Here is a 57,226-nt window from a genome sequence, read left to right as displayed (position 1 = left end):
AAAGCTCTCAAAAATTCCAGGAATCGAAGATATTGCTATGACAACTAATGGAACGCTTTTACCTGTATATGCTGATAAGTTAAAGAAAGCAGGTCTTCAAAGAGTCACCATTAGTTTGGATTCATTAAATCCTGACCGTTTTAAGCAAATGAACGGAAGGAATATTTCTATCCAAAAAGTGTTTGATGGGATTGAAGCTGCAAAAAAAGCTGGACTTGCTATTAAGATCAATATGGTTGTTCAAAAAGGTGTGAATGATCAGGATGTTTTACCAATGGCAGCTTACTTTAAAAAAGAAGGACATGTTCTCAGATTTATCGAGTTTATGGATGTCGGAAATACGAACAAATGGAATCTAGAGCATGTCATGACAAAGAAAGAGATCATTGGTCTAATTGATTCAACATTTCCCATCAAACCAGAACCTCCTCAATATCCAGGTGAAGTAGCCAACCGATTCTTTTACCAAGATGGTTCAGGAGAGATAGGCATTATTTCTTCTGTTTCAGATGCTTTTTGTGGAACATGTAATAGAGCGAGACTTTCTGCTCGCGGTGAATTGTTTACATGTCTTTTTGCATCATCGGGTTTTGATCTGAAGCGGGTGATTCGCTCAACAAAAGATAATGAAGATATAAAGAATATATTGAAGGAACTATGGTCGAATAGAGATGATCAATATTCAGCTGAGAGAGAGCAGAAGAAAGATCAGAAAAAAGTTGAAATGTCATACATCGGTGGGTAGTGACAACAAAGTATCATGATCATGATTTTTTGAAAAGTAGAGAAAATGTCATAATCATTGTTGAAAATCCTTTTATAGAAATAGGTCTATTCATCTTAGAATCCTGTCATGATCAAAAACCAGCAGAAACTCTGCTGGTTTTTAAAATGTTATTTTGTGGCTCAAAAAGGTTGGGATATGCTTAGAAAATAGATTTTTCAACATTTTTTACTGCTTTACTTTTATGGGAGCTGTGATAAGATCAACTCAATCTTTACCAGCTCGATTTTTTCACTCCTGGAATTTGGCCCTGATAGGCAAGCTCACGAAAAGCAATTCTAGACATTTTAAATTTTCGTAAGTAACCTCTAGGACGACCGGTTAACTCACAGCGGTTTTTTAAGCGAGAAGGGGAAGAGTCTCTAGGTAATTTCCGTAAAGCTTCATATTCACCTTTTTCTTTCAACTCTTTTCTTAAGTCTGCATATTTCAATACAAGCTGCTGCCGCTTTTTTCTTTAGCAATTTTAGATTTCTTTGCCACTTAAAACCCTCCTGGCTTAATGTTGGATTTTCCATTGAAAGGGGTCTTCAAACGTAGTCCATTCTTGATCAAATTCCTCAGGTGTGAGTAAGCATTGATCAAGTGTGCGAATGATATCTGCTTTAGGTAAATCTACGCCAATAAACACAAGTTTTGTATGCCTGTCACCAAATTCTGCGTCCCACTCATCAAGAAGCTCTGGTTCTTGCTTTAATATCTGTGCTTTTTCTTGCTCAGGCAAGGCAGCAATCCAGTAGGCAATTGGTTCAATCGCAACAGATTTTCCAGCTTGTGAAATTAAAATGGTTAAATCATGATGTGTGGCAAGCCATGTAAATCCTTTAGCGCGAACTATTTGCTCTGGCATCTGATCTAACCAATTATTTAACCTGCCAGTATGGAAGGGAAGTCTTCTTTCATAAACAAAGGAGGAGATTTGGTATTCTTCTGTTTCTGGCGTATGCTGAGAATGCCCAGCGTTGATTTCTTTAATCCAGCCAGCAGAAGCACTGGACTTTTCAAAATCGAATAAACCAGTATTTAAAATGTCACTTGGCTTTACTTGCCCTTTTGAGGTTCTGATGATAGATGCTTCTGGTTGAAGTGTGGTCAGCACGTGCTCAAGTCGGTCTAATTCTGAGTTTGATACTAGATCACACTTATTGATAATCAACACATCGCAAAATTCAATTTGATCAATAAGTAAATCGGAAATTTCTCGTTCGTCATCATCGGAAACGGCTTGTTTACGGTCTAATAGACTTTCTCCTGACTGGAAGTCGGTCCAGAAACGGTTCGCATCTACAACGGTGACCATCGTGTCTAGCCGGCAAAAGCGCGTCAAATCTATCCCCATTTCTTCATCAATATAAGAGAAAGTTTGCGCGACTGGAATAGGTTCACTAATACCTGTTGACTCAATGACAATATAATCAATATGGCCAGTCTTACATAGGCGCTCTACTTCGATTAACAAATCTTCTCTTAATGTGCAGCAAATACAACCATTGGATAATTCAACTAGCTTCTCATCTGATCGAGAGAGCTCACCGCCTTGTTTGATTAGTTCTGCATCAATATTGATTTCGCTCATGTCATTAACAATAACAGCTACTTTTAACCCTTTACGATTTTGTAGTACATGATTTAATATCGTTGTTTTTCCAGCTCCTAAAAAACCGCTTAATACTGTAACGGGTATTCGTTTATTCATTTCCTTCTGTCCCTTTGCCAATGCTCATGTTAATTTCCGCCTCTCTTAAAAAGTAATGATTACGATTTGAAACCTAAAAATTATTTTGATTCTCTATGAAGGGTATATTTCTTTAACCGAGGAGAATATTTTTTTAACTCCAGTCGGTCCGGATTCGTTCTTTTATTCTTTGTTGTGATATAGTTTCTGTCACCAGTTTCAGTACAGGCTAAGGTAATTTTTACACGCATCAGTAATAGGACCCTCCTTTAATTCGTAATTGTTACGATTTGTATTTTAAAATGATCAAGATAGAATGTCAAGCTTAGAAGGGTAAAACAATGCCAAATATCAAACAAAAGGGGTATCAAATGTTCATTGATACCCCCTCCATTAATAAAAGTCACCAAGCTCTTCTTCGTATTCACCTTCGTAGTGCTGAATGTCACTAGGAATTTCTTGAAGAAATGCTAGACCGCCTAATATCAGCATCAGGATAATGGCGATGAATGAGAGAATGGCTGCGACAATACTTGATATGGCAAATAGCGTCTGCATTTTCATCATCTTAGCATATTGTTCTAATAACTCTTCATAAGAAGTATCAGGAGCTTGAATTAATTGTTCAGCTGCGTTTACAGATTTTTGTACATGGATTCCCATCATAATGAGGAAGACGCCAAGGGCAGCAGGAAGAACAAGCCAAAAACCAATAAGAATTGCTAGGCCGCCTGAAATATAGAGAAATATACTACCAACTTTTCCCCACTTTGTGATCGAATGAAGAGATTGAATGATTTTCTCAGTTTGTTGCAATGGTGTTCACTCCTTTATGTATTCACTCTTTATCATACTTGAGCAGGTAGTACTTTAGGAAGAGTGAATGTAGAACAATTTTTAAAAATTTCTATCTTCACTTTACTATTTATGGATAAATAAATTATCTTCCAATAAGATAAAAGTAACATTTACTATGAATTTTAACGTCAATTTATGTCATAAATAAGATTAGTAGTTAAAAATAATTAGTAAAATTATCAAAATATGTTGTTAGTTGTCTTGTAATTGGTTATTATTGTGTTGTATTACCATAAAAATTGGAAGGTGGAATTCATATGTTAGATCGCTTCTTAAACAAAATGACCAATGTTCAACCTGCAGCTTCAAGATGTATTTTGCAAAAATTAGTCACTTCATGCAAATCAGCGCCAACTTGTTTCCTTCAAGGTGTTGGAACTTTCCGTTACTACGTGGATCGTGATACAGGTGAGATTTGTACTAGCCAAGAACGCATTAGATGTGGCTGCTAAATTCAAGGATTTTATTTAATAGGATGTGAACGCATGAGCATATCTTCAATTTCATTCTTAACAAATGCTATGCAGACGTCAAACAGTCGTCAAGCGAGTCAAACATCCAATTCTTTTTTAAACCAAGCAGCGAAAATTGTTCAAGGCGACCATTCTCCAGAAGAGAGAAAGGCATTATTTCAACAACTGACTCTAGTTCAGCAAGGAAAAGATTTAGAGCTTCATGTGTCTAAATTAAAGGAACTAGAGAAAGAGGTTCAAAAAGAATCGTCTTCTTCGTCCGTTACTGTGAATCAGCATGGTGACCAAGTAGATATTTCAAATGAGGCTCGCAGTGAGTTTGAACAAGCTGAGGAACAAGCCACAGCTTCAAGTGAAGCGAGTGAAATCGCCGCAAGGGAAAAGGATCAGGATATACAGGCAGATTCAAACTAATAAAAAAATGAGGCGTGTGTTTTTTATCTTCACATGCCTCATTTATGTTTATTTTGCAGAAAACCTTGAATAAAGACCATCCGGAAAAGGGGCTGCATATGAGATTGTTTCATCTTCTTCTACCATGATGTAATATGGAAACTCTTCAATATGAAAGACGCCTATCATTTGTTCGTCCACTGAGATAATTCGCATGTTGGTTTGGTTATCACGATATAATTCTTGATCCTCTTCTTTCCCATTCTTTAGCAAAATACTAAAAGAAATGTCTAATTGACGCTGCTTTTTCGTTTCTAGGAATTGTTCCAGTGATGGGATGCAATGCGGACATGCTGTGTCAGTGAATATAAGCAACTGCTGCTTGTGATTGGTTTGCAGTAGATCATTTATTTGAATAGGTGATGTTTTTTCAAGTAGCGGATGAACAAATTTTTGTCCAACATGCTGGATCGGTAAGATGATTAATTCCATCTGGTGTTTTAAATAGATCATGATTCCGATCGTCAATAAAAGGCTGCAAAGAATAAGAGTTAGCTGTAAAAGTAAGATTGAAGTCATCGTATATCGTCCTCTCAGAATGAAGTTACGCAGAGCTATCATAATATAAATATCAAAAATATGTCAATTATACTAAATGGTGTAAGGTGGAGCGTTTGATGAGTACAGTGAACCATTGTTTATATGCAATCTCCTATACTTGGAAAAGAAGTCGATCATATCTTCTATTAACTTTATTAATCCAAGTGATCGTTGGCTTTATGCCTTTGGCTAGTGTCTGGATTATTCAAACATTGATTAATGAAATTATTTTATTCATGACTTCTTCAGGAGATATTCAAAAGGTCTTAAGGTTATTTGGGTTGCAAATGGTCATTGTGATTTTAGGATATGGGCTTCAATTCATTCTTCAGCTTAGTCAGCAGAAAGCGACAAATCTGATTGGTTTGCATTTGAAGGGTGAATTGCTTCAAAAAGCGATCAGGCTTCCATATATTACATTTGAACACCCGTCTTTTTATAATGAAAGTCAACGTGTGATGAACAGTCATCAGCATGTTCTGAGTATGGTTAGAAGTATTTTTACAATCATGAGCGCATTGATTACTGTTGTATCACTTCTCATTTATATGATTGGTATCCATTGGGGCTTGGCGGTCATTCTGATCTTATGTACTCTGCCTGTCTTGTGGATTGAGCTTTTCTTTGGAGGTGCACGGTATCAATTAAACCGCATGTTAACGGCCAATGATCGAAGAGAAATGTATGTGTCTGATCTTGTTGCGCAGCGAGATTCATTGAAGGAAATCCGTTTATATGGAATTGGAAATTATCTTCTTCAAAAATGGCAAGGTCATTATGTAAAAAGTGCAGATGAAAAATATAAATTACTAAAACGTCAGGTTCGCTGGGAGATGGCAGGCGGATTGCTTATGACATTTGCCTATGTGTGCTGTGGTCTTTTTATTGTCTTTCTTATCTTTCAAAAGAAATTAGCTGCGGGTACGTTTGTTGCTGTGCTCCAAGCTGTGCAAAATATTCAAAGTGGTTTTCAGGATTTGACGAGGGAATGTTCTAGTTTATATGAAACGAGTCTCTATATTGATGAAATGAGAACTTTTCAAAAGAGAGAAGAAGAAATTGATGAGCAGACAGAGGAAGCGGCATCGCTTCGTAGGATTGAATGTATTCAGTCCATTACGCTAGAAAATCTCTCTTTTACCTATCCGAATATGAAAACGCCTGCTATTGAACATATACATTTTCATATCGATAAAGGTGAACGCATTGCATTGGTGGGGGATAACGGATCAGGTAAGACGACCTTGATTAAATGCTTGACCGGTTTATATGATCCAGACAAGCCGAATATGCAAAGGGTCAATGGTGAATCGATATCGACCGTTTATAAAAAATCATATCATGCGAGAATGGCCGTCCTTTTTCAAGATTTTATGAAGTACGAATTCACTGTGAAAGAAAACATTGGATTTGGCCGTATCGACGAAATAGATAAGGAAGAGCGCATGATCTCAGCTGCACGGCAAGCAGGCATAGAGAAAAGAATTCATCAAATGGAAGAAACATACGATGCGCAGCTTGGCCGGTTTTTTGAAGAAGGTCATGAACTATCTGGGGGACAATGGCAAAAGCTTGCGATGGCGAGAACCTTTTTTAGAGAAAGTGATTTTATCATTTTAGATGAACCGACTTCTGCTCTCGATCCGCTATCGGAGATTTCACTCATTCGAAAGCTATTCGATCATACGCAGGATCAAGGGGTCTTGTTTATCACCCACCGTATGGGAGCGGCCCGCTTAGCAGACCGGATTATCGTGATGAAAGATGGTGCTTTCGTTGAAGAGGGGAACCATGAAGAGCTAATGGCGCTAGATGGAGAGTACAAAAGGCTTTACGAGGCACAATCCCAACTATTTCAACAAAAGGAGATGGCGTAAGGTGAGTGTCTTTTATTTTATAGGTGTCTATTTATTAGGAATCATCTTTGCAGGTGCATGGCTTGATAAAGTGAGAAAACAAACGGCGCATATTCAGCAGATGAATGCTTATCGACTGCTGCCTCCTGCGCTCACGGCGCCCATGTTTTATTTGTTTTTGACTGTTGAATTGGCTTGTACGGGTTTATTGTTCGTGTGGAACATGTCTCTTGTACCTGCGATTGGTCTTACAGCACTTTTATGTATCTATACTGGAGCGGTCACCTTCAATTTATTGAGAGGACATCGTCACATTTCATGCGGCTGTGGAGGTTTGCTTGAAAATGACCGCCTTCACTGGGGAATTGTGATTCGTAATGTGTCGATGCTGGCTCTTGTGATTGGGTTGTTTTATGTACATCCCTATGTAGAAACAATTCCGTGGCCATTTCATATTATTTGTTTTCTGATTGCAGTGGCTGTCTGTTTGATTATAGCAGTGGGGAAAACAATCATGATGTTCAAAAGAAAATGGATGAATCAATTTGAATCGTTTATAGAAGGAGACCAAGTGAAATGACTGATATTCTACTAATTATTGTGTTATTCATTGTCATTGCTCAGCTGGCGGTCGTGTTTTTGCTTGCCCGCTTTATCGGAAAATTTATGAGTAAAATTAAATCCCTTGATGGGATTGAATTAAAGGAAGCGGATGTTGGTGATGCTGCGCCGTTATTTCGAAGCTATACACATTTAGGAGATAAGGTTATTTTAAAGGAGTATTTACAGAACGGAAGAGCCGTGATGCTGTTATTTGTAAATACCACTTGTATGACATGCAAAAGCATTTTGTCTGATATGCGTCAGCACATTTCTAGCGATGATACTCAATTCATTTTCATCAATGGAGATGAACAAGGAGATGATGCATTGCTTCTTCAATTGCTGCCTGATCAAGCTGTGTATGTGCGCTCTTCGCAAATCATGGAGCTGTATGGGGTAACTGTGGTTCCGCAAGCGATTCTGATAGATGAACATGGCATCATCCTCCAAAGAAAGGCTGTTCAAAATGCGAAACAGTTTGAACAGTTGTTACACGCATCATAAAAAGGCGTCTCTTTGTTGGAGAGACGCTCGTTTTATAATTCTTTTCCTAGAATGTCTAAATCGTACCTGCTGCCGTCCATTTCTGCGATGCGTGGCAAGTGACCCCATGTTTCAAAGCCGTGCTTTTTAAATAATCGAATGCTGGCTTCGTTGTGCCCGAAAATAAAGGCGAGTAATGTTCGAATGCCTAGTGAAGGTGCCAACTCAATGGCCTCTTGTAAAAAAAGTGATCCTAAGCCTTGCCCTCGATAGTCTTGGTTTAAGTAAATACTCATTTCAACGGTCCCGTTGTATGCAGGTCTTCCATAAAACGTTTCAAAGCTGAGCCAGCCGTAAATATGTCCATCCTCATCTGTTTTCACATAGAGAGGTCTTTTCTCTGAATGATTCAAAAACCATTGCCGGCGGTCTTCAACTGAAACTGGTTCTGTATCGGCGGTTACTTCTCTTGAAGCAATAGTCGAATTGTAAATATCAACGATTGCTTTGAGGTCATCTTCTGTTGCTATACGGTTGAAAGTTTTCACATTAAAGTCCCCCATCTTTTTTTCATTCATCATACATATTATTGATGCGATTGCGCAAAATAAAAAGAAAAATGATTTCGTGTGTATATATTTTTTGAAAAGTGTTCAGAATGTTGCTGAGGTGATGAAAAATGAGAGAGGAAGAAAAGAAACGTACTTCCAAAATCACAAAAGTTCAGCAATTTTTCCGTAAGCGCTGGGTATTCCCTGCAATTTACTTGGTCAGCGCAGCGGTCGTGTTAACAGCCGTTCTTTGGTATCAAGCTGTATCAAAAGATGTGAAAGACCAACTATCTGATGGAAATCAAACAGGGCAAGAACAGCGTGATGATGCCGTTGAAGTTGGAAAGCCAATTGAAAATGTTGCCATGCCAGTCCAGAATTCTGATAATGTTTCTGTCGTGAAAAAGTTCTATGAAGCAGATGCTGATCAAAAAGAAAAAGAAGCAGCACTTGTAAACTATAATAACACCTATACCTTGAGCAAAGGTATTGATCTTGCAGATAAAGATGGCAAAGTGTTTGATGTCACAGCTGCTCTTAGTGGAACAGTGGTTCAAGCGAAAAAAGATCCAGTTCTCGGTCACGTCGTTGAAATTGAACATGAAGATGGATTATCGACTGTTTATCAATCGTTGTCACAAGTGAGTGTTAAAGAAGGCGATGAAGTGAAGCAGAATGATGTCATCGGTGCTTCTGGTAAAAATCTTTATGGTGCTGAAAGCGGCAACCATGTGCATTTTGAAATTCGTATGGAAGGTTTAGCGCTTAATCCACTTAGCTTCATTGACAAGCCTGTTTCGACTATTGAAAAGGCCGCGCAAGAAGTGACGGAAGAAGCAAAAGAACCTGCTCAGCCAAAAGCTGATGAAAAAACGAAGGAACCTGCTGCTGAAGATAAGGCCAAAGAGCCTGCTGGAGAAAAATCTGAAGAAAAGTCTGATGAGAAGGGGAAATCCTCTGATCAAGAAAAGTCTTCTAATTCCTCTAAAGACAGCAGTCAATCTGAAGAAACAAAACAATCTTAAGTCTTGAAACCTCTGTATATGAATCATGCAGAGGTTTTTTTCTGTCTTTAAAAAATCCCCCGCACTCGGCGGGGGATGGTTTAGAGTGCGGCAGGTCCTTCTTCACCTGTCCGAATGTTGATTGTATTTTCTATCTCATATATAAAAATTTTCCCATCCCCTGGTTCGCCTGTACGAAGTACCTTTTGAGCTGTTTCAACGACCTGTTCGACAGGTACTTCGCTTAGGACGATTTCAATCTTTAATCGTTCGTACACATTACTTTCCTTTTTGACGCCGCGGTATAGCTCTGTATGTCCCTTTTGTAAACCGCAGCCGTGTACATTCGAAAAGGTAATGGAAGTGACACCAATCTTTCCAAGCTCCACCTTTAATGTTTCAAAATTGGCTGGACGTGTGACAATCTCCACTTTATACATTTTGCTCATAGAGACACCCCTTTTTCATTAATCTTGATAAGCTTTTTCCCCATGCATGGTTAAATCAAGACCCACTGATTCTTCTTCTTCAGTTGCGCGAATTTTAAAGAAGAGATTGACCACTTTGATGATCACGTATGTCACAACAGCTACAAAGGCATAGGTGGCTACAATAGCAACAACTTGTTTCCAAAGTAAGCTGGGATCTCCGTAAAATAAGCCATTGGTTCCGCCGTCATTGACAGAGGTTGTTGCGAAAAGCCCTGTTGCAATTCCTCCCCAAGTCCCGCCAATTCCGTGAAGCCCGAATGCATCTAGTGCATCATCATAGCCAAATTTGGCTTTGAGTGAGAAGACTCCCCAGAAACACACGATGCCGCCGATGATTCCGATGATAATAGAAGCAAAAGGTGTGACAAAACCTGCGGCAGGTGTAATTGCCACAAGACCTGCGATGGCTCCAGAAATCGCGCCGAGCATGGTCGGTTTTTTGTTGATCATCCACTCGACTAACAGCCAGCCAATGATTCCCGCAGCAGCAGCTGTATTGGTGTTAATAAAGGCATACATTGCGACACTGTCTAAGGTAAGAGCACTTCCAACGTTAAAGCCAAACCATCCAAACCAAATGACAGCTCCGCCAAGAAGGGTATAAATCAAATTGTGAGGAGAAGAGCTTGCTGCTTCTTTACGCTTCCCGAGCACAATCGCTACGACTAGACCTGCAACACCTGATGAAATGTGAACCACGTTTCCTCCAGCGAAGTCGAGTGCACCCATTTCGCCAATCCAACCGCCGCCCCATACCCAGTGTGCGACTGGCGCGTATACAAATGTGACCCAAAGGAGTGTAAACACGACGACCGCTGAGTAACGAATTCGTTCAGCAAAGGCACCTGAGATGATGGCTGTTGTTAAGACGGCAAAGGTCATTTGGAACATCATGAACAATGAATGTGGAATGGTCTCACTGTAGGAACCAGGTTCAAAGCCAACGCCTTTTAGTCCAATCCAGTCTAAGCCTCCAATCCATGCATTGCCTGGCGCAAAAGCCAAGGAATAGCCGAACATGATCCATACGATAGAGACGATCGCTAGTGAAGTTAAGCTGTGCATGGTTGTACTTAAGACGTTTTTACTTCTCACGAGTCCTCCGTAGAATAAGGCTAAACCCGGTGTCATTAACCACACAAGTAGTGCGCAGAAGAACATAAATACTGTATCACCCATTTGCATGCTGCATTCCCCCTGAATCATTCAGAATTAATTGATTTCTTAATTCTTCATTATAGAGAGAAAAGTCATATATAACATATTCGTGTAAGTTAATCTTACATGGTTTTTGGTTATATTCAATATAAATGGATGAAAAGTTCGTGAAATATGAGAAAAAACGTGCATTGAGCACGAAAAATAAAGGGCGTTTGACCTATAAAATGGAACTGAGAAACAACTTGGTTCGTTCCTCTTGAGGAGAATCGAACAATTTTGATGGCGTGCCTTCTTCGACGATACGGCCTTCGTGCATATAGACGACACGATCGGCGACTTCTTTTGCAAAGCCCATTTCATGTGTGACGATAACCATCGTCATGCCTTCTTTTGCGAGACTTTTCATTGTTTGCAGTACCTCGCCTACAAGCTCTGGATCGAGGGCGGACGTAGGTTCGTCAAATAACATGACATCTGGTTTCATGGCAAGAGCTCTTGCAATAGCCACACGCTGCTTTTGACCGCCTGATAGTTTAGAAGGATATACGTTGGCTTTATCCGCAAGTCCGACCTTTTCTAACAGGACGTTGGCTTCTGATACAGCTTGAGTCTTTTTTGTTTTTTTTACCATAACAGGCGCCTCGATGATGTTTTCAAGCACAGTTTTATGCGGAAAGAGGTTAAAATGCTGAAACACCATGCCTATTTTTTGCCGCATCTCGTTTAATTGATCGCGTTTTGGATGAACAGGGCTGCCATCAATGATGATTTCTCCATCATTTTTGATTTCTAAAAAGTTCATACAGCGGAGCAAGGTGCTTTTTCCAGAGCCACTGGCTCCAATTAAGACGACCACATCATTTTCATAAACAGTGAGGTCGATATCCTTTAAAACATGCAGTTCTCCGAAGTGTTTATTGAGTTTTTCAACACGAATGAGTTCCTTTGATTCTGTCATGTTTCTCCTCCTAATGGTCACTGACTGATAGTTTCTTCTCAAAGGTTTGGACAGCGAATGTTAACAGCAGGACAAGAACTAAGTAATAGACGGCTACAACAAGTAAATAGGTCATATTGTCAAAGCTGTTTGAGCCTTGGGTCGTGGCGACGTTAAATAGTTCATTGACGCTAATAAAGGCGGCGAGTGATGAATCTTTTAAGCCGATAATGAACTGGTTGCCAAGAGGGGGGAGGGCGCGTCGCATCGCTTGCGGGAGAATGATGCGTCTCATTGTTAGAAAACGTCCCATGCCAAGAGAGCGTCCTGCCTCTTTTTGCCCCTGATCGATCGATTGGATGGCGCCTCTGAATATTTCTGCTATATACGCTCCATTATGAAAGGCGAGCGCAATGGAAGCGGCCCAGAAGTCGGGGATATTTAATTCTGTCAGTCCAAAATATAGGATGAAAATTTGAACAATCAGTGGTGTGCCTCGTACAAGGAAGATATAGGCGTTGGCGATATAACCGAAGACAGTCACGCGTGATATTTTCAATAAAGCAAAGAAGAGCCCGATGAACATGCCGATAAAGATGCTGATCACAGTGAGCTGTAACGTGAGTAGCATACCTTCTAAAAAAATACCTCTTGAATCAATCAGCGTCTGAAAAAAATGTGATAGGCTAGGCAAAACAATCATCTCCATTTGAAGAAAGTGCGCCTAAAAAAGGCGCACAATCGTGGTTTTAATTTTGTTTGACCGTGATGTCTTCATCAAAGTATTTCTCGCTAATTTGTTTTAATGTTCCGTCCTTTTTTAATGCGTCAATCGCATCGTTGATCTCTTTTATGAGCTGTTCATTTTCTTTAGATACAGCAATTGCCTGCTCGCTTTGTCCGAGTCTTTCCTGCGCTTCGATCTTTAATTTTTTCTTCATGGCTTCTGCACCTGTGGCGAAATCCGTCACGACTGCATCGTGTTTTCCGTTGGCTAGTGCTTCTAAAGCGACTACATCACTGTCGTAATATTTTGGTTCCTGCCCGCTATGTTCCTTTGCAATATCAGCGTAGGACGAGCCTTTTGAAACAGCAATTTCTTTACCTTTTAAATCATCAGCATGTTGAATGTCTGCTTCAGGTCTTGTGAAAATTTGCGGACCAGAGTAGTAGTAGGGCTTAGAAAGAAGGACGTGTTTTTTTCGTTCCTCATTGATGGTATGACTTGCAACTGCCGCATCAAATTTTCCTGATTTCACACCTTCGACAATGCCTGCGAACTTATATTTCTTCTGTATAGGCTCAAGGCCTAGTTTGTCACTGATCGCATTGCCTACATCGATATCAAAGCCTGACATCTGATTCCCATCCATGTAACTGAACGGGTGAAATTCACCTGATGCTGCAAATATAAATTTTCCATCCTCCAAAATTGGCGACCCTTTCGCTGTAGAATTACGTTTATCTCCGTTCCCATTTGTTTCATTTGAACCACACGAAGACAGAAGTAATACTGCAACCGAGAAAAGGGCTGGGACCCAAAACCGTCTTTTCTTAATAATAAGCTTCTCCTCCTTTTCAGCCGTTCTCCATATAAGGAGAAAGTAGGCTTTTAAATATGTGTAGCATCTTACCATTTGTTCCTCATATTCTCAATTTTATATGTGTTTTTCCAACACTCGCCCTTTTTAAAATGTATGTCTTGCTTTTCCAAGAGAGAACTTGAATTGATCAGGGTAAAAAAGGGAAATGAATCTCATAATAACGGAAGGAAACATGCCAGAACATAAAGAGGGGGTCGGTGTATGAAGAAGTGGAGGGACAACCGAAAAGTCTTTTTAACTGCTATTGCCTTTGGGACGATGTTAAATCCGTTGAATTCCTCAATGATTTCTTTGGCCTTGCATCAAATCCAACATGAATTCGGTTTGTCATTTACGACTGTATCTTGGCTTATTTCGTCTTTTTATTTAGCTAGTGCGGTGACGCAGCCGGTGAGCGGCCGGATTGGGGATCATGTGATGAGCCGGAGAACATTATTTTTATTCGGACTGGGTCTTGTGGCGGTCTCAGCCATCTGTGCGCCGTTTGCCCCGACGTTTGCGGTGCTGATTGTGATCCGGCTATTGCAGGCAATTGGGAGCAGTGCCATTTATCCTTCTGGTGTCGGACTCATTCGGGATCATATTCAAGACAAGCAGGCATCGGCGTTAGCGGTATTGTCCATTTTTGCTTCAGCGATGACGGCGCTTGGACCGACACTTGGCGGCTTTTTGATGACAATCGGTGGCTGGCCGGCTATTTTTTTAGTGAATCTGCCTTTTATTTTGATCAGCTTCTTTCTTGGACTATCTTTGTTTCCAAAGGAGCAGAAAAAGAGAAAGCTACGTATAGGTGAAACGATACGGAAGCTCGATCTGCCAGGCATGTTGCTTTTTACAGTTTGTATTGTCCTTCTGCTTTCGTTTTTATTATCACTAGGTCATGGCATTCAATATGTACAGGGGATTCTTTGTCTCGTGAGTGCAGGCGCTTTTATTTGGTGGGAGTATCAGGTGGATGAACCGTTTATTCAAATTCGGATGTTCAGACAGGAGCAGCGGCTTTCACTCGTGTATGTGCAATTTATCATTTTAAATATCTTTTTCTATTGTCTTTTCTTTGGTTTGCCGAGCTATTTCCAAGATGAATTAGGCTGGCGTGTGGAAATGACGGGTCTTTTTATGCTTTGCATGTCTGGGGTGAGCATCATTATCTCTCCGCTGACGGGAAAGTGGGTGGACCGCGGGGATGAACGCCATCCCGTATTAGCCAGTGCGGTATTAATGCTGGCTGGGGCGTCTGCGATGACCTTCTTTTTTATTCCGGCACCATTATGGGGGAAAGGGCTGGTTCTAGCGCTGCTTGGACTTAGTTACGGGATTGGAAATGTTGCGCTGCAAGCTGCCATGCTCAAGGCAAGCCCTCAGCATATGATTGGCACGTCCTCTGGGCTTTTTCAAACATGCCGCTACCTTGGTTCCATTCTGTCATCTGCTGTTCTCGGTATGCTGTTTGGGGATGAAATTGCTGGTCCTCATTTTGAGCAGTTAGGCTGGACGTTGATCATGATTTCCCTTATCGGCATCGGTGTCAGTCTTTATTTTTCGAACAAGGTCAGAGGAGGACATTCAATAAAAAAAGCGGCGCGATAAGTGGAAGAAGATTCTTCATCACGTTATCGCAAGCCGCTTAAGAGTTAGACAGGTCAGAGCCCTGATCCTTTTGCTTCCTTCTGAATATTTTCCCTACAATTGTCTCATAGAAAGTGACGATGCGATCAATTGGAGAGTCAAAGAACTTCCATAATTTATTCATGATAAACACGACCACAATCGATACGATCAAGCTGCCTAAAACATCTAATGGATAATGGTGACCGACCCAGATGCGGGAGAATCCTGTGAGTAATCCAAAGACGAGCAAGATGTTGCCAAGCTTTTTATTACGAGATCGAATGGCAAGTGAAAGAGCCAGTGCACCTGTTGTATGGTCACTTGGGAAGGAAGCGTCTGCTGAGTGCGGAATGAGTGTGTCGACTTTATGCGCCACAAACGGTCGCTCCTCATAATGAAACAGTGTAATCGCAAAATTGACGATAAGTGCCGCGATGCCCGTTACACCGGAAAAGAAGACATGCTTCTTAAATTTGTGATTACCTAAAAACCAGCAAATCAATAAGACAAGGGCGTACACAAGAATGGCCTTTTTCGTAATGAAAATCATGGCCTGATCTAAAAACTCAGAATGATGAGCCATCCCGTGTATCACTTTAAACAGTTCGTAATTCAAAACATCACCTATACCTTCGCTTAATGCCAACTATTTGTCAAATAATCGTTTATTTGAAACATCCTATATTTTAGCATGTTTCCGTTGAAGTTTAAAATAGAATCCTATTCTGATAGGGAGACCTTCTGTGCTTTTGCTTCTTGGGGCTTTCGTTCGCTCCAATAAAAAACAATCATACTGAGCAAGACAACAATACCTGCAATGAGATATACATTTGAAAAGTCTGTGAAACTGACAAGAAGACCAAATACAAATGAGCCAGCAGCAATACCCGTATCATATAAAGTGAAGAAAGTAGCCGTCGCATAGCCTGTACGGTGAGCTGGTGAGTGCTGAATGGCAAGTGTTTGTAAACATGGTACTAGCGATCCATAGCCAAGTCCAATGACACCACCTGATAGAAGAAGCATTGTAGCTGAATGTGTAGCTGTCAGCATCCATAAACCAATCGCAAAAAGAGCAATCGAAGGATAGATCACAATGTGAGGTCCTACTCGGTCAAAAAGTCTTCCTGTAAATGGACGTGATCCAAGCATCGCTGCCGCAAACACAATAAAGAAATAACTGCTTGCCCCCATCAAGTGAAGGGAATTGGCATAGACTGAAATAAATGAAATGATCGGCGAATAACAGAATGAAATAATGATGCCGACCGCCGCTGTTTTTAATGCACCTTTTTCAAACAGATGAGAAAAAGTAAATCGGAAGACGACACTACCCCCATCTTCAAGCTCTGGCTGTCTGATCAGCATCGTAAAAGCGGCACCAATGGTAACGATAATGGAAAAAAGAAGGAATAAGGAATGGAATCCTACTTTACCTACTTGATTGAGTGCGATAAATGGACCGATAACCACAGCGAGGTTCATGGACATGACAAAGTAGCCGAGTCCTTCCCCGCGTTTATGTTTTGGAATCATATCTGCCGCAATGGCACTGGTTACTGTCGTCAAAATGCTAAAAAAGATGCCTTGCACGAAACGCAGCATGAGAAGCGTTTGGAATTGATCAATTGAGATGTATAAATAAGTGAGTAAGGCAAATGCCGTTGAGGAGAAAATCGCCATCCGTTTTTTACCGAATTTCTCAATAATCGCTCCAGAAAACGGTCTTGTCACAATGGCGGACAATAAGAAGACCGTCACAAGGAGACCGCCCTGTGATTCTGTTCCATTTAGTTCATCCATTGTGTAAATAGGCAGCAAGGTTAAAAGGGCATAAAAAGAGGTGAACGTAAATAAATTCACCAGGACAATCATGATAAAGTCTCTCGTCCAAATGCGTTCGTTCATGATGTATGTCACTTCCTATTCAGTTGATAATTTGTGTAAAAGTGTATGGAGGAGTTGTTTTTCTTCGTGGGTGAAATCTGAAAGACATTCTTCTTCAAATTGTTCCATCGTACGTTTGATTTCTTCAAATCGGGCCTTAGCATCATCTGTCATCACGATCAGATTTTCACGTTTGTCTTTTCCTTGCACACGTTGCACCCAGCCATTTGCTTCTAGACGGGTTACGGTTCGGGTAATGGTTGGGGCTTCGACGTTCAAATATGTCCAAATGTCTTTTTGGGTTTTCGGGCCGAATGTATCCAAACAAAAAAGTACAGTCCATTGGGACATGTACAAGTCATAAGCAGCAAGCGCTTCGTTCGCCTTTTTAGACAGCAGGCGTGCGCTTTGGTGTATTTGATGTAAACACTCTCTATTTAACGTATCCATATGCTCACCTTTATTCAATATTTAGCTAGGTAAATAAAATTACCTTTTCTATTTTACGTGCTCGACCCATTCTTGTAAAGTGAAAATTTTCGCCACTCGAAATGATTGCATTTTCTGATAAATCCCTTGTCCTATCTTCATTTTTAGCATATTCCCTATGCAATGCTAATACACTGTTACAAACCTGACAAAGAGAGTGTTTGAGGTGAGGGATCGTGTTTGGCATTTACTACCTAATGGATGAAAAATTAAGACGAACAAGCGCCTCTGAAAATGGATAATATTGATACGAATCTCATTTCACACTTCTCACATCCATTTTAGGGAGGTCGAGTGGTGTGCACGATTACATCAAAGAGCGAACAATCAAGATAGGAAAGTATATCGTGGAGACAAAGAAAACCGTTCGTGTAATTGCGAAAGAATTTGGAGTCTCTAAAAGTACTGTACACAAGGATCTAACAGAAAGACTGCCAGAAATTAATCCAGATCTGGCTAATGAAGTGAAGGAGATACTGGATTATCATAAATCAATCCGCCACTTGCGAGGGGGAGAAGCCACTAAATTAAAGTATAAAAAAGAAGAAATTTTAGAAGGCGAGCCTGTGAAACAATAAGCTTAGTTCTTTGTTCATAAACATGATATATATATCTTCCTCATATCGGTAGTTTCTAACCACAAAATTTGTAAAGACTTTTGTAAAGAAATATCTTTTTTTCTGCAAATTATGATAGAATATATAATTAGGGCAGAATGTGGTATTTGCTATGGAAACAGATTTTCAAGGAGGATATATATAGATGTTTGCTAGGGATATTGGAATTGATCTTGGTACTGCCAATGTACTGATTCATGTCAAAGGAAAAGGAATTGTGTTAAATGAACCATCTGTTGTAGCTCTTGACAAAAACAGCGGGAAAGTTTTGGCTGTTGGAGAAGAGGCTAGACGTATGGTTGGACGTACGCCTGGGAATATTGTTGCGATTCGTCCATTAAAAGATGGCGTAATTGCTGATTTTGAAGTAACTGAAGCGATGCTCAAGCATTTTATTAACTCATTAAATGTGAAAGGGCTATTCTCTAAGCCGCGTATGCTCATCTGCTGCCCAACAAACATTACATCTGTTGAGCAGAAGGCGATCAAAGAAGCTGCTGAAAAAAGCGGCGGTAAGCATGTATTTCTTGAAGAAGAGCCAAAAGTAGCAGCTATTGGTGCTGGTATGGATATTTTTCAGCCAAGTGGAAACATGGTCGTAGATATTGGAGGCGGAACGACAGATATCGCTGTCATCTCAATGGGTGACATTGTAACCGCCTCTTCTATTAAAATGGCTGGAGACAAATTTGATCTGGAAATTCTCAACTACATTAAAAAAGAGTACAAGCTGTTGATCGGTGAACGCACGGCTGAGGATATTAAGATCCAAGTTGCAACGGTATTCCCAGACGCACGTCACGAAGAGATTTCAATTCGTGGACGAGACATGGTGACAGGATTACCAAGAACGATTACCGTCACAAGCAAAGAAGTAGAAGAAGCATTGCGTGAATCTGTATCTGCGATTGTTCAGGCTGCGAAGCAAGTTCTTGAGAGAACACCGCCTGAATTATCAGCTGATATTATTGATCGCGGCGTCATCATTACAGGTGGCGGAGCTCTTCTAAACGGGCTTGATCAATTGCTTGCAGAAGAGCTGAAAGTACCAGTTTTCGTTGCTGAGAATCCGATGGATTGTGTAGCTGTTGGTACTGGCGTCATGCTTGATAATATGGACAAGCTGCCAAAGCGTAAACTCAGCTAATGATGTCCCTCATTCTTTTTCGAAAGAATGGGGGATTTTTATTAAAGAACCCTGCAAATATGCCGATATATTTCATAGAAGATTGTGTTTAGGTCATGTGAAAGAATTTTAATGAGGTGAGCACGTGTTAAAAGGACTATATACCGCAACATCTGCCATGATCGCTCAAGAGCGGCGGACAGAAATGCTTTCAAATAATATCGCAAATGCGAATACGCCAGGATATAAAGCGGATGAGGGGACCATGCGGGCATTTCCAGAAATGCTGCTAAGCCGAATGGAGTCAGGACGTTTCCAAACTTCCTCAGGCAAAGGTTTTAGTGTTCCGCAGCAAACGCCGATTGGCGGCATAAATACGGGGACCTATATGCAGGAACTGATCCCTCAATTTACACAAGGAACTTTAAAAACAACAGATCAAACAACGGATGTCGCACTAGTCGAAAATAATGTGCCGATCAACCCGGAGACCAATCAGAAATCAGCGCTCTTTTATGCGGTCAATACCCCAGAAGGCGTTCGTTATACGAAAAGCAGCTCGATTACAATGAACGCACAAAATCAGTTGACTATCAATGGACGTGCCCTTCTTTCTGTCACAGGTCAGCCAATTACGGTTCAGAGTGAGAATTTCAAAGTGAATGCAGATGGAACTGTGAGTGAAAATGGACAAAATCTCGGGCAAATTGATGTACGTGTTGCGATGGATACAAGGAATTTAGCGAGAGAAGGAAATGATTTATACCGTACAGCTGATAACCAGCCCCTGCCAAGCGCAGTCAATAACGGTCAAATGTCCTATACGTTAAGTCAAGGTGTATCGGAGCTATCGAACGTGGATGTGACGAAATCATATACAGAAATGACAACCGCCTATCGAGCATTTGAAACAAACCAAAAAGTGGTTCAGGCGTATGATAAAAGCTTAGAAAAAGCAGTGAATGAAATCGGCAGAGTGTACTAATCAAGAAATGAAAAAGAAAGGAGGATTCTCATGCTTAGAACGATGATCAATGCAGCTGTATCAATGAACGAAGTACAAAAGCAGCTTGATATTATCAGTAATAACATCGCGAACAGTGAAACAACAGGGTACCGTGCGAAAAATACCCGTTTCTCAGAGCTGATCAGACAACAGTTCAACCAAGTGGATGAAAAAAATGAGCAGGTGGCAAACAGTCGTCTGACACCTGATGGGCTAAGGCTTGGTACGGGTACGATGGTCAATGCGTCCATTAACTCGCTGCAAGGCTCGATTAAAGAAACAGGTCGTGATCTTGATGTTGCATTTGGAGCGCCATCTCAGTATATGCAGGTCAATGTCGGCGGTAATATTCGTTATACAAGAGACGGTTCTCTTTACTTACAGCCAGGCAATAATCGTAATCAAGTGCAGCTTGTCACTAGCGAAGGCCATCCGATTCTTGATGAAAACGGAAATGAAATCGTCTTAAATGCGAATTTCCGTGATATTTCAATTGATAAAAATGGACGTCTAACAGCCATTTCAAGAGACAATCAACCGAATCAGCAAGTGAATTTAGGGGTTGTACAAGTCAATAACTCTTCAGCACTTGTCTCTGAAGGAGATAATTTGTTCTCAGTTGACGGTACTTATCAAGGTGCATTAACGGCACTAAATGGAGCAAACCGCCAAGCGATTCAGCTTCAGCAAGGTGCACTTGAAACATCGAATGTGGACATGTCTAAAGAATTAACGGATCTCATGACAACACAGCGCTCCTATCAGATGAATTCAAGAACGATTACGATGGGTGATCAAATGCTTGGATTAGTGAATACAATTCGATAACGAGCAGGCTGACATCAGCCTCTCATGATAAAAAAGGCGGCTCGCTCAAAGTCGCCCTTTTTTTTATAAAAATCTGAGACATCGGCAAGCAGATCCTCAAGATCAATCCAAGCTTCTTTTCGTTCAAGGCATGTGACGAGCCTTGCAATCTGCTCATCTGCCTTTGGCGTTTGGCTGTAGAGAAGAAATAAAATTTGGAACTTGATTCTTAATATATCAAATTGTGAAGCAACGGCTTCTTTTAATCCTTTTTGAATATACTTCATTCCTTCATCGGTTAAATTTTCTTTATAACAGGAACGCACAGTTTCATAGAGGCACGATACATAGGAGTGTGCGGACTTCCGGTATGCTGGGAGATGAAGTGCTTTTTTAAAGTATTCCAGCGCTTTCTTGTGACGGTTTTGTCTCGACTGAATAAAGCCAGCGTCATAATAAACGATACCGAGCAGTTCTTGATCATCAATGATTTTCACGTATTCGATGATCTCAATAAAAAGAGCTTCTGCTTCTTCATATTTTTTTTGATCGCTAAAGTTAAGTGCGAGGACAATTTTGCACCGATAAATGCTATGGATATCCCCGTGCTTTGCAAAGATATCCATGGCTTTTTCAACATGACGAATCGATAACAACGAATAGCGGTTGTTATAATAAACACCACTTGTACGAAAATGGAACTCGGCTTCCTCTAGCTCATCGTCTAGCAGCGGCAGTTTTTCTTCTGCTTTTTCAAGATAATGAATGGCATCATTTTGATCGCTTTTTAAAGATTCGTATAAACCGAGAAAGAAGTTAAAATAATATTGCAGTTGATCGTTCATTTGGTCTTTGTACTGCATCAGTTCATGTTTAATTTTTTCTAAGTCCTCTGTCTGATTCATCCAGAGCTGATGCCGAAAAAGCATCAGCTGATAATGTAAATAGAGTTCCTGTTTTTTTGATATTTTACGTTGATGTTTTAATAGAGTTATTTTGATTTCTTCAGCCTTCGAAAAATGTCGATGCTTTAGCATTGTATACCACGAATGGAGAAGTTTTTTAATGGATTTATCACTTATAAAATTCATTTTTACCCTCTTATTCAATCAATGATGTAATATATATTACCATATTTGTGAAAAAACAATGAGTGTAGTGTGGATTATATTTGATGACAATAGGTAATAGTAGATTCTATTTTTTACCATATATGTGGAGCGGACGTTGAAAAATACGAGCATTCATAATATACTTCTATAGGAATCAAATGAAGATCATCGATATAGAAAAAAGGAGAGATCAAGATATGCTTGATGCTCAGCAAATTCAAGACATTATTCCACACCGTTATCCATTCTTATTGGTCGACCGTATTTTAGAGGTTGAAGGAGAGAAGAGAGCGGTTGGGATTAAAAATGTCACAGTGAACGAAGAATTTTTTAATGGTCATTTCCCAGGATACCCAGTCATGCCGGGTGTGCTTATTGTAGAAGCACTTGCGCAGGTGTTTGGGGTCATTATGTTAGGCAAAGAAGAAAACAAAGGGAAAATTGGTTTGTTTGCAGGAATTGACGGATGCCGTTTCAAAAGACAGGTGAAGCCTGGCGATCAGCTTCGTTTAGAGGTAGAAGTGACGCGCCTTAGGGGTCCAGTTGCAAAAGGAAAAGCAGTAGCCACAGTAGATGGCGAAGTGGCATGTGAAGCAGAACTCACATTTTCTATCGGTCCTAAAGTATCATGATTTGCCTGGCGGTTCATCAAGGATGAATCGCTTTTTATATGGAAACAACTAGTCTGAACGGATCAGGACTTGCATTTTTGACAAAAAAACGTCATATTAGACAAAAAAGATGAAGGTGATAAAAGATGCTGAAAGAATTTAGAGAATTTGCAGTCAAGGGAAATGTCATTGACTTGGCTGTAGGTGTCATCATTGGGGGAGCATTTGGCAAAATTGTCACTTCTCTTGTGAATGATTTGATCATGCCGCTCGTCGGTATTATTATTGGCGGACATGATTTTAGCGGTCTATCTATTAAGATCGGATCTGCTCAAATTTTATATGGAAGCTTCATACAAACAGTGATTGATTTCTTGATTATCTCGTTTTCCATTTTTATCTTTATTCGTTATTTGAATAAATTAAAACGGAAAAAGGTAGAGGAAGAAGAGGTTGTAGAAACGCCGGATCAAACGGAAGTTTTACTAACTGAAATTAGAGATCTCTTGAAAAATCAAAGCCAATCGAAAGATGTGCAATAAAAAAAGAGCGGCTAACTCCGCTCTCAGCGTGTAGGCAAACCCTCGCATTCGTTGTCAGGTCTGTGCTCTGGTGCTCACGAATATTCAATTCGTTCCGCTCCAGTGCCCGCCCTTTCTGGACTGCAAAGGTTTTCTATCACGCTGAAAGGAAGACAAAGGGCTAAAATAAGATTCATTTTAGCCCTTCGTCAACTATCTAAGAGCGGCTAATCCCGCTCTTTTTATGTGTTTTGTTTAAATGCATCCAGCAGTTTTTCTCCGGAAAGCCCCTCTTTGACGAGGTCTTTAAGTACTTCTTCGGTTTCTGTTCTGTAACGATTTGTAATCATCTTACCATCGAGCAGCACAGAAATGTTTTCTTCTAAAGCAACAATGTTTTTGACTTGGACAGATAGATGAACAGGGCGGTTGTTTTCTTTTGTGATCGTCACAAGAATCTTCACTTCAGTGTGCTGCTGAAAGAGCACCTCAAACACCTGTCTATGTTTCTTTGGAATGAGTGCCTCGATCATCCAGTGATTTTCGCCATCTTCTTTATTAATGATTAAACCGTCACGAAGGGGAATGCTGGACATTTTATCTTGCTTTGGATCAAGTTCGATTTTTAAATCAATCAGCCTAAAGGTTTTCATATTTTTCACCTCACAAGCGTTCATTATTCGTAAGTATCATTATAGCATACAACATCTGTATAAATGAAACCGCTGCCTGCTTAAAGCGAGCTGCATATGAGTGAAAGGAGATGTTTTATGGAGTCTTATCAATTGCGAAACATACATATTGGCGAGGAGAAGGCAAAGAGCACAATGCGCGTTTATTCATGGGGAGACATTCTTTCATTTTGTGATGTGTACATGGAAGAAGGTGAATCACTCACGTTTCAATACGTCACCGAGGATCAAATGGACTACTTTGAATTTCAATTGTCGATTCATGACGGGCAGCTTTGTTTTTATTGGTTTGCGTGGGACGGATCTGATTATATTCACATGCCTTCAAGTAATTGGATTCGTTCAGACGTTTTTTATCAATTTATGAAAAATAAGTTTTTCATTAAACAAAACAAGATGATGTTTTATACTCAAGCGGTAAAAAGCAGAAATTAAAGAGGTAATAGAGAATTTGAGGGGGAATTTTGTCATTTTCATGTTTTGTCATATACAACCTTTCTCGGTAGACTAAGGGCAGTTGAAAGGAAAGGAGGTACGGTCTGAATCAAAAGGTAACGTCTAGCATCTGACAGCCCCCCTCTAGCTAAAGCTGATAGACGCTGCCTTGAGCATAAGAACACTGCGTAATAGAACCATCGCTTCTTTGTATAGGTCATGTGTCCCCTTAAATCCCCTTGTGTGTATCCGGTCATGTAGCGTGGCCGGGTACCCTTTTATTCAATGATAAACCGATCACCTCTTGATGATGGATTTTATCAGCGGTATGATAGCCAAAATGGAGACAAAAAGGAGAGAACGATGACAAACATTCAATTGATTGCAACGGATTTAGACGGAACGTTATTGAATAGTGAGCACAAAGTGAGTCGGGAAAATGAGCAGGCATTAAAGGAAGCAGTGGCGAATGGATTGGAAGTTGTCGTTTCAACAGGAAGAGCGTATTTTGATGTGAGGTCTATTTTTGATGGGCTTGGGATGAATACATGGGTGATTAGTGCCAATGGAGCTGTAATTCATGATCCGGCTGGACAAGTATATCATTCAGCTACTTTACAAGAAGAAAAGGCCAAACACATATTGAAATGGCTTGAAGAACGTGATTATTATTATGAAGTTTTTACAAACGAAGCCATTTTCACACCGAATCGTGGTAGAGAGCTTCTTGCGATTGAAATGGATCGCTTAAAAAGTGCAAATCCAGAAGCGGACTTGAGTGTTTTAAAACAAGCGGCAGAAGTTCAATACAGTCAGTCGGGTTTTTCTTATATTGATACATATAAAGAGTTGTTTCGTGAGGATCGAAAGCTTTCATTCTACAACATCTTAGGTTTCTCTTTCTTTGAAGACAGATTGAAGGCAGGTTGGAATATGTTTGGTGATGATTCAGATGTCACAATGGTCAGTTCAGCCGATCATAACTTTGAAATTGGTTCAAAGGATGCATCTAAAGGCCAGGCATTAACAAGGCTGGCAGAACGACTTGGTATTCCTTTAAGCCAGACAGCGGCTGTAGGAGACAGTTTAAATGACGAATCGATGCTTCGAGCAGCTGGTGTTGGGGTTGCGATGGGCAATGCGAGACAGGATATGAAAGAAATCGCTGATCATGTCACGTTAACAAATGATGAACATGGTGTGGCGTATATGATTCGACACCTGTTGAAATAGATGCATCGGATGTCGTTGTATAATCCATATAGGATAAAGCGCATTCTACAAAAGAGGAATTCAGAACTACTTCTATTTACACATGATGTGGAACATCATATAATTTAATGATGAACATAACCCGCTTGTAAGGAAATTAAGGAGAGTAAACGAATGGCGCTGGAATCTTATAAGTCCGAAAATCTGCATTTAATCAAGGAAGCCTTAGATTATACTCAAGTTGGCCTGACGGTGACGGACCCGTCTTTACCTGATAATCCTTTAATATATGTGAACAAGGGCTTTTTAGATATGACAGGCTATCAAGAACCCGAAGTATTGGGGAAGAATTGTCGTTTCCTTCAAGGAAATGAAACAGAGCCAATCTCTCTCCAACAAATTAGAACAGCTATTGAGAACAAAGAGGCTGTCACTGTTCAGCTGAAAAATTATAAAAAATCTGGACAGATGTTTTGGAATGAGTTAAGTGTAGCTCCTCTTTGGATTGACGAAAATGAAGGGAAACGTCTTTATTTCGTTGGTCTGCAAAAAGATGTCACGAAAGAGAAGGAACAGCAGGAGCTTCTTGAGCAATCAATTGATGAAGTGCTGAACATTTCTGTTCCCATTGTTCCTGTGAAAGATGGTATTTCTGTGTTACCGATCATTGGTACGTTAACAGCGCCAAGATTTGATAAGATTATCTCCACAGTCTCCACCTATATCTCTCAATCCAAGGACGATTATTTTATTGTCGATCTGTCTGGTTTATTAGAAGTCGATTCATTTGTGGCAGATGCGATCTTTAAGCTGAATGATTTGATTTTAATGACAGGTACGGAACTCATCGTGACAGGAATTAAACCGAACCTTGCGATGAAAATGGGAGAAATGAGAGAAGACTTCCGTGAATTGAATACGTATATGAACGTGAAATCTGCATTGAAAAAACTGCACATTTAACCTATGTTCATATGAAATGAAAAAAGAGGACTTTTCATCATGTTGAGAAAAGTCCTCTTTTTGCTTGGATTAAGATGATTGAGCGGCGGCACTTAATGTGAATAAATCTTCTAGTTCGTTTGTCGATAGCTCTGTAATCCAGCTTTCACTTTGGATAATTTGATCATTTAACGTTTGCTTTGTTTCGAGCATTTGATCGATTTTTTCCTCGATTGTGCCCGTTGTGATCATCTTATGGACGTGAACAAATCGTTTTTGTCCGATCCGATAAGCACGGTCGGTCGCTTGGTTTTCCACAGCAGGATTCCACCATCTGTCGTAGTGAATGACATGGTTTGCGGCGGTTAGGTTAAGTCCTGTTCCTCCTGCTTTTAAAGAGAGAATTAAGATGTTGAATTCTTTCTTCTGGAAGCGGTCCACCATTTTATCCCGCTCCTGTTTGGACAGACTGCCATTTAAAAATTGAACTGGTTCTCCAAACATCTTTTCCGCCAGCTGCTTGATCATGTTCCCCATTCCAATATACTGCGTAAAGATGAGGCAGCTTTCTCCTTGCTCGTGTATTGCTTTTAACAGCTCTGCGAGTTTATCCATTTTTAATGAACGTTTCAGCAGTTTCACATCGGTTCCATTCTCTTTTAAATAGAGAGCCGGGTGATCGCAAATCTGTTTGAGTCTGCCGAGCATACTTAAAATAATGGCTTTCCGCTGCATTCCTGTTAACGAAGCCATGTGTTCGAATGTATCCTTCACGAGCTGTTCATATAAAGAAGCCTGCTCAGCGGATAGCGGAATGAATTCTTTTTCTTCGAGTTTCTCAGGCAGGTTCAGGGCGACCTCTTCATCTTGCTTTGTTCGTCTTAATAGGAAAGGCTTAATCAGTTGCTGTAGCTGTTCAATTCTTTTTTCATCACGGTCTTTTTCAATCGGCAGAACGAATTTCTTATGAAAGCTCGTTAAGCTGCCGAGATATCCTTTGTTGACGAAGTCAAATATGGACCAAAGCTCTGTTAAACGGTTTTCCATAGGTGTCCCGCTAAGGGCAATGTGATGCTGCCCTTTGAGCTGTCTGATCGCTCTCGATTGTTTCGTATGGGCATTCTTAATGTTTTGGGCTTCGTCTAAACAAATCGTATCCCACTTTGCTGACGTTAATTCATCACGATCAGAATGTGAGAGTCCATAAGACGTCAGGACAATATCTGTTGACTCGTATGCCTTTGTAAAGTGTTCCCCTTGAGGACGCGATGGTCCGTAATGCAAGGCAACATTCAAGTGTGGTGCGAAGATTTCAAGCTCTCGCTGCCAGTTTCCTAAAACAGAGGTCGGAGCAATGATGAGAGATGGAGCGGCATTTTGCTCCTGCTCCTTCAAATATGTGAAATACGCAATCATTTGAATCGTTTTTCCAAGCCCCATATCGTCTGCTAAACAAGCCCCAAATCCATGAGATCTTAAGAATAACAGCCAGTTGACACCATGCTGCTGATACGGCCTGAGTGTGCCTTTGAAGGACTCACTCATTTCGTAGGAAGGCAGTTCATGCGTATCATTTAACTGATGGACAAGCCCTCTTAATTGAGACGAAAGTTCAAATTGAATATGTGCAAATGCTGAGCTGTCTAGCAGCTCTGGAATCGATTCAGAGGATGCTTCTTGATCTGCCAGTTCACGTGACAAAATATCAGACATGTGCAGCCCTTCATTTTCGGCACGCTCCATCCATTTTTTCATTTGCTGTATGAAGGTTGGATCGATTTTGATCCATTGTCCACGAATATTGACAAGGCGCCGTTTACTTTGGACAAGCTCGTTGAACTCATCTTCTGTCAGCTCGATGCCGTTTGTAGCGAAGCGCCAATTAAAGTCCATCAAGGCATCCATTCCGACATGTGACTCGCCTCTTGGGGTAGAGGAAATCCTTGCTTTTAGCATCATGGTGCTTTCTTTGACAATTTGCCACCACGATGGGAGTAGGATCTCAATGCCCATATTCACAAGTGTTTCACTTGCTTCAGATAGGAAGAGCCATGCTTCGTCTTCTGACATGAGCGTGGTGCCAGATGTGAAAGAGAGCCAAGGAACAACTTGACCGAATCGCTCCAGCTCTCTTGAGATTTTATCTTGATACGGATGCCAAGACCTTTTCAATGAACGGATGCCTTCAAAAAAGTGAAGGTCGCTGTTTTTTTTATCACGCAAAAACAATTCGATTTTCCAATCATCTCCGTCGAAATCCGGTTCATTTAAACGCAAGCCGACAGTGAAAGGTGTGTCGTCATCAATCCAGCCAATCGTTTCCAAGAAATCCTGCTCATCTAAAAAATGTCCTTGGAAGGATGAGAGCGCAGGCGATTGTTCTGTCATGCGGTTCCATTTGTGCTGTAAGGCATCATCATATTGAATATAATCCTGTACGGCAAAGGAGAACCACTCAGCCGTATAGCCATCTAATAGTCCTTCTTTGTCTTTAAAACGAAGCACACCTTTTGTCCACGCCTCGTAATCGGGAATGAAATCTTCATCCTCGATGAATTCATAAATGGTGGAGGCTGTCTTCATCAGTGGTTCCGTTTCATCGGTTAGTGTCACATGACTAAAGGTATTAAACGAATTTTTTCCTAGCAGTTCGACGGTCATCCAAGGGCTTAGCAGGAAGGCAGGTGTGCCAATAAAGCTTACATCTTCTAAAAATGTTCCGTAAAAAGACGATTCGTGCCATTGGAACAGCTGCCTCTTCATTTCATTAAGCGGAACAGGGTGTCCGTCCTCTGCTTGCGCTGAAATGGTGAAAGAGAAATCTTCTGTTTGTTCTGCATGAATGACAATTTGTTTATGGCGTGTCATCAATTAATTTTCCTTTCTTCATTTCCTCTTGGAACGCACGCAGCCGTTTCGTTGAATCCTGTAGCTGCTTTACATATCTTTCCCAAATCGCAGTTTTTTTCGTTTTATGATAAAGCGTGCGCAGTTTTTTTAGCATTTTCACAGATTCCCGGTAAGCACTTCGATTCTTTTGATCGAGAAGCTGTGAGATTTCACGGTGATATGATGGAATGAGCGCTTCAGGCTCCTCTTTTGCAATTTGTTTGATCAGATCCTTCTCCAGTTCACTGATGGAGAAACCAACAAGGCTGTGAATCTCAATCCATTCTGCATAACGCTGCTGTGCATATAAGAACTGACTATATTCAGTAAACGCATAGGGCATGCAGATTTGGAGGTAGCGTTCATATAAATGATGATCCTTTGTCTGCTTAAAGTATGCGTCTAAATAGAAGAAGAAATCACTAACGGCTCCTCGTAGTTCTCTATAGGAAAGGTCGAGCTGGCAATATTCTTCTAAAATATAGGTGATCTCATGATACCAGAGCTTGAGCCGCTTCCAGTCCTTGCGGTTTGTCAGGTCCTTCAGCCAATTGAGCACATTTGGCAGCATATCTGCATTGAGCAGCTTTAATTGCTGAAAAAGGCTATCGTCTTCTTTCATTAAATAATCCATGTGCATCAGTCCGATGGTACGTTCAACCGTTTGCTCTTGCTGCTGAGCATTCTTTAGTAATTCTGTTCCTTTTTTAACCCATTTCCCTCTATTTAATATGGTGCCCCAAATCTCCATAAAGACCGCTACTCGTTCATGCTGGAAAGGTCCGTTTATTTGAAGAAGTGTCCGAACGGCAGTTGGTGTGTTTTCAAGAAACGGGTCGAGGGAAAAGGAAAGGGCGTATGTCTTCAAGTGATCCACTGAATCGAAAATGGTGTTCATGAGTTGTTCTACATATGGATTCATGGAATAAAAGTCCTTCTCGGCATCAAGCTGGCCAAGGTCGATTAATTCATGAATCCTTAACCACACATCGATTGACGTATGAATCGCATACAAACTCTTGAATTCAGGAGAATGAGGTGCGTGTTTTTTTAGGATCGATAAATAGCCATAATACAAATGCTGCGGTGTTTGCTGGTGCTTTGGTGTCCGTTTCAGCCAGAGGTTAAATTCCTCTTGGAAAAAATTCAACCAGCTTTGGAGTGATTGTTCGTCTGGGCGCTTCACTTGGAAGTGCTGACGAATCAATTCTTTGCTGCGCTGTAATTCATCCTTTTCTGACCAATTTTCTGTAAATCCAGTCACACTCTCCACTTGAGCGTATAGCGAAAAGAAGACAGCGAGAATGTGTTTACAAAGTCCATCTGCCGGACATGAGCAGCTGCTTCTCACAGGAAACAGCACATGAAGATGGACTCTTGCTGCCACGACATCATGTACATAAGCTGACCATTCCGTATCAGATTCTTGCTTGAGACGATATACACTGTCCTGACTATAAGTAATCAATGCTTTTTTGATGAGTTGTTTGTTTTCATCTGTTGCAGGAAGAAGTTCTTTGATCTGTTCGGCTGTTTGTTTGATTTCTTCCTCGTTGATGTTGTGCTGAAGCATTTGATCCGCTCCTAACCAAGTAAAAGATTCCAATTCTTTTATTATAGCTCAATGGTGATTTATAAAAAAGTTTTTCATGAAAATGGTCATAAATTTCAAAAGCTGTCGAATGATGTATTAGAGTATTGCATAAACCAACCATACAACATATAATAATGAAATTAGTGGAATCGAAAGGATACAGACATGGATAATAAGGGTTTGAATCAAGAAGAGTTTTTAAAAATTTTGATGTACGCTCATGATATTGGTGAGAATTCAAATGATGTCACCACAAAAGAAATGCTTGAAAATCTGATTGCTCATATTCGAAATGGTCTTGTTTCATAAAAGTGACCCCCTGCTAGTGATGGCAGGGGGTTTTTGTATGCATTTATGAATGGAACGAAAGCTCCCAGCATACGATGTCATTACAAGCATAAGGCGTATGGGGAGCTGATGGTGTCATGAATATTGCAATTGCAGGCTGTGGATATGTGGGACTGGTCACAGGTGTGTGTTTAGCGGAGTCAGGGCACAATGTGGCGTGTATTGATATTGACCGGAGAAAGGTCATGCAGCTGAAAAAGGGACATCCACCAATGTATGAGCCGGGATTAAAAGAACTGCTGAAACGCAATCTTGAGCAAGGACGAATTCAATTTCACATAAATGGAGCGGCAGCCTACCCGCGGGCTGATGTGTTAATGATTGCGGTCGGCACCCCGCAGCAGGCAGATGGCCAAGCTGATTTACAATATGTGTTTCAAGCTGCAAAGGAAATGGGCACAAAAGCGAAATCAGGTGCGGTTCTTGTGGTGAAAAGTACGGTGCCTGTTGGAACGGGTGATCAAATCGAACAGATGATTCATCAAGAATTAGGACGGAATGAGCCATTATCGATTGCATCTAACCCAGAGTTTTTACGAGAAGGCTCTGCCATTTCAGATACATTGAGGGCAGATCGGCTTGTCATTGGGGCTGAAACAAAAGGTGTATTAGATCGGCTCGAGGAGATGTATGCTGATTTCCATTTGCCAGTGGTCAAGACAGACCGAAAAAGTGCAGAAATGATCAAGTATGCATCAAATGCTTTCCTTGCGACCAAAATCAGCTTTATGAATGAGATTGCCTCCATTTGTGAAAAAACAGGTGCTGATGTTGAATGGGTAGCGCAGGGAATGGGGCTCGATCAGCGGATCGGTTCTTCATTTCTCAAGGCGGGGATTGGCTACGGGGGCTCTTGTTTTCCAAAGGATACAAATGCACTTGTCCAAATCGCAGGGCATGTGTCGCATGATTTTGAGCTGCTAAAGGCTGTCATCAAAGTAAACAATGAGCAGCGAGCGGGTTTTATCCGAAGTATTCAAGAGAGACTGGGGGCAAATCTTGAAGGAAAGCGAATTGCACTTCTTGGCCTTGCTTTTAAACCGAATACAGACGATATGAGGGAGGCGCCGTCGGTTCCAATCGCTCATGAACTCCATCAATTAGGCGCGGAGCTTGTGGCGTATGATCCTGTTGCCGCACGCCATGCCGCTCGTGAGCTACCTGAAAAAGTCGTGTTTGCTCATACGATTGAAGAAGCGATAAAGGATGTCCATGCAGCTTGTATATTAACAGAGTGGACAGAGATTCAGACGTTTCCGCTCACGTCCTATAAGGAATGGATGAGACAGCCGCTTATTTTCGATGGGCGAAACTGCCATACGCTTGAAGCGGCAGAACAAGCAGGAGTCGAATATCATTCGATTGGACGTAGACCAGTTTCTCCAATATATATGTAAAAGAAAACCGATAACAGGTCATGTTATCGGTTTCAGCGTGTAGACAAACCCTCGCATTCGCCCGCAGGTCTGCGCGCTGGTGCTCACGAATATTAAATTCGCTCCGCAAAAGTAGCTGCCCTTCCTAGACTTCAAAGGTTTTCTATCACGCTGAAAAGAAGACAAAGTGCTAAAATAAACATCATTTTAGCCCTTTGCCAACAATCTAAAACCGATAACAGGTCATGTTATCGGTTTTTTTAATGCGGCAGGATGAATCCGCCATATAAAAAGGCAGCCACAATGAGAAAGGCGGGGTGCATTTTGAATTTAGTCATAAAGAAAAAGGAGATCGCGGCAATGGCGAGCGACTGCGCCCAGCCAATGGCTTTTACTGCATCTCCTCCGATTTCCCATGTTAATAAAAGCATCATCATCGCAATGACAGGCTGGACGGATAAGGTCATGCCTTTGACGACAGGGGATTGACGAAAGCGGTCAATCAGCTTGAGCAATAAAATCAATCCAATGGCTGATGGCAGTACAGTTGCAAGCAGTGCCACAATAAAGCCTGGCCAGCCCATGACGTCATAGCCGACATATGCCGCGATTTTCGTCGCAATTGGTCCTGGCAGTGCATTGGCTAAAGCAAGCATATTGGAAAATCCTTCGTTTGTCATCCAATGAAAATGGTTGACGATTTCTTCATAATTCAGCGGAATTGATGCAGGTCCTCCGCCATATCCTAATAGATTGGACAAGAAGAATGCCCAGAATAAAAAGAGAATCAGCATCATGAAGACACTCCTTTCTCTTTATTTGGTCGGTTCCAGCGTTGTTTCAGTTTGAAATGAAAAGCGCCATAGCATAAAAAGATGATAACAATGATTCCTGGATGAATGGACAGCACCTGCAGCCCGATAAAGGCCACAAGGAACAGAGCGATCCCGAAGATCATTCCGAAGCCTTTCAGCGTTTTTTGTCCAAACTCGTATGCCATGATCCCGAGCAGCACGGCAATGACTGGTGTCACGGCGCCAATCATATTTTGAATGATTTGTGAGGAGCTTAAGACGCTGACAAGTGTGACGAGTGCCACCATGGCGAGACATGTCGGTAAAATATGGGCAACTGTTGAGACAATTGCGCCGGATACGCCCTTCAATCGATAGCCGAGATATGCTGACATTTTGGTCGCGATCGGACCAGGTAATGCGTTGGCGATGGCGAGTGTTTCTCCAAATTCGTCATCATTGATCCATTGATATTTCACTACCGCTTCATGGCGAATGAGTGGTATGACGGAAGGACCTCCGCCAAAACCGAGAATACCGGTTCGCACCATAGCGATGATGAGTTCGATATATGATTGCAAGTGCTTCAACTCCTGTCTACAATTTCATGCCCATTCGGCTTTTGTATCGTTTAATGAGCATTTGGCAGTCCACACTCACGACGCCTTCTAGCGGGTACAGTTTTTTTGTCAGAAATGTCTCCATTTCCTGTTCATTTTGAAAAATGCCATGCATATGCAGCTTGCTTGGCCCTGTCATGTGATAAAGGCTTGTGACAGCTGTTTCCTGCTCAAGCTGAAGGGCGACTGCTTCTAAAAATTTCGGCTCAACCTCTACATTAAAGAAGACAGAAACATGAATGCCGATCTTAGCAGGATTGATGACCGTTGTGAATCGTTCGATGACACCTGCTTCAATTAGCTGCTGAATACGGGCTTGCACAGCAACACGTGAAAGACCGACTTGTTTCCCGAGATCTGTATAGGACATACGCCCGTCCTCATGTAATAGGGATAAAATTTGTTTATCTCGTTCGTCTAATGTTAGGTTCGGAATGCTATAGTCGTTTGCCACCGTATGACCACCTTTCTTTTGTTGATATTTTAACATATTTTATTACGAATAGAATGAGTGAATCTCAATTTTATAACGAAATGAAATGTAATGAGGTGATGAGTGTTCTTTTTGCATATAAAGACACCCCGGAAGCACCGGGGTGTCTTTATTTTATTGATCTGGGCTGCTTTCTGCACTGGCAATTTGCTGTGCGAGGTCAGCTCGATCAATGTCTGCTTGAAAGAATTCCTGCGTATTTGGCAGATGTAAATTCATATGACGTTTTTGAGAAATTCGGATGGTCACTTGATCAACGGTGTAATCAAATACGTGTCCGCCGACACTTCGATCGTCATCAATGAAATGAAGATGGTATCCACTCACCGCAATGCCATGTGCGTACTGTGGTGTACGGAAACCGGCGATCGTTCCTTGAATATCCTCGAAATCGAAGATGGGCTGTGACTTGACAGCTTCCACCATCGGAACGTAAGGTTTTTCCTGTTTTTCAACTGTACGTGTTTGAACCTTTTTGAATGATCCATCAATGCGGATTGCATAAAACACATTCTTACTCGGTAAAATGCGGTCGATTTCTTCTTCTAGCTCTTTGCTCGTCATGGGTGCATCAATTCGATGAACGATATCTGTTTCAAAGAATGCTAGAGAGCAGAAGGGTGAATAATCTTGATCTGTTACCGGTGTCGCTGTTCCATCTGAGCGCAGTCGATAAAATGCGCCGTCAAAGCCGATCAGCTCTCCATCTAATTGATTGAATGTACCAATGCCGAAATCACCGTGCTCGGGAATTTGTGAAAGGGAGAAATCTCCATCATATACGGCTTCCAGCAAAGAGGTCATCGTCGATACTTGATAGACCTCTTGCTGTTTGTCATGTTGTCTTGTGCCGTTTTGTTGATTCATTGGGTGCATCATACCCATATCCGCTCACTCCTTTGGTGTAATGTATGGACATCTTATCAGACGTTCAATGTGTGTTTTTCACGAAAGACTTCTGGCCATTTTTGACTGGCGAGGTCTGGGTTGTCTTGATAGTCAATCGGAATATCAATAATAACGGGTCCTTCTATGTTTATACCCTTTTGGAGGACAGTTGAAAGCTCTTCAGGTGAGTTAACCCGTAATCCAGTCGCTCCAAAGCTTTCCGCATATTTCACTAAGTCGATCTGTCCGAATTCAACGCAGGATGTGCGGTCATATTTCATTTCCTGCTGAAATGCCACCATGTCGTATGTGCTGTCATTCCAAACAAGGTGAACAAGATTTGTTTTCATGCGGACGGCTGTTTCTAGCTCCATTGCAGAGAAGAGAAAACCGCCATCACCAGAGACCGAAATGATCTTTTCATCTGGATTCAATATGGAAGCCGCAATGGCCCATGGTAATGCGACGCCTAATGTTTGCATTCCGTTGCTCACGAGGAATGTGTTCGGCTCATAGACGCGGAAGTGACGCGACATCCAAATCGCGTGAGACCCGATATCACATGTGACCTTCGTGTCATCAGGAATCAGGCGTCTTAATGTATGAATGACATCCAGCGGGTGAGATAGATGACTTTCTCTTTCTGGTACTTTTTCAATGTCGCTTAACAGCTCCTGCAATTCAGTGACGAATTCAATTTGTTCTTTGCATAGAGAAAGTGGAACACTGTCATGGGCTAGATGTTTAACGGTTTCAGCTATATTGCCAACAAGCTCAAGTGCCGGCTCATAAAAATGGTCAATATCTGCCTGGATGTCATCGACATGGATGATCTGTCGCTGCTTCGGCTGAATATTCCAATGCTTCGGATCGTATTCAATTGGATCAAAGCCGATGGTTAAAAGGACATCTGCTTGTTCAATGAGAAGATCCCCCGGCTGATTTCGGAATAAACCGATTCTGCCTACATATTGAGACTCAAGCTCTCTTGAGAGAACGCCGGCTCCTTGGTACGTTTCGACAAATGGAATTCCAAGTGTTTTCAATAATGTTCTTGTAGCCTTTGCAGCAGCTGGACGACTTGCTTTCATTCCCACAATGGCAACAGGTAAGTGTGCATTTTGAATTTTGGCGATAGCCGAGCTGATGAGAGCATCCGGTGCAGGACCTAGTTCTGGAGAAGGGTGAGCAGACACTGGTATTTGTGTGGTGTGTTCTGTCACGACATCTTGTGGAAAGCTGATAAATGCTGCTCCAGCCTGCCCCTTTTGTGCCGCGCGAAAAGCATTTGTTAAGGCTTCGGGTATATTATGAACGTCTTGTACTTCAACACTGTATTTTGTGACTGGTTTGAATAATGCCGCATTGTCGAGTGATTGATGTGTTCGTTTCAGCCGATCCGCACGAATGACGTTTCCAGCGATTGCGACAACAGGATCACCTTCTGTATTGGCTGTTAATAGACCTGTTGCTAAATTAGATGCGCCAGGACCTGATGTGACGAGACAAACACCTGGTTTGCCGGTTAAGCGGCCGACAGCAGCTGCCATAAAGGCGGCATTTTGTTCGTGTCTGCATAGGACAAGCTCTGGACCTCTGTCTTTTAATACATCAAATACGGCGTCAATTTTGGCACCTGGAATTGCAAAAACATGGGTCACACCTTGAGCAATCAGCGTATCAACAATCAATTCTGCTCCTCGTCTTGTTAGGGGTTGTGCTTGAGAATTCATTTACCCCGCACTCCTTTCGGCAAGTAAAATTTTTTATGAAAATATATTTTCATGATATGATTTACTATACATTTCAAAATGGAAAATTTCCAATATCTGTTTAACGTGGTTTTAATATGTTTCACGAATAAGAGTGCAAGGGGTGAAAGGATGGAACTGAGACATTTGCAATACTTTGTCACAGTAGCAGAGGAGCTGCATTTTGGCAGAGCAGCCGCACGGTTGAATATGACACAGCCTCCACTTAGTCAGCAAATTAAGCAATTTGAAGAAGAATTGGGGTTTCCTTTGTTTCACCGGTCGAAGCGAGTGGTGGAGCTAACAGCTGCTGGAAAGGTCTTTTTACATGAGGTGCGGGGTGTGCTGCATCAGCTTGATAAAGCCGTTGATCATGCCCGGCATACAGCAAGAGGAGAGTTGGGAAAAATCATCATAGGGTTTGTTGGAACAGCGACGTATGATATTCTGCCGCCAGTTGTACGCGAATTCAGAGAGCTGTATCCCTCTGTCAGTATTGAGCTGGAGCAGCTTTCTGTTCCGCAGCAGCTAGGAGCGCTTTTAAATGGGGAGATTGATATCGGTTTTTTACATCCTACATCTCCTCATGAAGAACTGGTCAGCCGTTTGATGAAGCAAAGTGAATGTATTTTTGCGATTCCGAAAAATCATCCGCTGGCGAAAAAAGAGGCGGTCACGATCGAAGATATTCGTCATGAGCCGATTATTTCTTTATCACAGGAATCATGGCCGTCCCTTTATCAACACTTTGTCCTGCTATGTGAAAAGTACGGGTTTTCTCCTAATATTGTGCAGGAAGCGGCGGAATATCAAATGGTGATTGGCCTTGTCACAGCTGGTATCGGCATTGCGGTCATTCCGAAATCAGCCCGGCGTTTATTTAATCTAGATGTTGTGTATCGGTCCATTGAAGGTGAACAGCTTCTGGCAGAATGGACGATCTCCTATAGACGAGAAAATCATAATCCTGCTTTATTTCATCTTGTCCACCATATCCTGCATCGCACCGAGCCTGAATCAGAGGCATAGAAAAAGAGGTATGGTATGATGTCGATACACCAAAAGGAGGCGTGTCTGAATTGATTACGTTGCAAATGGATCAGCTATCAAGAAAAGAAGCATATAAATTATTATCGGGTTCTATTGTTCCACGACCGATTGCGTTTATTACAAGTCTGTCTAAAGACGATGTTGTCAATGCCGCACCATTTAGTTTCTTTAATGTCATCAGCGGACACCCGCCGCTCCTCGCAGTTTCTATCGGACGACGCGAAGGTCAGATGAAAGACACAGCGCAGCATATGATTGACAGAGGAGAATTTGTAGTCCATGTGAGTGATGAAGCGATAATAGAAGATATTAATGAAACAGCTGCTACGCTGCCACAGGATGAGAGTGAGCTGGATCGAACCGGTCTTCATCAAGTAAAGAGTCATGTCGTGTCAGTGCCGGGCATTCAGGAAGCGCGTATTCGCTTTGAATGTCAGCTTGAAAAGCATCTTACCTTTCAAAATGATGAAGGGGAGATCACGGTCGATCATATCATTGGCCGGGTTGTGTGTGCGCATTTAGATGAGGCTGTTTATGATGCGGAAAAAGGATATGTTTCGACTCATGAACTAAAGCCAGTCGCACGTTTAGCGGGAAATGATTATGCCCATTTAGGGACGTCATTTGTGCTGAAAAGACCAGAATGAAATGAAAAGAAGACAAAGGACTAAAGCCCTTTGTCAACCATCTGTACCCCCGAGGGAAGTCGGGGGTTTTGTGTTTATTTTTTCTGTTCTAGTTTCAGTGGAGCTGCGATGTTCTTTTCTACCTTTTTCCCTTTTAAGACGTCGCTTGCAGCGCCGACTGCCAGTTTTCCGATCAGCTCTGGCTGCTGGGCGACTGTGGCAGATAGTTTTCCTGCTTTGATCGAGTTGAGTGCATCTTCGTTTCCGTCAAAGCCAACGACGAGAATGTCTTTTCCAGAGCTTTGAATCGCCTCTAGTGCGCCAAGCGCCATTTCATCATTGTGGGCAAAAACGGCTTTGATGTCAGGGTTTCCTTGAAGGAGGTTTTCCATGACGTTCAACCCTTTTGTCCGGTCGAAGTCAGCCGCTTGTTTTGCTGTCACTTTTAGATCTTTATCTGCTATTTGATGGAATCCTTTTCCGCGCTCACGTGTAGCGGAAGCGCCTGGTACACCTTCTAATTCAGCGACTTTAGCGCCTTTTCCAACCTTGTCGATAATAAAGTTACCTGCCATTTCGCCGCCTTTGACGTTATCTGAGGCAACCAGTGCTTCTACTTTACCGCTTTCAGCTGAACGGTCTAATGTGATGACAGGAATATCTGAAGCATTCGCTGATTCAACAGCAGTTGAGATGGCAGACGAGTCCGCTGGGTTGATAAGCAATGCGTCGACCCTTTGCTGAATTAAATCTTCTACGTCACTTGTTTGTTTCGCTGAATCATTTTGTGCATCTGCAATGACGACTTCGATGCCAAGCTTTTTCGCTTCTTTCGTCACCCCGTTTTTGAGAGAAACGAAGAATGGGTTGTTTAAAGTTGAGATCGAGAGACCGATTTTGATGTCTTTTTTCTTCCCATCTTTTGTTGATTTGGCCCACTCTGGTGGTTCTAGCGAGCAGGCAGAAAGCATGAATAATGAGAGAGTCAGAATGAGAATGAGATATTTTTTCATAGCAGCTGCCTCCTTAAGCAGATTTCTTTCTGTCTAGTAGGACTGCAATCAAGATGACAATCCCTTTCACAACAGATTGATAGAATGATGATACACCAAGTAAGTTCATACCATTGTTCAGGACACCGATGATGAGCACCCCGATCAGTGTGCCGACAATTCGTCCTCTTCCGCCAGACAGGCTTGTCCCGCCAAGTACAACAGCAGCAATCGCATCAAGCTCATAGGACGTACCAGCTGTTGGTTGAGCTGAGTTTAGGCGAGAGGTTAAAATGGCACCTGCTAAAGCAGACATGAAACCTGCCAATGAATAAATCATAATTTTTACGCGTGGTACTTTGATTCCTGAAATGAACGCAGCTTTTTCATTTCCGCCGATGGCATACGTTCTTCTGCCGAAAGGAGTTTTATGAAGAAGCACCCAAAGTACGATAAAGGTGAGAAGCATCGTGATCGCTGGAACAGGAATGCCTAAGAAATACCCGCGGCCGAATAACTGAAAGGCATAGTTAGAACCGAGTCCTGTAATCGGGTTTCCATCTGTATAAACAAGTGTTAACCCTCTGAAAATCGTCATCGTGGCAAGTGTTGCGATAAAAGGAGCCATTTTTCCTTTTGTGATTAAAAGACCGTTGACCATCCCAAGAATAGCGCCGATGATACAGCCAACGATAATAGCTAAAATCGGGTCCATACCAGACACGATAAATCCGGCAGTCAGTGCACTAGAAAGTGCTAAAATGGCACCGACAGACAAATCAATTCCTCCGGTTAAAATAACAAACGTCATACCAAAGGCAATGAGGGCATTAATGGAGATTTGTCTCAGTAAGTTTAAGATGTTTAATGGCTCTAAAAAGGCCGGGTTTAAAATAGAAACAATGGCAACAAGGATGATGAGTCCTAAGAATGGCCCAAGCTTTTGCATGATGTTGTCAAATCGTCCATTTGAAGTAAGTGGTTTCATGTTACTTCCCTCCTGTAGCTAGTGTCATAATTCGTTCTTGTGTTGCGTCTGCTTTATTTAATTCGCCGCTGATGGTTCCTTCATGAATGACAAGCACTCGATCGCTCATCCCTAGAACTTCTGGGAGCTCAGAGGAGACCATTAAAATGGCGACACCTCGATCAGTCAGTTCATTCATTAACTGGTAGATTTCTCGTTTCGCTCCGACGTCGACACCTCTTGTCGGTTCATCTAAAATCAAGACCTTTGGCTGGATGCCGATCCATTTGGCGATGACGACTTTTTGCTGATTTCCACCAGAGAGACTTCGAGCAGAGATTTCAGAGGAAGCCGTTTTAATCGTCAATCTTTTGATGAGCATGTCAACAAAATCCTGTTCGTTTTTCTTATCGATCAGTCCTTTTGGAGAGAAGCTTTCTAAGTTTGGCAGACCAATGTTTTCTCGAATGGATGCATCCAGCATAAGTCCTTCATCTTTGCGATCCTCTGTGATAAAGCCGATGCCAAGCTTGACGGCATCACTTGGTTTTTTAATGATAGCCTTTTTTCCATGAACCCAGATTTCACCTTGATCAAGAGGATCAAGACCAAACAGCGACCGCATCATTTCGGTCCTGCCAGCGCCCATTAAGCCTGCAACACCGACGATTTCTCCAGCTTTAACGGAGAAATTGATATCTTGAAATTGTCCTTTTCTTGTCGCTTGCTTCACCTCAAGGATAGTATCTCCTAGAGAAGGCGTTCTCTCAGGGTATCGATCTGTTAATTCGCGGCCGACCATTTTTTTGACCACCTCATGGAAATTCGTTTCAGGTATGGCTTTCGTATCGACCGTTTTCCCATCGCGCATGATGGTAATCCGGTCACAAATCGCAAAGATTTCCTCCATACGGTGAGAAATATAGACGATGGATACGCCTTCCTTTTTGAGAGATTCAATGACCTGAAAGAGCTTTTCAATCTCACGGTCCGTTAGAGCTGCTGTTGGCTCATCCATGATGATGACCTTCGCTTCCGTCATTAATGCCTTTGCAATCTCAATCATCTGTTTTTGTCCAACAGAGCAGCTGCCTGCCTCTTGATCAAGCGAGAGGTTCACAGACAATCGGTCCAGCTGGCTTTGGGCAAGAACCTTCATTTTCTTTGTGTCTAGCAATCCAAATTTCGTATAGATTTCTTTCCCGATGAATAGGTTTTCCAAGACGGTCATATCTGGCCATATGTTGAGCTCTTGATGAATAAAGGCGATACCGTGTTGTTCCGCTTCCTTCGGATTTTTGAAAGCGATTTCTTTCCCGTCGATATGAATCGTTCCCTGGTCTAATGAATAAAGACCTGTGAGCAGGTTCATTAAAGTTGATTTTCCTGCGCCATTTTCACCCATGAGCGCGTGAACCTCACCTGTGACGAGGTCAAAGGAGACCCCGGAAAGAACGGTGTTTTTTCCAAAGGCCTTATGGATGTTATGCATCTCAATGTTCATATCTGGCTCCTCCTTTTAAAAGATGACACCGGCATGAAGAATGCAGTTTGCGTATGGGGTGGCTTCACCCGTGCGAATGACTGCTTTTGCCTGTTTGGTCATGTCTTTGAACGTCTCGTGGTCTACATCATGTAATGGGTGTGAGAACGCTTTCTTTAGAAATAGATGATCTCGCTCATTGGCTTCTTTGATTTCACTAGCTACAGTAATGTGTTCAACCGCCATTTCTTGAAGAAGGAGGGAGGTGACCTCCTGAAAGGACGGTGTGCCGATTGATAGTGCCAGGTCGATTTTGACTGGACCTTCTGGAATAGGCAGGCCGCAGTCTGCGATGACGATTGTATCTGTATGACCAAGGTCAGCAAGTACCTTGGCGATATGACTGTTTAAGATGCCGTTTTTTTTCATTTTTTTCTCTCCAGTTCTTCTCTTGTTGGCATGCCGCCTTGTGCACCGAACTTGGTGACAGACATTGATGCTGCAAGGTTAGCGAATGCAAGTGCGTCATAGAGAGAGTTGCCTTCTGTTAAGGCGACAGCCAAGGCTCCGTTAAAGGTATCGCCTGCTCCTGTTGTATCAACTGCTTCGACTGGAAATCCTGGGACTAGCACTTCTTTCAATCCGTCAAAATATCGAACCCCATTTTTCCCTTCTGTAATCAGTAATTTGTTAGGGTATTGACGCAAGGCGTCTTCATTTGGGAGTCCATTAAACATGAGAACAGCCTCGTGCTCATTCGGTGTAATATAGGCAGCCTGGTCTAAAACTTGATGCGATACTTTGCGGGCAGGTGCAGGGTTTAAAATCACAGGGATTTCTTTTTCACTGCAAATGGCGCAGACAGCTTCGACCGTTTCTTCAGGTATTTCCTGCTGAATGAGCACTATTCCAATATCATCTATTGTAGAAAGTGCTTCTCTTACATAGTTAGGAGTGACCTCGTCATTTGCCCCTTTGACCACGACAATGCTGTTATCACCTTCTGCTAAAATGATATGAGCCGTGCCGCTTTCCATTTCGGTAACCGGTTTCATATATGAGGTGCGAACCCCTTGATCTTGTAGATTGCTGAGAATATCTTGACCATAAGCGTCATCACCGACTCGGCCGACCATGTATACATCAGCACCGAGTCTGGCACTGGCGACTGCTTGATTGGCGCCTTTTCCGCCTGGGACGGTTTTAAATGATTCGCCTAACACTGTTTCACCGGCATTTGGTCTTTTATTCGAAGTGACGACTAAATCCATTGAACAGCTTCCTACTACGACAATATGACTCATTGTGAATCCACCTTTCTTGTGGTCTCTCGTTCAATAAAAGAGACGGGCATTTGGATAACTGGTTGATCTATAGGTTGTTTCTGAATCGCTTTGATTAACAGCTGTGCCGCTTCTTTTCCCATCTCATAGGCAGGCTGCCTAATCGTCGATAGGGAAGGGAAGAGCAGCTCGCTTTGCGGAATATCATCAAACCCAATGATTTGAACATCCTCTGGAACGGCTTTTCCGATCCGAAGTGCTTCGTGAATGACCGCTGTTGCGACGATGTCGTTACTGGCAATGATGCCATCTGTTTCAGGGTACAGCTGGAAAAGAGCCTTGGCACTCTTACGGGCTTCTTGAAAAGAAAATGAAGCATTAGACATCACATGGAAGTCGACACCCTTTTCGGTCAGTACATCGAGTGCACCCTTGAATCTCTGCCTCGCTGTTTGAAGGTGGGCAGGTCCTTTCAGCAGTGTGATCTGCCGGCTGCCGCGCCTGATTAATTCCATTGCAGCCATTTTCCCGCCAGCTGCAGTATCTGCAGATACAGAAGGTGCATGTGGAACGGTTCGATCTAAGAACACAACCGGCAATTCATCATCATTGTATATATCTGATTCAGGTTCGTTTGTGACAGCGATGACACCGACTACTTGATTTTGTTTAAATGTTTGTAAATAAGCCAATTCCTTTTCTCGATCTTCATCACTGTTTCCGAATAATAACCGAAAACCTTGCGCATGAATCTCATCCTCTACGCCTCTAGCAAGCTGAGGAAAGAAGGGGTTTGTGATATCAGGCAAGATCAAACCGATTAAGCGGGATTCTCTTTTGAAAAGGGATCTAGCCACTTCATTGGGAAAGTAGTTCAGCTCCTGCATCGCTTGTGTCACGCGGATTTTCGTATCTGAATGGACATATCCAGTATCGTTCAATACGCGTGAAACAGTGGCAACAGACACTTGTGCAGCTTTTGCAACATCTTTAATTGTAGCCAATGGAGTGCCTCCCTTCGTGAATGTGTAACCGTTTACACAAATAGATTATCATGAAAGCTTTTAAATGACAATCTTAAAAAAATAAAAAAAGAAAAGAAAGATGACATCTTCCTTTTCTTAACTAATAATCCCTGTTTCTGTAATATTCACTTTGATTTTTGGGATAATTTTTACATTTGGATAATCGGTTTTCCAATTCATTTTTACATACTCATCGTAATGTTGGACTCGATATTTTCTTCCAAGACTTAACACGTCAGAGTTTGATTGCTGTAAGACAGAGATTACTTTTTCTGCTTCCTTTGTGAAAATAGCTGATAATCGTTTGTTTAGTTCATCGATCTTTTTCGTACTATCTAAATTGTCTTTCGGATATTCAATGACAGCTGTGTTGAATTCGAAATCGAGACCAATTGTCACGTTTCGATGATCAGAATTAAGAATACGAATATCTCGTTTTGAGTCAGTGACTTGGATGGTAATGTAGTTATTTCCCTTCAACTTCATATCATTTCTGATTTTTTTAGTGAAATTTGCATATTTTCCGATTTTATTATTCATGAGATTGAGAAGCATGGCATCTTGACCATAAAGCTCGCCTGTTTTTTTCTCATTATCGAATAAAGCCACACCTGCTACTTTGATTAGTTGTTTAGACTGATCAAATAAAATTAAGGGCAGGGTAAAATCTTCGCCAGCCTGGAGCATCTTTGATCGTATGCTTTGAATATTTTCAGCAGTTACCTGTGAACCTCTTGATGCAGTTGTAATGAGATTGTTTAAATAGTCACTGACAATGAGCTGTTCTTTTAGTAGTTTGTTGATCACATCAATAGTTGAACCACCTTTCACAATGGCTAAATTGGCAAGTAAAGGACTTTTCGGATCGCGATAGTACATGTCTAAGTAGGGAAGAAGTTGATTTTGAGAGAATTCATCACTGATCAGTAAAACCCTCATTTTTGACATATCAATCTTTTGGTCAACCATTCGGCGGAAGTCTGTTCCTGCTTTACGTAAAGTGGGAGCATTGGTTGTCAGTACAGTGGTTGAATAAGTACCTGAACTTCCTTGCTGCATACTTTGAGACTGTTGTACTTTCCGGTAGGTAATCGATACTTTTGCGTTATCATCTTCCCCTTGATCAATGGTGGAAGTAAGGACAAGGGAGATGTTTTTTAATAGGTTTTGATCCCAGCAGCCAGGCATCATGGTGAGAGACACGCACATGAGGAGAGTCAGCACATATTTATGACGCATGTGATTTCACCTTCTTTTTGCGTTGTTTGATAAAGATAACGATCGCCATGAATGCTGGAAGTGTGTAAATGAACGAGTACTGAGCAATCGTTGTAAAATCATTGAAACGCTGAATGCGAAAGTTATCGACTGCCAAAAAACAGCTAGACGCATATATCAGAATGGCGAAACAATAAACATACTTTTTGTGATCCTTTTTCTTCAGTAGACTGGAAATGCCATTTGCACAAAAGTACAGATAGTTACTTAATGTGGCAAGAATAACAAACACCCAGAAACTCAGAAAAATTAAATCTGTCCGCTCAATGATACCGAAGGAGATGGTTTTTAATAAGTAAAGGACAGGGTTGGGAATCACATTAAGCTCAATTGGACTAAAAAACATAAAACAAATCAATGTAATAAATAGGTAGTAAAGCGTTGTGCATATATTTGAAATGGTCATGACCTTATAGCGTTCCTTGATGCTGCCCTTCATAAATGGAGAAAGGATCAGAATCATTTCAAATCCATTCATCGATAGGACGACGTCTTTCAGTCCGAGCTGAAATTGAGAAATGTCTGTCTGAAAAAATGGCATCAGATAATCGATATTGGTCCCCTTTAATGAATAAAACATCAGCAAGGAAAGCAAAAGGAGAAATGGAGTTAATATAAAGTTAAACCTGACAATGGCTGTAATTTGCTCCTTCGCAATATAAACAATGGAAGTAATGAGTAATAGATTGATGACCCAGTTTGGCGTCAGCGGCAGAACCCACATACCAATAATTCTTGTGAAAATGGATAAAACGACAATACAGACGGAGGCAAAATACAGTGTATACAGTGCAATCAGTAATTTTCCAATCCATTGTCCAAATACATCAATTAATGCTTGGAAGAATGATGTTTCTGGATATTTATGAATGATGTAAATGAAAATTGTATTAATGATTTGGATAAAAAAACAGGCGACAATGATCGCCATCCACCCATCGTGTCCCATGTCTTTCATCAAAAAGTGGGGAAGCGCTAAAATACCGACACCAATTTGAGATTGAATGAGAAAAAACACAGCTTGAGGTGGAGATATTTTATTTTTCATTTTTCTTTTTCCATCCTCTCAAATGTTCAATTTGTTTTTTCTTTTGCGGATTTAAATAAACAGGGCGATTTTTGTACATCCACATTGGGAGGCGGATTACAGTATCTTTTAAATCCTGCCAGTTAAATGGAGCAACAGGTGATAAGTATGGTACCCCTAGTGATTCAAGGCGGCATAAATTCATGAGAATGATGGATAAACCAAATGAAATGCCTATAAAACCAAACATTGATGCCATGAACATGAGCGGGAAACGCAACATCCTAATGGTGGCCGTCATTTCAAATGATGGGAGGACAAAGGAAGCGACAGCGGTCACGGCGACCACGATGACAAGAACATTTGAGATGAGTCCTGCTTGTACAACGGCATCCCCAATGACCAAACCTCCTACGATCCCAATGGTTTGCCCGATTGGTTTTGGCAGACGCACCCCGGCTTCCCGTATGAGTTCAATAGTAATTTCCATCAGCATGGCTTCGATTAAAGGAGGGAAGGGAATCCCAATAATAGAATTCTTCATGGTCACGGCGAGTTCATCAGGGACCACCTCATAATGAAACCCAATCACCGCAATATAAAAAGATGGCAGTATGACTGCGATGATGCAGGCGAGATAACGCAAAATACGGATAAATGTAGCTGGAATCCAGCGGCTATTATAATCATCTGGTGATTGAAAGAAACTAAAAAAGGTGACAGGAAGAATAATTGCCATAGGGCTCCCGTCCATCAGCACTACAATACGACCTTCAAGAATGGCAGATCTCACCTTATCAGGACGTTCTGTATCAATCAGCTGCGGAAAAATAGAAAATGAATCATCTTCGATCGCCTCAACAATAGAACCAGGACTAATCAGCGTGTCTACTTTAATAGAAGAGATCCGTCTGTTTACCTCTTCTACCTTTTCCTGATTCGCTACATCAGAAATATAAACAATCGCAAGCTTTGTTTCTGATTTTGTACCGACCTTATGGTACTGAATGGCGAGCTTCCGATCATTTAAGTGAGAACGCAGTAAATATATATTCGTATCCAAACTTTCCACAAATCCATCATGAGCACCCGCAATGATGCTTTCTGAAGAAGGCTCAGAAATAGAGCGAAGCGGCGGCTGCCCGACAGCAAATAATTTGATCTGCGAGGAATTTTCATCAAGAAAGGCAATGCTTCCTGCAATAATACTGTCAGTGATCAGAGTCAAGTCGCCTGTTTCAAGCGTACTAAGAGACTTTGTATAATCTTGTTTTCCAGGAGGACCTAACAAGTTACCGATAATAAAGTTGTTCAGTTTGCCTTCATCAATTCTTGTTTTAATAAAAAACAGGACAGATTTCGTTTCATTCACCATTAACTCTCGGTATTCAAAATCGCCGCTTTGCTGAAATGTTTTTTTCAGAATCCGGATTTTTTCCTCGAAGCTGCCTGATAAAAAATGCAACCGTGTTTGCTCATTGCTGTTTGGCATCTTTAGCCTCCTCTCACAGATTTTTTAACCTTAGTGTAAGCGGGGAAGCTGATTTTATTCGTCGCCTTTGGGGAAAGCATGACATGAATTGACAACTTTCAACTAAAATCATATTAAAAATGTTAAGAAATGATGAATCTTGATAAAAACAAATGAATAATGTTTCATTGTGTAGGTCATAAGGAGCGAATATCGTAAAGAGCAGGCATTTCGAAATGATCAATAGTTGACATCTTATCCCAATTTTTTGTGACCCGAAAATAAGCATATGACTTGATTTTTTATGAGGTGACCTTTGTCATAGGTCAACGTGTAGCGTTCTGACCGATGAAGATGACTTTCTAACCTGTTCCTTCAAAAATCGAAAACATTCCAAAACACGCACTATTCATTTAAAGCGCTGATACGACTGATGTTATAGAGTTTAAAGGGCTTTAAAACATTGATTCAAAATACATCTTAACAATTGTCAAAAAATTTAGGGAGAAAAGGACAAAAGATTTTTCGATGCTTGGTGGTAACGCTTACTCTTGATTGAAGCCGAAATTCAGGCTGATTTTTGTCCGTCTTTTGGCCTTTTCATTTAAAGAGGAGCTAGGTCAATCCACCTTCTGATTAGAGGATTTTGGCATACGAGGAAGTGAAAGATTATGTTACATAATACCGATTGTGATTTTATGCTGAACCTATATACTGTTGAGTGAATTTACATATCACACTCATAAAAAAAGGAGATGTAGATAAGCGATGTGGTTAATCGTTATAGCCTGTGTCATCATGTTAGGGATTGGCTTTATTGAAAAGAAGCGTCACCAGAAAAATATCGATGCCCTACCGGTGCGCGTCAATATTAATGGTATTCGCGGAAAGTCTACCGTTACAAGATTGACAACCGGTATCTTAATGGAGGCAGGTTATAAAACTGTCGGCAAAACAACGGGAACAGATGCAAGAATGATTTATTGGGATACGCCAGAGGAGAAACCGATTAAAAGGAAACCGCAAGGACCGAATATCGGTGAGCAGAAGGAAGTTATGAGAGAAACCGTTGAAAGAGGAGCAAATGCCATCGTCAGTGAATGTATGGCTGTAAATCCAGATTACCAAATCATCTTTCAGGAAGAGCTGCTTCAAGCGAATATTGGCGTGATCGTAAACGTTCTTGAAGATCATATGGACGTCATGGGGCCGACACTTGATGAAATAGCAGAAGCCTTTACAGCGACAATTCCTTACAATGGACACTTGGTTATTACGGATAGTGAATATACGGATTTCTTTAAAGAGATTGCGAAAAAACGCAATACAGAAGTCATTGTTGCAGATAATTCCAAGATTTCTGATGAGTATTTACGGAAATTTGAGTACATGGTCTTCCCAGATAATGCCTCACTTGCACTTGGTGTTGCACAGGCATTAGGAATTGATGAAGATACGGCATTCCGAGGAATGTTAAATGCGCCACCTGATCCAGGAGCGATGAGAATTCTTCCATTAATGGATGCGAAAACACCTGGACACTTTGTAAATGGTTTTGCGGCAAATGACGCATCATCTACATTGAACATTTGGAAGCGTGTGAAAGAAATTGGATATCCAACAGATGAACCGATTATTATCATGAATTGCCGTGCGGATCGTGTAGATCGAACGATCCAGTTTGCGGAGGATGTACTTCCTTATATTGAAGCAAGTGATCTCGTCTTAATTGGTGAAACAACAGATCCAATTGTAAAGGCATATGAGGATGGAAAAATTCCGGCTGACCACTTACACAACCTTGAATATCAATCTACAGAAGAAATTATGAACATGCTTGAGAAAAAGCTTCATAATCGAGTGGTTTATGGAGTCGGCAATATTCATGGTGCCGCTGAACCGTTAATCGAAAAAATTCAAGAATACAAAATTAAGCAGCTTGTCAGCTAGGAGGAAATATAGAAAATGTTCGGATCAGATCTTTATATCTCGTTAATTTTAGGTGTTCTACTTAGTTTAATCTTTGCAGAAAAAACAGGAATCGTACCAGCTGGACTTGTTGTCCCAGGTTATCTGGCGCTTGTATTTAACCAGCCAGTCTTCATTTTAGTTGTCTTATCTGTCAGCTTGCTTACGTATGTCATCGTTCGCTTTGGTCTATCGAAATTTATGATTTTATACGGACGCAGAAAGTTTGCTGCGATGCTGATTACAGGGATTGCCTTAAAGCTAGTCTTTGATTTCTTCTATCCAGTGGTCCCATTTGAAATAGCAGAATTCCGCGGAATCGGTATTATCGTTCCTGGATTGATTGCAAATACGATTCAAAAGCAAGGTCTTACGATTACCCTTGGAAGCACGTTACTTCTAAGTGGTGCAACATTTGCCATCATGTATGTTTACTATCTATTTTAAGATAAGGTGTGTCCAATGATGAATAAAAAATTGAGCTTTCAGGAAAAGCTGCTGAAAATCACAAAGAACCAAAAGAAAAAAACGAATAAACATGTACTGATTGCTTTACCGATCGTCATTGCTTGTACATTTCTATTTACGTTTATCGGGCAAGCAAAAGTGCCAACTGTACAAAAGAATCCAGAAAACATCCTGACCGCTTCGTTTGTCGGTGACATTATGTTTGGAAGAAACGTAGAGAAAGTAACAGACCGTTATGGAAAACAGCATCTCTTTCGCTATGCCAAACCATACTTTGATGTGTCAGATTATGTGACTGGTAACTTTGAGCATCCAGTCGCATCAGACCGGGAACAAGCGGCGCAAAAGAATATTCATTTAAAAACAGATGAGGATTCTGTCAAAGCGTTGAAGGATTTGAATTTCTCTGTATTAAACTTTGCGAATAACCATGCGGCAGACTATGGTGAAAAAGGGCTAAACAAAACGATTGATGCCTTTAAACAAGCTGACATGGATTATACAGGCGCAGGCCATAACCTTCAGGATGCGAAGCAGAACATTTCGTATAAAGAAGTAAATGGTGTCAAAATCGCTACACTTGGTTTTACTGATGTGTATGGGAAAGATTTTAAAGCAACGAATCGCCAGGCGGGTATCTTGCCAGCCGATCCATCTATCTTTATTCCGATGATTTCGCAGGCTGCTGAAAAGGCAGATATCGTCGTTGTTCATGCTCACTGGGGACAGGAGTACAACAATGAGGTAAACGATAGACAAAGAGAATTGGCAAGAGCGATGTCTAAGGCTGGTGCTGATATCATTATCGGTGCTCATCCGCACGTTCTTGAGCCAATGGAAGTCTATAACGGCACGGCGATCTTCTATAGCTTAGGAAACTTTATTTTTGACCAAGGCTGGTCAAGAACACGTGATTCTGCACTTGTTCAGTATCATCTGAATGAAGATGGAAAAGCGACATTTGAAGTTGTCCCAATGTACATCAAAGAAGCAACACCTGCTCCGGTTAAAGCAGGATCATTTGAATCAAAATCCATTATCCGTATGCTGACAAATGGTACGAATGCGGATTGGAAAGAAAAAGACGGACACATTTTCTTTGAAGTAGATCACGCTGATAAAGTTAAACACTTAAAAGAAAACGGAGGGAAAGAGAAGAAATGAAATTCCTAAAAGCAAGCTGGCCGTTTGTTGCATTAATTTTAGTCTTTGTCTTTATGTCTGCTTTTAAATTTAGTGACAGCCTCACAGATCATGAAAAACAAAAGATCTCGGTTGAAATGCAGAAAATCGAACAACAAAAACAGTCAAAAACGGAAGCAAGTAAATAACTCTAACGAGCATAGAGGGCACGCATTGCGTGCTCTTTTTTGTCGAAAAAAGGTGTAAAAAGTTAGGTGTCATGCCGAAACTATAGAAGAAAGGAGGGAGAAAGATCATGAAATGGAAAGGAATAGTGATTGCTGGATGCGCGCTCGTAGGGCTGATGTTCATGTCTCAATCAGAAATATCTGCTCAAACAGTGTCTCCTTTGCAGCAAGCGGAAAAGCTGATTGGAACACCTTATCATAAAGGAGGAACCGATCCAAAAACGGGCTTTGACGTATCAGGGTTTACGCAATATGTGTACAAGACATCAGGAGTATTTGATTTGCCGCGGAAGGTAATCGACCAGTATCAGATTGGAAAAAAGGTATCATGGGACAAAGCCCAGCCAGGTGACCTTGTATATTTTCGCAGCCTTGAAGAAACAAAGGATATCCCGACACATGTAGCGTTGTACGCTGGTAACGATCAGGTCATTCACATCACGCTTAGTCAAGGTGTCGTGAAAACAGACGTCAGCAAAAGCAAATACTGGACGGACCGATTTTATGCAGTCAAACGACTTCCCGGCACACCGGCAATCTCGGATAATCGTCTTGTGAAAGATGCGATGAAATATTTAGGTATTCCTTATGTATTTGGTGCAGCAGACCCTAAGATTGGCTTTGATTGTTCAGGCTTTTTACAATATGTATTTGAAAAATCACTAGGGATTTATTTGCCTCGAAGTGCTGAACAGCAGTGGATGGTTGGAGAAAAAGTAGCATTAGATGATATACGTCCTGGGGATTTTGTCTTTTTTTGCAACACATATAAGCCAGGCATTTCTCATGTAGGGATGTATATTGGGGGCGACCGTTTTATTCATGCGAGCCGTTCGGAAAGTGTCACAATTTCTTATTTGTCTGAATCGTATTGGCGCGAAAAATGGACAGGTGCAAAACGATTAACGGAGCTGAAATTAGCAAAAGAAGACCCGATTGTCTCAAGAGCCGCTACGTATATTGGAGAAGTTCCTTATGTCAAAGGTGGGACGAATCCAAAGCAAGGCTTTGACACAGCAGGGTTCACACAGTATGTGTATCGAGAAGTACTTGGTATTGAGCTGCCTCGTTATGCGGCAGGTCAAGTCAAGGCAGGTACGCCTGTGAAACGGTCGGAGCTGAAGCCGGGAGATCTCGTTTTCTTTAGTGGAACGTCATTGATACCGGCCATTTATGCAGGATCAAATCAAGTCATTCATATGACCGTCTCAAATGGTGTCGTGCTTACGAATATGAAAACAAGTACGTACTGGAAGGATAAGTATGAGACGGCAGTTCGAATTAAAAAATAAAGAAAAAGCCCGATCCACGTTCGTATCGGACTTTTAGACTTCTCTCTAGGCGCTGATCAGACAAGCGTCTTTTTTTCGTGGAATTGATTTTGTAAAAGCAGATCAATAAAGTAAGCAACACCGTCTTCATGATTACCTTTTGTAATGTAGGTGCTCTTTTCTTTAATGACATCGACTGCATTCCCCATTGCAATGCGGTGGCCTGCTTCCTCAAACATGGATAGATCGTTGGGGCTGTCGCCGATCGCATAAATATGTGAGCGGTCTACGCCATAATGAGCTGCGAGCTTTTTGAGGGCATGTCCTTTTCCAGACTCTTTTGGAAGAACCTCAATGATATGTTTTCCAGAAGAGGTCAATGAAAGCTCAGGCATTTCCGCGAGGAGATCTCGTGCTTCCTGTAGTTTATTCATATCAAACGAGAAACAGAGTAATTTATAGGTCGCTTCATTCGACTCAAAAATCTGACGAATATCATCCACTGGTTTGATGCCAAATTGTTTGAATTGAGTCATTGCCCCTTCCCATAAATCAGCTACATCTTCATTTGGATTCGCGCTTTTGATCACATCAAATTCTGCTTTCAGCTTCTCTTTTCCATCAAAAGGAGAGAGGAGCGCATCGTCCGTGTAGACCTCAAAGTAAATGTTTCGTTCTACTAATGCCTGAGCCGCTCGTTTTCCTGCTTCTTGGTCAAGTGTGATACGGCTGAAAAGTTCGTAACCTTCTGTATGAACGGTTCCGCCGTTTGCTGCAATAATAGGGATATCCAAATCGCCAAGCAGTTCCTTCACATCAAAAGTCGCCCGCCCTGTACAGATGGTGACAATATATCCCGCTTCCTTCGCGCGGATCAATGCTTCCCTGTTTTGAGCAGATATTTCACTTTTTGTATTTAAAAGTGTACCGTCTAAATCAATCGCAATCATTTTTTTCATCGCTGTCAAATCCTCCTTCATGCATGCAATAGCCTCTTCAAAGTATGTACGATTTCGTTCCTTCTCATGAGCAATACGATGCTTGTTCCTCTCTATCAAGGCTAAACAAAAATGATCGAATGATCAAGGAAATAAGCCAAAGGGGAAAAATCTGCATCATCGTTAGCAAGTAAAAAAGCGCCCCTTAGGGACGCTTTCAGCGTGTAGACAAACCCTCGCATTCGGTGTCAGTCCTGTGCACCGATGCTCACGAATATTAAATTCGCTCCGCTTCTGTGCTCGTCCTTCCTAGAGTTCTATCGCGCTGAAAAGAAGACAAAGAGCTAAAATAAAAACCATTTTAGCCCTTTGTCAACAATCAAAAAGCGCCCTTTGGGGACGCTTTCTGTTTTATGATAATTCAAGCTGCTTCTTCAATTCAGTCTTCACTTCGTTTAGCTGGTTTTGATCCAATTGGTAATAATAAACCCCGTTTGGCTGGTAATCAGAGCCTTTAAGCTGAATGGTATCTACCGATTTCAATGACGTCAGAAGTGGGAAAAGCCCGACTAGCTCTTTCATTGAAAGGTTGGTCGCGACATTATCACCAAGCGTATCAATGATATTGTCATATGACGGAATAGATGTTAACGATTTTGATTTATCAAAAATGGCTTTTAATACTTCCATTTGACGCTGCCCGCGCATTAAATCACTATCTGCTTTTCTAGTTCTCACATATGCGAGAGCTTGATCACCGTCTAGCGTATGAGTTCCTGTTTGAAGCTGTACCTTGCCCTTTGTATCTTTTAGAACCTGTTTGACTACATATTTATCCTTGACGTTAATAGAGACCCCGTTTAGTTCATTGACGATCTCTTTAAATGCTTTGAAATTACTTTGGATCACAAAATCAACCGGAATATCTAGTAAATCTTCGACTGTACTCAAGGTTAAATCTGCACCGCCAAATGCGTGTGCATGTGTAATTTTGTCATAGCCATGCCCTGGAATATTTACATATGAGTCCCTTGGAATGCTTAATAATTTCACGGTTTTATTTGTACGATTGACGGTTGCTAAGACCATCGCATCGCTTCGTGCTTGTTTCACTGTTTCGCCCGGTCTGCTGTCAATACCAAGCAGCAAGACAGAAAAGCTGTCTTTCCCAGGATCGAATGCTTCAATCCGTTTGACAGATTGAGCGCCGCGATCTAAAGATACTTGCGCTTTTTTGGCAGCATTTGTCACTTTATAGTAGGCATAGCCTGTGACAGAAGCGGTTGTTAGTAAAAGAATACCGATGATAAACAGAGTGACTTTCACCCATGGCTTTAAACGCTTTTTCCCTTTGCGTTTAGTTCTTGATTGATCCATATATTTTAAACCCTCGCTATGTTTTTTATAGTAAAGATGTCCTTTTTTTGCTTACAAACTAAAACAAATATACCTTAAAACGGGATATAGTGCGACGTTTTTTTCACTAATGCTTAATTGACGTTTCCTTATCGTAAAAAGTTTCAATGATACGCAAATGAAATATATTTGTCATAAAACATCGAAATGTTTGAAGTGACAGAAAGTGAGGAAAATGATTTTCCATAGAGAAACATCCAGTACATACAGAACAAAAGAGGGGTTATGAACATGAAAAATCGGAATGGATGGCTTTATTTTTTCGGCGCACTCGGCGGCGCCTTATATGGCTATGATACAGGTGTCATTTCTGGCGCCATCTTATTTATGAAAGAGGATTTAGGGTTAAACGCATTTACAGAGGGACTTGTTGTCAGCTCAATTTTAATCGGAGCGATGCTCGGTTCCTCTCTATCTGGAAAGCTGACAGATCAATTTGGGCGGAAAAAAGCCATCATCGCCGCAGCGATTTTATTTATTATTGGCGGATTTGGTACAGCCCTTGCTCCGAATACGGAAGTGATGGTCTTATTCCGGATTGTGCTAGGACTTGCTGTCGGGTGCTCGACCACGATTGTTCCATTATATTTATCTGAACTTGCTCCAAAGGAATCGAGAGGTGCACTGTCCTCATTAAACCAGCTCATGATCACATTGGGTATTCTTCTCGCCTATATTGTGAATTACTCTTTAGCGGATGCAGAGGCATGGCGCCTGATGCTTGGAATTGCGGTCGTGCCTTCTGTGCTTTTATTATGTGGGATTATGTTGATGCCAGAAAGCCCCCGCTGGCTGTTTGTCCATGGACAGGCAGACCGTGCGAAAGAGATATTATCTAAACTCAGAAAGAGTAAGCAAGAAGTTGAAGAAGAAATTTCAGACATTCAACAGGCGGAAAGTGAAGAAAAAGGCGGTTTTAAGGAATTATTTGAGCCATGGGTACGCCCGGCATTAATCGCTGGTGTCGGTCTTGCCTTTTTGCAGCAGTTTATCGGTACCAATACGATTATTTACTATGCACCAAAAACATTCACAAGCGTTGGCTTTGGCAATTCAGCGGCCATTTTAGGAACCGTCGGAATTGGGGCTGTGAATGTTGTCATGACGTTTGTGGCGATTAAAATTATTGACCGTGTAGGGCGTAAAGCTTTGCTCTTATTTGGGAATGCTGGCATGGTCCTTAGTTTAATAGTCCTATCAGTGGTCAATCGATTTTTCGAGGGGTCAACAGCTGCAGGATGGACAACCATTATTTGTTTAGGACTCTTCATCGTCATCTTTGCTGTCAGCTGGGGTCCA

The 57,226-nt window shown here is 41.5% G+C and carries 59 protein-coding genes and 1 pseudogene (2 of these 60 only partly in view); 26 read left to right on the top strand and 34 right to left on the bottom strand.

Annotated elements, in window-relative coordinates:
- Positions 1 to 745 carry the 3' portion of a GTP 3',8-cyclase MoaA gene (gene moaA, locus MHI33_RS19555; protein WP_065097872.1) on the top strand. Its footprint begins 263 nt before the window's first position, so only the last 745 of its 1,008 coding nucleotides appear in the window; its start codon lies beyond the left edge, outside the window; its stop codon occupies positions 743 to 745.
- A gap of 253 nt (positions 746 to 998) precedes the next feature.
- On the opposite strand, the pseudogene rpsN reads toward moaA, so the two are convergent.
- From rpsN to MHI33_RS19535, 4 genes and pseudogenes are all read right to left on the bottom strand, one after another.
- Positions 999 to 1,267, bottom strand: a pseudogene (gene rpsN, locus MHI33_RS19550) (30S ribosomal protein S14).
- A 16-nt stretch (positions 1,268 to 1,283) separates the two neighbouring features.
- On the bottom strand, positions 1,284 to 2,480 hold the full coding sequence (locus MHI33_RS19545; protein ID WP_050944430.1) for a GTP-binding protein: 1,197 nt from the start codon (positions 2,478 to 2,480) through the stop codon (positions 1,284 to 1,286).
- Between the two features lie 80 nt (positions 2,481 to 2,560).
- On the bottom strand, positions 2,561 to 2,710 hold the full coding sequence (gene rpmG, locus MHI33_RS19540; protein WP_340913265.1) for a 50S ribosomal protein L33: 150 nt from the start codon (positions 2,708 to 2,710) through the stop codon (positions 2,561 to 2,563).
- A gap of 142 nt (positions 2,711 to 2,852) precedes the next feature.
- Positions 2,853 to 3,275 (bottom strand): DUF5362 family protein, encoded by a 423-nt coding sequence (locus tag MHI33_RS19535; RefSeq protein WP_065097876.1) that lies wholly within the window; start codon positions 3,273 to 3,275, stop codon positions 2,853 to 2,855.
- Positions 3,276 to 3,802: 527 nt separating this feature from the next.
- Between MHI33_RS19535 and MHI33_RS19530 the strand changes: the two genes are divergently transcribed.
- Positions 3,803 to 4,204, top strand: a complete 402-nt coding sequence (locus tag MHI33_RS19530; protein WP_185107725.1) for a hypothetical protein — start codon at positions 3,803 to 3,805, stop codon at positions 4,202 to 4,204.
- Positions 4,205 to 4,252: 48 nt separating this feature from the next.
- Here the strand turns inward: MHI33_RS19530 and MHI33_RS19525 are convergent, their stop codons facing one another.
- The gene (locus MHI33_RS19525) at positions 4,253 to 4,762 is read right to left on the bottom strand and encodes a thiol:disulfide interchange protein (RefSeq protein ID WP_126741268.1); all 510 of its coding nucleotides are present in this window, start codon (positions 4,760 to 4,762) and stop codon (positions 4,253 to 4,255) included.
- Between the two features lie 98 nt (positions 4,763 to 4,860).
- Here MHI33_RS19525 and MHI33_RS19520 point away from each other — a divergent pair, with 98 nt between their 5' ends.
- The 3 genes from MHI33_RS19520 to MHI33_RS19510 are packed head-to-tail and all read left to right on the top strand — an operon-like array spanning position 4,861 to position 7,746.
- Positions 4,861 to 6,660, top strand: a complete 1,800-nt coding sequence (locus MHI33_RS19520; RefSeq protein WP_044140127.1) for an ABC transporter ATP-binding protein — start codon at positions 4,861 to 4,863, stop codon at positions 6,658 to 6,660.
- Between the two features lies 1 nt (position 6,661).
- Entirely contained in the window at positions 6,662 to 7,219 is a 558-nt protein-coding gene (locus MHI33_RS19515) for a MauE/DoxX family redox-associated membrane protein (RefSeq protein ID WP_185107727.1), read from the top strand.
- On the top strand, positions 7,216 to 7,746 hold the full coding sequence (locus tag MHI33_RS19510; protein WP_106067008.1) for a TlpA family protein disulfide reductase: 531 nt from the start codon (positions 7,216 to 7,218) through the stop codon (positions 7,744 to 7,746). Before MHI33_RS19515 ends, MHI33_RS19510 begins: the two co-directional genes overlap by 4 nt.
- A 32-nt stretch (positions 7,747 to 7,778) precedes the next feature.
- On the opposite strand, the gene MHI33_RS19505 is transcribed toward MHI33_RS19510, so the two are convergent.
- Entirely contained in the window at positions 7,779 to 8,288 is a 510-nt protein-coding gene (locus MHI33_RS19505) for a GNAT family N-acetyltransferase (RefSeq protein ID WP_065097881.1), read from the bottom strand.
- Positions 8,289 to 8,404: 116 nt separating this feature from the next.
- On the opposite strand from MHI33_RS19505, the gene MHI33_RS19500 reads away from it, so the two are divergent.
- Positions 8,405 to 9,301, top strand: a complete 897-nt coding sequence (locus MHI33_RS19500) for a peptidoglycan DD-metalloendopeptidase family protein (RefSeq protein ID WP_065097882.1) — start codon at positions 8,405 to 8,407, stop codon at positions 9,299 to 9,301.
- An 80-nt stretch (positions 9,302 to 9,381) separates the two neighbouring features.
- On the opposite strand, the gene MHI33_RS19495 is transcribed toward MHI33_RS19500, so the two are convergent.
- The 5 genes from MHI33_RS19495 to MHI33_RS19475 all read right to left on the bottom strand — a co-directional run bounded on the left by MHI33_RS19495 (position 9,382) and on the right by MHI33_RS19475 (position 13,506).
- Positions 9,382 to 9,729, bottom strand: a complete 348-nt coding sequence (locus MHI33_RS19495) for a P-II family nitrogen regulator (protein WP_003214763.1) — start codon at positions 9,727 to 9,729, stop codon at positions 9,382 to 9,384.
- Positions 9,730 to 9,747: 18 nt separating this feature from the next.
- Entirely contained in the window at positions 9,748 to 10,956 is a 1,209-nt protein-coding gene (locus tag MHI33_RS19490) for an ammonium transporter (protein ID WP_340913253.1), read from the bottom strand.
- A 193-nt stretch (positions 10,957 to 11,149) separates the two neighbouring features.
- Positions 11,150 to 11,890 carry an amino acid ABC transporter ATP-binding protein gene (locus MHI33_RS19485; protein WP_113767789.1) on the bottom strand — a complete coding sequence of 247 codons (741 nt, stop codon included), beginning with the start codon at positions 11,888 to 11,890 and terminating at the stop codon, positions 11,150 to 11,152.
- Between the two features lie 10 nt (positions 11,891 to 11,900).
- Entirely contained in the window at positions 11,901 to 12,578 is a 678-nt protein-coding gene (locus MHI33_RS19480; RefSeq protein WP_080772963.1) for an amino acid ABC transporter permease, read from the bottom strand.
- A gap of 40 nt (positions 12,579 to 12,618) precedes the next feature.
- Positions 12,619 to 13,506 (bottom strand): transporter substrate-binding domain-containing protein, encoded by an 888-nt coding sequence (locus MHI33_RS19475; protein WP_044140120.1) that lies wholly within the window; start codon positions 13,504 to 13,506, stop codon positions 12,619 to 12,621.
- A 168-nt stretch (positions 13,507 to 13,674) separates the two neighbouring features.
- On the opposite strand from MHI33_RS19475, the gene MHI33_RS19470 reads away from it, so the two are divergent.
- A complete protein-coding gene (locus tag MHI33_RS19470; protein WP_044140118.1) occupies positions 13,675 to 15,063 on the top strand; it encodes an MFS transporter in 1,389 nt (462 codons plus the stop codon).
- A gap of 37 nt (positions 15,064 to 15,100) precedes the next feature.
- Here MHI33_RS19470 and MHI33_RS19465 read toward each other — a convergent pair whose 3' ends face one another.
- From MHI33_RS19465 to MHI33_RS19455, 3 genes are all read right to left on the bottom strand, one after another.
- Positions 15,101 to 15,700: an undecaprenyl-diphosphatase gene (locus MHI33_RS19465; protein ID WP_044140370.1), complete on the bottom strand. Its 600-nt coding sequence runs from the start codon at positions 15,698 to 15,700 to the stop codon at positions 15,101 to 15,103.
- Positions 15,701 to 15,804: 104 nt separating this feature from the next.
- Positions 15,805 to 16,992 carry an MFS transporter gene (locus MHI33_RS19460; RefSeq protein WP_044140116.1) on the bottom strand — a complete coding sequence of 396 codons (1,188 nt, stop codon included), beginning with the start codon at positions 16,990 to 16,992 and terminating at the stop codon, positions 15,805 to 15,807.
- Positions 16,993 to 17,007: 15 nt separating this feature from the next.
- Positions 17,008 to 17,421, bottom strand: coding sequence for a MarR family winged helix-turn-helix transcriptional regulator (locus MHI33_RS19455; RefSeq protein ID WP_044140115.1), 414 nt, complete (start codon positions 17,419 to 17,421; stop codon positions 17,008 to 17,010).
- A gap of 338 nt (positions 17,422 to 17,759) precedes the next feature.
- On the opposite strand from MHI33_RS19455, the gene spoIIID reads away from it, so the two are divergent.
- The 4 genes from spoIIID (at position 17,760) to MHI33_RS19435 (ending at position 21,037) form a co-directional block, all read left to right on the top strand.
- Positions 17,760 to 18,038: a sporulation transcriptional regulator SpoIIID gene (spoIIID, locus tag MHI33_RS19450; RefSeq protein WP_008343327.1), complete on the top strand. Its 279-nt coding sequence runs from the start codon at positions 17,760 to 17,762 to the stop codon at positions 18,036 to 18,038.
- A 184-nt stretch (positions 18,039 to 18,222) separates the two neighbouring features.
- Positions 18,223 to 19,224, top strand: coding sequence for a cell shape-determining protein Mbl (gene mbl, locus MHI33_RS19445; RefSeq protein WP_012011515.1), 1,002 nt, complete (start codon positions 18,223 to 18,225; stop codon positions 19,222 to 19,224).
- 124 nt (positions 19,225 to 19,348) lie between these two features.
- Complete coding sequence (locus MHI33_RS19440; RefSeq protein WP_003215293.1) at positions 19,349 to 20,188, top strand: flagellar hook-basal body protein; 840 nt, start codon at positions 19,349 to 19,351, stop codon at positions 20,186 to 20,188.
- Positions 20,189 to 20,218: 30 nt separating this feature from the next.
- Complete coding sequence (locus MHI33_RS19435; RefSeq protein ID WP_044140113.1) at positions 20,219 to 21,037, top strand: flagellar hook-basal body protein; 819 nt, start codon at positions 20,219 to 20,221, stop codon at positions 21,035 to 21,037.
- Between the two features lie 14 nt (positions 21,038 to 21,051).
- Here the strand turns inward: MHI33_RS19435 and MHI33_RS19430 are convergent, their stop codons facing one another.
- Entirely contained in the window at positions 21,052 to 22,107 is a 1,056-nt protein-coding gene (locus MHI33_RS19430; RefSeq protein WP_065097884.1) for a tetratricopeptide repeat protein, read from the bottom strand.
- Between the two features lie 218 nt (positions 22,108 to 22,325).
- Between MHI33_RS19430 and fabZ the strand changes: the two genes are divergently transcribed.
- Both fabZ and mscL read left to right on the top strand, forming a co-directional pair.
- A complete protein-coding gene (gene fabZ / locus MHI33_RS19425) occupies positions 22,326 to 22,760 on the top strand; it encodes a 3-hydroxyacyl-ACP dehydratase FabZ (RefSeq protein WP_012011512.1) in 435 nt (144 codons plus the stop codon).
- A gap of 125 nt (positions 22,761 to 22,885) precedes the next feature.
- Entirely contained in the window at positions 22,886 to 23,281 is a 396-nt protein-coding gene (gene mscL, locus MHI33_RS19420) for a large conductance mechanosensitive channel protein MscL (RefSeq protein WP_044140111.1), read from the top strand.
- Positions 23,282 to 23,502: 221 nt separating this feature from the next.
- Here the strand turns inward: mscL and MHI33_RS19415 are convergent, their stop codons facing one another.
- Positions 23,503 to 23,913, bottom strand: coding sequence for a YwpF-like family protein (locus MHI33_RS19415; RefSeq protein ID WP_003215215.1), 411 nt, complete (start codon positions 23,911 to 23,913; stop codon positions 23,503 to 23,505).
- 117 nt (positions 23,914 to 24,030) lie between these two features.
- Between MHI33_RS19415 and MHI33_RS19410 the strand changes: the two genes are divergently transcribed.
- The 3 genes from MHI33_RS19410 to MHI33_RS19400 all read left to right on the top strand — a co-directional run bounded on the left by MHI33_RS19410 (position 24,031) and on the right by MHI33_RS19400 (position 26,562).
- Positions 24,031 to 24,387, top strand: coding sequence for a hypothetical protein (locus MHI33_RS19410; protein ID WP_044140110.1), 357 nt, complete (start codon positions 24,031 to 24,033; stop codon positions 24,385 to 24,387).
- Between the two features lie 372 nt (positions 24,388 to 24,759).
- On the top strand, positions 24,760 to 25,620 hold the full coding sequence (locus MHI33_RS19405) for a Cof-type HAD-IIB family hydrolase (protein WP_217012704.1): 861 nt from the start codon (positions 24,760 to 24,762) through the stop codon (positions 25,618 to 25,620).
- Positions 25,621 to 25,773: 153 nt separating this feature from the next.
- Positions 25,774 to 26,562: a PAS domain-containing protein gene (locus MHI33_RS19400; RefSeq protein WP_106066110.1), complete on the top strand. Its 789-nt coding sequence runs from the start codon at positions 25,774 to 25,776 to the stop codon at positions 26,560 to 26,562.
- A gap of 69 nt (positions 26,563 to 26,631) precedes the next feature.
- Here the strand turns inward: MHI33_RS19400 and MHI33_RS19395 are convergent, their stop codons facing one another.
- Positions 26,632 to 29,409 (bottom strand): DEAD/DEAH box helicase, encoded by a 2,778-nt coding sequence (locus MHI33_RS19395; RefSeq protein WP_340913240.1) that lies wholly within the window; start codon positions 29,407 to 29,409, stop codon positions 26,632 to 26,634.
- Positions 29,396 to 31,003, bottom strand: a complete 1,608-nt coding sequence (locus MHI33_RS19390) for an SWIM zinc finger family protein (RefSeq protein WP_340913237.1) — start codon at positions 31,001 to 31,003, stop codon at positions 29,396 to 29,398. The genes MHI33_RS19395 and MHI33_RS19390 overlap by 14 nt, the downstream gene beginning before the upstream one ends.
- A 186-nt stretch (positions 31,004 to 31,189) precedes the next feature.
- Here MHI33_RS19390 and MHI33_RS19385 point away from each other — a divergent pair, with 186 nt between their 5' ends.
- Both MHI33_RS19385 and MHI33_RS19380 read left to right on the top strand, forming a co-directional pair.
- Complete coding sequence (locus MHI33_RS19385; RefSeq protein WP_003214884.1) at positions 31,190 to 31,333, top strand: hypothetical protein; 144 nt, start codon at positions 31,190 to 31,192, stop codon at positions 31,331 to 31,333.
- Positions 31,334 to 31,449: 116 nt separating this feature from the next.
- On the top strand, positions 31,450 to 32,769 hold the full coding sequence (locus MHI33_RS19380) for a UDP-glucose dehydrogenase family protein (protein WP_113767786.1): 1,320 nt from the start codon (positions 31,450 to 31,452) through the stop codon (positions 32,767 to 32,769).
- Between the two features lie 239 nt (positions 32,770 to 33,008).
- Here the strand turns inward: MHI33_RS19380 and MHI33_RS19375 are convergent, their stop codons facing one another.
- The 5 genes from MHI33_RS19375 to alsS form a co-directional block, all read right to left on the bottom strand.
- Entirely contained in the window at positions 33,009 to 33,542 is a 534-nt protein-coding gene (locus MHI33_RS19375; protein WP_106067059.1) for a chromate transporter, read from the bottom strand.
- Positions 33,542 to 34,132 carry a chromate transporter gene (locus MHI33_RS19370; RefSeq protein WP_065097890.1) on the bottom strand — a complete coding sequence of 197 codons (591 nt, stop codon included), beginning with the start codon at positions 34,130 to 34,132 and terminating at the stop codon, positions 33,542 to 33,544. Before MHI33_RS19370 ends, MHI33_RS19375 begins: the two co-directional genes overlap by 1 nt.
- A gap of 7 nt (positions 34,133 to 34,139) precedes the next feature.
- On the bottom strand, positions 34,140 to 34,652 hold the full coding sequence (locus tag MHI33_RS19365; protein ID WP_221450687.1) for an Lrp/AsnC family transcriptional regulator: 513 nt from the start codon (positions 34,650 to 34,652) through the stop codon (positions 34,140 to 34,142).
- 117 nt (positions 34,653 to 34,769) lie between these two features.
- Positions 34,770 to 35,540 carry an acetolactate decarboxylase gene (budA, locus tag MHI33_RS19360; protein WP_217012656.1) on the bottom strand — a complete coding sequence of 257 codons (771 nt, stop codon included), beginning with the start codon at positions 35,538 to 35,540 and terminating at the stop codon, positions 34,770 to 34,772.
- A gap of 38 nt (positions 35,541 to 35,578) precedes the next feature.
- Positions 35,579 to 37,276, bottom strand: coding sequence for an acetolactate synthase AlsS (alsS, locus tag MHI33_RS19355; protein WP_217012655.1), 1,698 nt, complete (start codon positions 37,274 to 37,276; stop codon positions 35,579 to 35,581).
- Between the two features lie 150 nt (positions 37,277 to 37,426).
- Here alsS and alsR point away from each other — a divergent pair, with 150 nt between their 5' ends.
- Both alsR and MHI33_RS19345 read left to right on the top strand, forming a co-directional pair.
- Positions 37,427 to 38,323, top strand: a complete 897-nt coding sequence (alsR, locus tag MHI33_RS19350) for an acetoin biosynthesis transcriptional regulator AlsR (RefSeq protein WP_065097893.1) — start codon at positions 37,427 to 37,429, stop codon at positions 38,321 to 38,323.
- A 65-nt stretch (positions 38,324 to 38,388) separates the two neighbouring features.
- A complete protein-coding gene (locus MHI33_RS19345; RefSeq protein ID WP_050782684.1) occupies positions 38,389 to 38,991 on the top strand; it encodes a flavin reductase family protein in 603 nt (200 codons plus the stop codon).
- A 74-nt stretch (positions 38,992 to 39,065) separates the two neighbouring features.
- Here MHI33_RS19345 and rbsB read toward each other — a convergent pair whose 3' ends face one another.
- From rbsB to MHI33_RS19300, 9 genes are all read right to left on the bottom strand, one after another.
- Positions 39,066 to 39,983, bottom strand: a complete 918-nt coding sequence (gene rbsB / locus MHI33_RS19340) for a ribose ABC transporter substrate-binding protein RbsB (protein WP_340913231.1) — start codon at positions 39,981 to 39,983, stop codon at positions 39,066 to 39,068.
- 13 nt (positions 39,984 to 39,996) lie between these two features.
- The gene (gene rbsC, locus MHI33_RS19335) at positions 39,997 to 40,950 is read right to left on the bottom strand and encodes a ribose ABC transporter permease RbsC (protein WP_044140093.1); all 954 of its coding nucleotides are present in this window, start codon (positions 40,948 to 40,950) and stop codon (positions 39,997 to 39,999) included.
- 1 nt (position 40,951) lies between these two features.
- A complete protein-coding gene (locus tag MHI33_RS19330) occupies positions 40,952 to 42,433 on the bottom strand; it encodes a sugar ABC transporter ATP-binding protein (protein WP_340913228.1) in 1,482 nt (493 codons plus the stop codon).
- Positions 42,434 to 42,448: 15 nt separating this feature from the next.
- Positions 42,449 to 42,841, bottom strand: a complete 393-nt coding sequence (rbsD, locus tag MHI33_RS19325; RefSeq protein ID WP_065097896.1) for a D-ribose pyranase — start codon at positions 42,839 to 42,841, stop codon at positions 42,449 to 42,451.
- Positions 42,838 to 43,716, bottom strand: a complete 879-nt coding sequence (rbsK, locus tag MHI33_RS19320; protein WP_065097897.1) for a ribokinase — start codon at positions 43,714 to 43,716, stop codon at positions 42,838 to 42,840. Before rbsK ends, rbsD begins: the two co-directional genes overlap by 4 nt.
- Complete coding sequence (locus tag MHI33_RS19315; protein WP_044140089.1) at positions 43,713 to 44,699, bottom strand: LacI family DNA-binding transcriptional regulator; 987 nt, start codon at positions 44,697 to 44,699, stop codon at positions 43,713 to 43,715. Before MHI33_RS19315 ends, rbsK begins: the two co-directional genes overlap by 4 nt.
- Positions 44,700 to 44,816: 117 nt before the next feature.
- Complete coding sequence (locus tag MHI33_RS19310; RefSeq protein ID WP_340913223.1) at positions 44,817 to 45,959, bottom strand: Ger(x)C family spore germination protein; 1,143 nt, start codon at positions 45,957 to 45,959, stop codon at positions 44,817 to 44,819.
- Entirely contained in the window at positions 45,949 to 47,046 is a 1,098-nt protein-coding gene (locus tag MHI33_RS19305; protein WP_065097899.1) for a GerAB/ArcD/ProY family transporter, read from the bottom strand. The genes MHI33_RS19310 and MHI33_RS19305 overlap by 11 nt, the downstream gene beginning before the upstream one ends.
- Positions 47,036 to 48,517, bottom strand: coding sequence for a spore germination protein (locus MHI33_RS19300; protein ID WP_065097900.1), 1,482 nt, complete (start codon positions 48,515 to 48,517; stop codon positions 47,036 to 47,038). The genes MHI33_RS19305 and MHI33_RS19300 overlap by 11 nt, the downstream gene beginning before the upstream one ends.
- Before the next feature lie 747 nt (positions 48,518 to 49,264).
- On the opposite strand from MHI33_RS19300, the gene pgsB reads away from it, so the two are divergent.
- The 5 genes from pgsB to MHI33_RS19275 all read left to right on the top strand — a co-directional run bounded on the left by pgsB (position 49,265) and on the right by MHI33_RS19275 (position 53,594).
- Positions 49,265 to 50,446, top strand: a complete 1,182-nt coding sequence (gene pgsB / locus MHI33_RS19295; protein WP_012011489.1) for a poly-gamma-glutamate synthase PgsB — start codon at positions 49,265 to 49,267, stop codon at positions 50,444 to 50,446.
- 15 nt (positions 50,447 to 50,461) lie between these two features.
- Entirely contained in the window at positions 50,462 to 50,911 is a 450-nt protein-coding gene (pgsC, locus tag MHI33_RS19290) for a poly-gamma-glutamate biosynthesis protein PgsC (protein WP_012011488.1), read from the top strand.
- Positions 50,912 to 50,929: 18 nt separating this feature from the next.
- Positions 50,930 to 52,096, top strand: coding sequence for a CapA family protein (locus MHI33_RS19285; protein ID WP_044140085.1), 1,167 nt, complete (start codon positions 50,930 to 50,932; stop codon positions 52,094 to 52,096).
- Positions 52,093 to 52,263 carry a hypothetical protein gene (locus MHI33_RS19280; RefSeq protein ID WP_003213661.1) on the top strand — a complete coding sequence of 57 codons (171 nt, stop codon included), beginning with the start codon at positions 52,093 to 52,095 and terminating at the stop codon, positions 52,261 to 52,263. Before MHI33_RS19285 ends, MHI33_RS19280 begins: the two co-directional genes overlap by 4 nt.
- Positions 52,264 to 52,370: 107 nt before the next feature.
- A complete protein-coding gene (locus tag MHI33_RS19275; protein WP_340913218.1) occupies positions 52,371 to 53,594 on the top strand; it encodes a C40 family peptidase in 1,224 nt (407 codons plus the stop codon).
- A 56-nt stretch (positions 53,595 to 53,650) separates the two neighbouring features.
- Here the strand turns inward: MHI33_RS19275 and MHI33_RS19270 are convergent, their stop codons facing one another.
- On the bottom strand, positions 53,651 to 54,532 hold the full coding sequence (locus MHI33_RS19270; protein ID WP_185847322.1) for a Cof-type HAD-IIB family hydrolase: 882 nt from the start codon (positions 54,530 to 54,532) through the stop codon (positions 53,651 to 53,653).
- Between the two features lie 390 nt (positions 54,533 to 54,922).
- Entirely contained in the window at positions 54,923 to 55,888 is a 966-nt protein-coding gene (locus MHI33_RS19265; protein WP_268484672.1) for an LCP family protein, read from the bottom strand.
- 270 nt (positions 55,889 to 56,158) lie between these two features.
- Between MHI33_RS19265 and MHI33_RS19260 the strand changes: the two genes are divergently transcribed.
- Positions 56,159 to 57,226, top strand: the 5' portion of a protein-coding gene (locus tag MHI33_RS19260; RefSeq protein WP_278176838.1) for a sugar porter family MFS transporter. 297 nt of this gene lie beyond the right edge of the window; the window shows 1,068 of its 1,365 coding nt (coding positions 1–1,068); it begins with the start codon at positions 56,159 to 56,161; its stop codon lies beyond the right edge, outside the window.

It is taken from the genome of Bacillus sp. FSL K6-2971 (genome assembly GCF_038006405.1).
GTDB classification, from domain to species: domain Bacteria; phylum Bacillota; class Bacilli; order Bacillales; family Bacillaceae; genus Bacillus; species Bacillus pumilus.
The sequence above is the reverse complement of the archived record's forward strand: the minus strand, read 5'-3'. Positions and strand labels throughout refer to the sequence as shown.

Excerpts from the sequence above, each read along its gene's own strand:
- alsR (WP_065097893.1), top strand. The coding sequence starts at position 37,427 with ATGGAACTGAGACATTTGCAATACTTTGTCACAGTAGCAGAGGAGCTG.
- MHI33_RS19485 (WP_113767789.1), bottom strand. The coding sequence starts at position 11,890 with ATGACAGAATCAAAGGAACTCATTCGTGTTGAAAAACTCAATAAACAC.
- rbsK (WP_065097897.1), bottom strand. The coding sequence starts at position 43,716 with ATGAGTCATATTGTCGTAGTAGGAAGCTGTTCAATGGATTTAGTCGTC.
- MHI33_RS19275 (WP_340913218.1), top strand. The coding sequence starts at position 52,371 with ATGAAATGGAAAGGAATAGTGATTGCTGGATGCGCGCTCGTAGGGCTG.
- MHI33_RS19400 (WP_106066110.1), top strand. The coding sequence starts at position 25,774 with ATGGCGCTGGAATCTTATAAGTCCGAAAATCTGCATTTAATCAAGGAA.
- MHI33_RS19305 (WP_065097899.1), bottom strand. The coding sequence starts at position 47,046 with ATGAAAAATAAAATATCTCCACCTCAAGCTGTGTTTTTTCTCATTCAA.
- MHI33_RS19435 (WP_044140113.1), top strand. The coding sequence starts at position 20,219 with ATGCTTAGAACGATGATCAATGCAGCTGTATCAATGAACGAAGTACAA.
- mbl (WP_012011515.1), top strand. The coding sequence starts at position 18,223 with ATGTTTGCTAGGGATATTGGAATTGATCTTGGTACTGCCAATGTACTG.
- MHI33_RS19385 (WP_003214884.1), top strand. The coding sequence starts at position 31,190 with ATGGATAATAAGGGTTTGAATCAAGAAGAGTTTTTAAAAATTTTGATG.
- MHI33_RS19365 (WP_221450687.1), bottom strand. The coding sequence starts at position 34,652 with ATGTTAAAATATCAACAAAAGAAAGGTGGTCATACGGTGGCAAACGAC.
- MHI33_RS19530 (WP_185107725.1), top strand. The coding sequence starts at position 3,803 with ATGAGCATATCTTCAATTTCATTCTTAACAAATGCTATGCAGACGTCA.
- MHI33_RS19300 (WP_065097900.1), bottom strand. The coding sequence starts at position 48,517 with ATGCCAAACAGCAATGAGCAAACACGGTTGCATTTTTTATCAGGCAGC.
- MHI33_RS19495 (WP_003214763.1), bottom strand. The coding sequence starts at position 9,729 with ATGAGCAAAATGTATAAAGTGGAGATTGTCACACGTCCAGCCAATTTT.
- rpmG (WP_340913265.1), bottom strand. The coding sequence starts at position 2,710 with ATGCGTGTAAAAATTACCTTAGCCTGTACTGAAACTGGTGACAGAAAC.
- MHI33_RS19455 (WP_044140115.1), bottom strand. The coding sequence starts at position 17,421 with ATGGATACGTTAAATAGAGAGTGTTTACATCAAATACACCAAAGCGCA.
- fabZ (WP_012011512.1), top strand. The coding sequence starts at position 22,326 with ATGCTTGATGCTCAGCAAATTCAAGACATTATTCCACACCGTTATCCA.
- MHI33_RS19395 (WP_340913240.1), bottom strand. The coding sequence starts at position 29,409 with ATGACACGCCATAAACAAATTGTCATTCATGCAGAACAAACAGAAGAT.
- rbsB (WP_340913231.1), bottom strand. The coding sequence starts at position 39,983 with ATGAAAAAATATCTCATTCTCATTCTGACTCTCTCATTATTCATGCTT.
- MHI33_RS19510 (WP_106067008.1), top strand. The coding sequence starts at position 7,216 with ATGACTGATATTCTACTAATTATTGTGTTATTCATTGTCATTGCTCAG.
- MHI33_RS19525 (WP_126741268.1), bottom strand. The coding sequence starts at position 4,762 with ATGACTTCAATCTTACTTTTACAGCTAACTCTTATTCTTTGCAGCCTT.
- rbsD (WP_065097896.1), bottom strand. The coding sequence starts at position 42,841 with ATGAAAAAAAACGGCATCTTAAACAGTCATATCGCCAAGGTACTTGCT.
- pgsB (WP_012011489.1), top strand. The coding sequence starts at position 49,265 with ATGTGGTTAATCGTTATAGCCTGTGTCATCATGTTAGGGATTGGCTTT.
- MHI33_RS19375 (WP_106067059.1), bottom strand. The coding sequence starts at position 33,542 with ATGCTGATTCTCTTTTTATTCTGGGCATTCTTCTTGTCCAATCTATTA.
- MHI33_RS19520 (WP_044140127.1), top strand. The coding sequence starts at position 4,861 with ATGAGTACAGTGAACCATTGTTTATATGCAATCTCCTATACTTGGAAA.
- MHI33_RS19380 (WP_113767786.1), top strand. The coding sequence starts at position 31,450 with ATGAATATTGCAATTGCAGGCTGTGGATATGTGGGACTGGTCACAGGT.
- MHI33_RS19390 (WP_340913237.1), bottom strand. The coding sequence starts at position 31,003 with ATGCTTCAGCACAACATCAACGAGGAAGAAATCAAACAAACAGCCGAA.
- MHI33_RS19430 (WP_065097884.1), bottom strand. The coding sequence starts at position 22,107 with ATGAATTTTATAAGTGATAAATCCATTAAAAAACTTCTCCATTCGTGG.
- MHI33_RS19490 (WP_340913253.1), bottom strand. The coding sequence starts at position 10,956 with ATGCAAATGGGTGATACAGTATTTATGTTCTTCTGCGCACTACTTGTG.
- MHI33_RS19345 (WP_050782684.1), top strand. The coding sequence starts at position 38,389 with ATGGATCAGCTATCAAGAAAAGAAGCATATAAATTATTATCGGGTTCT.
- budA (WP_217012656.1), bottom strand. The coding sequence starts at position 35,540 with ATGGGTATGATGCACCCAATGAATCAACAAAACGGCACAAGACAACAT.
- MHI33_RS19470 (WP_044140118.1), top strand. The coding sequence starts at position 13,675 with ATGAAGAAGTGGAGGGACAACCGAAAAGTCTTTTTAACTGCTATTGCC.
- alsS (WP_217012655.1), bottom strand. The coding sequence starts at position 37,276 with ATGAATTCTCAAGCACAACCCCTAACAAGACGAGGAGCAGAATTGATT.
- MHI33_RS19415 (WP_003215215.1), bottom strand. The coding sequence starts at position 23,913 with ATGAAAACCTTTAGGCTGATTGATTTAAAAATCGAACTTGATCCAAAG.
- mscL (WP_044140111.1), top strand. The coding sequence starts at position 22,886 with ATGCTGAAAGAATTTAGAGAATTTGCAGTCAAGGGAAATGTCATTGAC.
- MHI33_RS19285 (WP_044140085.1), top strand. The coding sequence starts at position 50,930 with ATGAATAAAAAATTGAGCTTTCAGGAAAAGCTGCTGAAAATCACAAAG.
- pgsC (WP_012011488.1), top strand. The coding sequence starts at position 50,462 with ATGTTCGGATCAGATCTTTATATCTCGTTAATTTTAGGTGTTCTACTT.
- MHI33_RS19310 (WP_340913223.1), bottom strand. The coding sequence starts at position 45,959 with ATGCGTCATAAATATGTGCTGACTCTCCTCATGTGCGTGTCTCTCACC.
- MHI33_RS19270 (WP_185847322.1), bottom strand. The coding sequence starts at position 54,532 with ATGAAAAAAATGATTGCGATTGATTTAGACGGTACACTTTTAAATACA.
- rbsC (WP_044140093.1), bottom strand. The coding sequence starts at position 40,950 with ATGAAACCACTTACTTCAAATGGACGATTTGACAACATCATGCAAAAG.
- MHI33_RS19280 (WP_003213661.1), top strand. The coding sequence starts at position 52,093 with ATGAAATTCCTAAAAGCAAGCTGGCCGTTTGTTGCATTAATTTTAGTC.
- MHI33_RS19475 (WP_044140120.1), bottom strand. The coding sequence starts at position 13,506 with ATGGTAAGATGCTACACATATTTAAAAGCCTACTTTCTCCTTATATGG.
- MHI33_RS19480 (WP_080772963.1), bottom strand. The coding sequence starts at position 12,578 with ATGGAGATGATTGTTTTGCCTAGCCTATCACATTTTTTTCAGACGCTG.
- MHI33_RS19265 (WP_268484672.1), bottom strand. The coding sequence starts at position 55,888 with ATGGATCAATCAAGAACTAAACGCAAAGGGAAAAAGCGTTTAAAGCCA.
- MHI33_RS19330 (WP_340913228.1), bottom strand. The coding sequence starts at position 42,433 with ATGAACATTGAGATGCATAACATCCATAAGGCCTTTGGAAAAAACACC.
- MHI33_RS19500 (WP_065097882.1), top strand. The coding sequence starts at position 8,405 with ATGAGAGAGGAAGAAAAGAAACGTACTTCCAAAATCACAAAAGTTCAG.
- MHI33_RS19505 (WP_065097881.1), bottom strand. The coding sequence starts at position 8,288 with ATGGGGGACTTTAATGTGAAAACTTTCAACCGTATAGCAACAGAAGAT.
- MHI33_RS19460 (WP_044140116.1), bottom strand. The coding sequence starts at position 16,992 with ATGAACGAACGCATTTGGACGAGAGACTTTATCATGATTGTCCTGGTG.
- MHI33_RS19410 (WP_044140110.1), top strand. The coding sequence starts at position 24,031 with ATGGAGTCTTATCAATTGCGAAACATACATATTGGCGAGGAGAAGGCA.
- MHI33_RS19545 (WP_050944430.1), bottom strand. The coding sequence starts at position 2,480 with ATGAATAAACGAATACCCGTTACAGTATTAAGCGGTTTTTTAGGAGCT.